Consider the following 57391-nt stretch of genomic DNA (forward strand, 5'->3'; position numbering starts at 1 on the left):
TCAAGCATCTTCAGGCCGACAATTATACAAAATTTTGTATAGTCAGCGCAACTAGCCTCTCACTCGAAACGAGATCAGGCGTTGCCGAAGGCGGCGGCGCCGTGGTCGGCGCGGCCGACCAGTTGCCGGAAGCCCGCGAATAATTCCCGGCCGAAGCCGAATTCGTTGCCGATGAGATCGGCCTCGGCCGTGCGGCGCAGCGCGAATTCCGTTCCAGGCACCAGCACTTCCAGCGTGCCGGCATCGGCGTCGAGGCGGATGACGTCGCCGTCATGGATTCTCGCGATCGGTCCGTCCTCGACCGCTTCCGGCGTCACATGGATCGCCGCCGGCACCTTGCCGGAGGCGCCCGACATGCGTCCGTCGGTCACCAGCGCCACGCGCTGGCCGCGATCCTGCAGGATGCCGAGCACGGTGGTCAGCTTGTGCAGTTCCGGCATGCCGTTGGCCTTCGGGCCCTGGAAACGGATGACGGCGATGAAATCGCCGGTCAGCGTACCGGCCTTGAAGGCGTCGTTCAGCGCCTGCTGGCTGTCGAACACCTTTGCCGGCGCCTCTACGACGCGGCGTTCCGGTTTGACCGCAGAGGTCTTGATGACGGCGTGGCCGAGATTGCCGCCGAGCACTTTCAGGCCGCCCGTCGGCTGGAATGCCTTCTTGAACGGCGCCAGCACCTTCTCGTCGCCGCTCACAAGCGGCGCGGCCTCGCGCACCACGGTGCCGTCGTCGCCAAGCCTCGCCTCGACGGCGTAGGGCCGCAGACCTTCGCCCCACACAGTCTGGACGTCCTCGTGCAGCAGGCCTTCGTCGAGCAACTCGCGGATCAGGAAGCCGAGCCCGCCGGCGGCATGGAAATGGTTCACGTCGGCAAGCCCGTTCGGATAGACGCGCGCGAGCAGTGGCACGGCCTCGGACAGGTCGGAAATATCCTGCCAGGTCAGTGCGATGCCGGCGGCGGCAGCCATCGCGATCAGGTGGATCGTATGGTTGGTCGAGCCGCCCGTGGCGTGCAGGCCGACGACGCCATTGACGATCGATCGCTCGTCGATCATGCGTCCGACCGGCGTGTAGGCATTGCCGAGCGCGGTGATCGCCAGCGCCCGCTTCGCCGCTTCCCTGGTCAGCGCGTCGCGCAGCGGCGTGCCGGGATTGACGAAGGAGGCGCCTGGCGAGTGCAGGCCCATGATCTCCATCAGCATCTGGTTGGAATTGGCGGTGCCGTAGAAGGTGCAGGTGCCCGGCCCGTGATAGGATTTGGACTCCGCCTCGAGCAGTTCGGCGCGGCCGACCTTGCCTTCGGCATAAAGCTGGCGGACCTTGGCTTTCTCGTCATTCGCGAGACCGGTCGTCATCGGCCCGGCCGGGATGAAGACGGCAGGCAGATGCCCGAAGGTGAGCGCTCCAATCACCAGTCCCGGCACGATCTTGTCGCAGACGCCGAGGAAAACCGCGGCGTCGAACATGTTGTGCGACAGGCCGATCGCGGCCGCCATGGCGATCACGTCGCGCGAGAACAGCGACAGCTCCATGCCGGGCTGTCCCTGGGTGACACCGTCGCACATCGCCGGCACGCCGCCGGCCACCTGCGCGATGCCGCCGGCCTCGCGCGCGGCTTCCTTGATCAGCGCCGGGAACGTTTCAAAGGGCTGATGCGCCGACAGCATGTCGTTGTAGGAGGTGATGATGCCGAGGTTCGGCACGCGGTCGCCGCCGAGCGCGATCTTTTCGGATGGGCTGCACACGGCAAAGCCATGGGCAAGGTTGCCGCAGCCCAGCACCGCGCGGTTGGCGGTGCGGCTGGAAGCCTCCGCGATACGGCCGAGATAGGTTTCTCGGCCGGCTTTCGAACGTTGGCGGATGCGTTCCGTGATGGCTTCGATGTCGCGTCTGGCTGTCATGGTCCGTCCTTTCGAGCCCGGCAACGTCCTCCCAGCGCCTTCGGGCCGTCATGTTGCAATCAGGGTGCCCAGAACACCTCTACCGGTCGTGGCGCTGCCTCGAGCACGCTGCGGATGGGCTTCTTCGCGCCAGGACCCATCGCGCCGTTGAATGCGGTGCGCTTGTCCTCGCCTTCGATATGGAGCGCGACGAAGCCGGCGGCGACGATGCGCGCCATCGACAGCGTCAGCCGCGGTTCGCCGCCGCTCACCGCGTGCACCGGCAGAACGATCCGCCGCGAGGCGGGGTCGAGCAATTCGTCGAGGTTGCCGGCATCGGGAAAGAACGAGGCCGTGTGGCCGTCGCCGCCCATGCCGAGGATCACCACGTCGAGCGGCCAGGGCAGCGCCCGCAGCGCTTCGCTGTCCGTCGCCGCCGCGTCCTCGATGCTTGCCGCCTCATGGTAGAGCGGCACGAAGCGCGCCGCGGCTGCCTTGTTCTGGAGCAGGTTCGCCGCCACCAGCCCGGCATTCGAGCGTGGCGAGGATGGCGGCACGAAGCGCTCGTCGACCAGCGTCACGGTGACCTTGTCCCAGGCGATAGGCGTGGTCGACAGCACGGCGAACAACTTCGCCGGCGTGCTGCCGCCGGACACCGCGAGCAGCGCGGCGCCGCGTTGCGCGATGGCGCCGCTCAGCCGGTCGGCAATCTGTCCGGCAAGTGCTGCCGCCAGGCCCTGTCGGTCGGCAAAGCCGTTCCAGCCGTAACGGACTTCGCTCAGTTGCTCTCGTGCCATGTCCGTCCGTCACGTTCGATCAAGGCAATCGAGGCCGACGGCCCCCAGGTTCCGGCCGTGTAGCCCTGAGCTTCCTGGCGGGCGCTCTCCCAGGCGTTCTGGATCGGGTCGATCCACTTCCAGGCCGCTTCGACCTCGTCGCGGCGCATGAACAGCGTCTGGTTGCCGCGAACCACATCCATGATCAGCCGCTCATAGGCGTCCGGCGCGCGTCCTTGGAAGGACTGCGCGAAGCTCATGTCGAGCGAGATCTGGCGCAGCCGCATGCCGCCCGGTCCCGGGTCCTTGATCATGATATACTGCTTGACGCCCTCGTCCGGTTGCAGCCGGATCACCAGCTGGTTGGCGAAGATCGGCCCGGCGCTCTCGCCGAAGATCGAATAGGGGATCGGCTTGAACTCGATGACGATTTCCGAGACGCGGGTGGCGAGCCGCTTGCCGGTCCTCAGGTAGAACGGAACCCCGGCCCAGCGCCAGTTGCCGATCTCGGCCTTGATGGCGACGAAGGTCTCGGTGTTGCTGTCCTTGCCGAGCTCCTCGACATAGCCCTTGACCGGACCGCCCGCCGAGGCGCCGGCGCGATACTGGCCGCGCACCGTGTGCTTGGGCGCCTCATTGCCGTTGATACGCTTCAGCGCCCTCAGCACCTTCAGCTTCTCGTCGCGGACGGCGTCGGCGTCCATCGACGACGGCGTCTCCATGGCGACCAGGCAGAGCAGCTGCAGCATGTGGTTCTGCACCATGTCGCGCAGCGCGCCCGCCTTGTCGTAGTAGGTCACGCGATCCTCGAGCCCCACTGTTTCGGCGACCGTGATCTGGACATGGTCGATCTGGGCCGAATTCCACAATGGCTCGTAGAGCGCGTTGGCAAAGCGCAGCGCCATCAGGTTCTGCACCGTTTCCTTGCCGAGATAGTGATCGATGCGGAAGATCTGGCTTTCGTGGAAGTCGTCGCCCACCGCGTCGTTGAGCGCACGCGCCGAGGCGAGGTCGCGACCGATCGGTTTTTCCAGCACGATGCGCGAATTCGGCGTGATCAACTTGTGCTCTTTGAGCTGGTGCGAGATGTCGCCGAACAGCGCCGGCGCCACCGCGAGGTAGAAGGCGCGGATGCGGTCGCTGTCGCCGATTGCCTTCTTGAGTTTGTCGAAGCCGGTGCCGGTGGTCGCGTCCGCCGAAACATAGGAAAGCCTGGCCAGGAATCTCTCCAGCTCCTTGGCGTCGATATCGGCCGGCTTCACATGCTGCGATATCGCCTTCTTGGCGAAGGCTTGGAATTCGGCATCGCTCATCTTGGTGCGCGACGTGCCGATGATGCGCGTCGGCTCGGAGAACTGGTGGCCGCACTGGCGATAGTAGAGCGACGGCAGGAGCTTGCGTTCCGACAGGTCGCCGGTGCCGCCGAAGATGATAAAGTCGAAGGGATCGACAGGGATGATCTGGCTGGTCATGGTCAGTCCGATTTGATGCCGGTTGGCGGCGGCTTGGTTGGTATATTCTAATCGATTTAAATTTTCCAGTGCCATGGTGTCACATGTTAGGACCAATCGCTTGCACTTGCATCGGTCCACCTGTTTCCAGACACTCGGCGCGCCCGGCAGGCTTGTCGGCAAGCCAGCTTTCGGCAACGTTCGCGGCCGCACCATAGAACGCGAATGTGACGAAAGCTAAGGGAGATGGTTGCGGAAATCCAATGAGCGGGAAAGCCATGCGTCTGGAAAACAAGGTCGCCATCATCACCGGTGCCGCGTCGGGCTTCGGCGAAGGCATGGCCAAGCGCTTCGCCGAAGAGGGCGCGCGCGTGGTCGTCGCCGACCTCAACGCCAAGGGCGCCGAGCGGGTGGCGCAAGAGATCGGCGAGAGCGCGATCTGGACCCAGACCGACGTTTCCCTGCGCTCCGAATTCGACGAGATGATCTATGCCGCCAAGAGCGCCTTCGGCCGCATCGACATCATGGTCAACAATGCGGGCTTCACCCATCGCAACGGCGATATGCTCGGCATCGATGAGGAAACCTTCGACCTGATCACCGCCGTCAACATGAAGGCAATCTATCACGCTGCGCTTGCCGTGGTGCCGATCATGGACCGGCAGGGAGGCGGCGTCATCCTGACCACAGCCTCGACGGCCGGGCTTCGGCCGCGGCCAGGCCTGACCTGGTACAACGCCTCCAAGGGCTGGGCGATCACCGCCACCAAGTCGATGGCGGTCGAGCTGGCGCCGAAGAACATCCGCGTCAACTGCCTCTGCCCGGTCGCCGGCGAGACCGGCATGCTGGAGAAGTTCATGGGCGCCGACACGCCCGAGATCCGCGAGAAATTCCGCGCCTCGATTCCACTCGGCCGGCTTTCGACGCCGCTCGACATCGCCAACGCGGCGCTGTGGCTCGCCTCGGATGAAGCCGCCTTCATCACCGGCGTGGCGCTGGAGGTCGATGGCGGCCGCTGTATTTGAGCTGCTCATCGAGTGTGGCTGGTTCGATGCATAAAATTGTGCAGTGCCCGATGCAAAGAGCGGACTCGCGACCCGGTGAAGCTGAGCCGCGCCACGCCTGGCTCCGATTGACTCGATGGCACAGCGATGGGCATAACGAAAGGGGCTGGGCCATAGCGCGATGAAGGCGGGTCTGCGGGGAGTCGCTTCGGACGGCTGCTTGGCGGGTTAAGCTTCAGGCGCCGGTCTTGACGTAGCTTTTGTAGACCCAGCCGTGCTTGCCGTTATAGACGATCTCGCACCATTGCTTGCAGCTCATCACTTGCACCGATGCCTTGGCCGGCACCGTCGTGATTGCGGATGCGCCCTTCTTCGGGCCGGAGCGCATGGTCACGGCCCTCAAAATGCGCCCGTTTGCGGCCGCGCTGGCTTTTGGAGGGTTCGGCTTGGGCTGCGCAACGCCGTCGGTCGCTGTCGCCTGCGCATCTGGAACCTCAGGCTTGGCCTCGGGGATGGCGGCGGTTTGGGCGCCGTCCATCTTGTCGCCCGGCTTCTTCGCGGCCGCCGGCGTCTCGCCCGCGGGGGCGGCGACCTGCGACAGCGCGTCCGAAGCGTCGTTCTCGGCGGTGGGCTCGGCGAAGGCCGTATCGGTTGATTGCGCGGCGCTCGGGTCGGCAGCCTGCTTGGAAGGAACTGGTTGATCCTCGGCCTGGTCCGGCGAGGTTTTGGAGTCCGAAGCCGTCCAGCGGGGGCTGTTCGACGCCAGTGCTGGAATGCTGGCTTTGCGAACCGCTATTGCCGGCGAAACCGCATCCGCCTTGGGCGCGGCCTGCGGTGCCGCTGCTGCCACGGTGACCGCGGCTGCTGCCGGAGCGATCTTCGTGGTCTTCACCGGAACTGTCGGAACGGTCTGCTCGGCGCTTGCCGCGGCCACTTGCCGATCATCGCCCGGGACGATCAGCCATAGCGCCACCGCGGCCACGCCCAGCAGCGCGGCGGTGCCGACCGCAGCAATGACCAGATGCGCGTTCGACTGCATCCTCTGCCAGAAGGATGGCCGTACGCTATAGCCGAACTGCATTGTGAAGCGCTGCCGTTCCGGCATGCCGAAACTGAAGGGCTCGTTCACTCAAACCACCTCCAACAAGCGGGCCGACGTTCTTTCGATCATTGCCGTAACGATTGGCCTGATCGGCATCGGTCCCGAAATCTTTGCGGACAAGGCCCGCGAAATCCCCGGATTTTCGCCCATAATCGCATCTTTTACTGCTGATTATGGCATGAGTGAGCCAATTTGCGAAATTCTGCGCGTTTGTTAAGGCTTCCACAACCTGCCGCGTGGAAGCCGCCCGCGTCGAATCGATGGCTTGGACTGGCGGCCAGCCTCAAATCCTGTCGCGCAGCGCGAACCAGTTGAGCGCCAGGAACAGGAGCGGCGCGCGGAAGCGGCGACCGCCCGGGAAGGCGGGGATTTTCAGGTCCTCGATCAGTTTCAGCCGGTCGCGGTTGCCGGCGACGGTCTCGGCATAGAGCCTGCCGAAGAAGTTCGACAGCATGACGCCGTGGCCGGAATAGCCGCCTATCGAAACCACCTTCGGCATCACCTCGCGCACGAACGGCTTTCTCGGCACCGTGATGCCGACATAGCCGCCCCAGCCATGCGTGATCTCGACATCCTCCAGGTCCGGGTAGAGTTCGGCGATCTGCTTGCGGATGTGGATATGGATATCCTTCGGATCGTTGACGGCGTAGACCTCGCGGCCGCCGAACAACAGCCGGCCGTCCTTCGACTTGCGGAAATAGCGCACCACGAAGCGGGAATCGTCGACCGACTCGCCACCGGGCAGCACCTTGGAGGCGGCGCCGAGCGGCACGGTCGCGCCGATGAAGGAGCCGATCGGCATGATATGCGCCGCGCTCACAGGCTCCAGATTGCCGCCATAGGCATTGACCCCGATCAGGCATTTGTCGGCCGTGATCGTGCCGTTGGGCGTTGTGACCGTCACCTTGCCGCCATTGGAAACGATGCCGGTGGACGGCGTCTGCTCGAAGAGATGCGCGCCGGCCGCCGCCGCCACTCTCGCCGTGCCGATCACCAGCTTCAGCGGGTGGATGTGGCCCGTGCCGGTGTCGCGGGTCCCGCCGAAGTAGCGTGTCGAGCCCAACCGTTCCGCCGTCTCCGCCGCGTCCATGAAGTTGACATGCGGGTAGCCGAAGCGGCTCGTCATGATCTCGGCGTGGCGCTTGTAGTCGTCGACATAGCGCCGCTTGTGCGCCACCGAAAGCTGGCCCGGCATATAGTCGATGTCGATCGCGTTGGCGGCGGCGAAGTCCAGAAGATGCGCCTTGGCTTCTTCCGCCATGTCGAACAGCGCCTTGGCGCGGGAAAGGCCGTATTCTGCCTCCAACTCCTCCGCCCAGGCGCGCTGTCCGGTGCCGAGTTGGCCGCCATTGCGCCCCGACGCGCCGTCGCCGAAGCGATAGGCTTCGATCAGCACGACATTGACGCCGGCCTTGGCCAAGTGCGCAGCGGCAGACAAGCCGGTAAACCCGCCGCCGACGATGACCACGTCGCAACCGCGGTCGCCGTCTAGCGCCGGATATTCTGGCCGTGAGCCGGCAGTATCCTCATACCACGAGCGTCCGGGGGAGATCGGTGATTGGTAAGGCATTGGAACGCCAGTCAACGGTGAACAGTGAATGGTGAATAGTGAATAGTGAATAGTGAATAGACGCGACCGCTTCGTCCGCCCTCATCCATCCAGTATAAAACTACTCACCATTCGCTATTCACCATTTACCATTCACGCGAGGAATTCGCCGATCACACATTCAGCAGCAGATACTCCCGCTCCCACGGGCTGATCACTTCCATGAACGTCTCGAACTCGGCGCGCTTGATCGCGGTATAGGTGGCGGCGAAGGATTTGCCGAGGATGGCGCCGAGCTCCGTGTCGTCCTCAAACAGGCCTACGGCCTCCAGCAGGCCACGCGGCAGGTCGATTTCATCCGCATTGGCGGTCGTCAGGACCGGCGGTTCCGCCTTGATCTTGTTGTTCATGCCGACCAGCCCGCAGGCCAGCGATGCCGCCAGCGCCAGGTAGGGATTGGCGTCGGAGGACGGGATGCGGTTTTCGACGCGTCGCGCCGCCGGATCCGAGCGCGGCACGCGGAAGGCGGTGGTGCGGTTGTCATAGCCCCATTTGTTGTTGACCGGAGCCGAGGCCTGCTGCGTCAGCCGGCGATAGGAATTGACGTAGGGCGCGAACATCACCAGCGCGTTCGGCACATGCTTCTGCATGCCGCCGATGAAGTGGAAGAACGCGTCGGTCTCCGAGCCGTCTTCCGCCGAGAAGATGTTCTTGCCGGTCTTCTTGTCGAGCACCGACTGGTGGATGTGCATGGCCGAGCCCGGCTGGCCCTGGATCGGCTTTGCCATGAAGGTGGCATAGATCTCATGCTTCAGCGCCGCCTCGCGGATGGTGCGCTTGAACATGAAGACCTGGTCGGCGAGCTCGATCGGGTTGCCGTGGCGCAGGTTGATCTCGAGCTGGCCGGCGCCTTCCTCATGGATCAGCGTGTCGATCTCCAGGCCCTGCCGTTCCGAGAAATGGTAGATGTCGTCGATCAGTTCGTCGAATTCGTTGACGCCGGCGATCGAATAGCCGGCGCCGCCGCCGATCGGACGGCCCGAACGCCCGACGGGCGGCGTCAGCGGATAGTCCGGATCGGGGTTCTTGCGCACCAGATAGAATTCGATCTCGGGCGCCACGACCGGTTTGAGCCCGCGCTCGTCATAGGCGGCAAGCACGCGCTTCAGCACGTTGCGCGGCGTGAACTCGACCGAGCGGCCGTCCTGGTGAACGAGATCGCAGATGACCGCCGCCGTCGGATCCTCTTCCCAGGGCACGACGGTCAGCGTCGAAAGATCGGGCAGAAGCTTCAGGTCGCCGTCATCCTCGGGATAGTGGAAGCCGTTGCCGTCCTCGGGATAGCCGCCGGAGATCGTCGTCATGAACACGGCCGAAGGTAGCGCCAGCGAGGTGTTGGAGGTGAATTTCTTCGACGGCATCATCTTGCCGCGGGCAACGCCCGCCTGGTCGGGCGTGATGCACTCGATGTCCTCGATGCCGCGCCATTCGAGCCAGGCGCTGGCTTCCTTCCAGTTCTTCACACCGCGTTCGTTTTTCAGGAACGCAGGCGTGCGGGCGCGTCCCCCCCGACTTGACGGACGGACTTCCTTTTTTTCAGGCGGCATCATTCACCAGATTGTGTTGCGGATTTCGAAGTATAGCCGGGCGCCACGGGGGAAGGGAAGGGCAGGTGCCAGGCATGCCAAGGCGAGCGCCCGAGGAAAGTCGCTCAGCCGCTGCCAGTTTCCGCTTGCTGGCGGCGCTGCAACGTCTAGATGTGCCTGTCAGAAAAGAGTGAGCGCGCTGATGTCCGGTTCCCGGTTGACCACAATCGGTTTCGATGCCGACGACACGCTGTGGCAGAACGAGCAGTTCTTCCGCATGACCGAACAGCGCTTCCTGGCCATGCTTGCCGAGCATGGCGACGCAAGCCGGATTTCGGCGAACTTGCTTGCTGCCGCCAGGCGCAATCTCGGCCTCTACGGCTTCGGCATAAAGAGCTTCACGCTGTCGATGATCGAGACGGCGATCGAGGTTACCGAAGGCCGCGTTCCGGCCTCGACCATCGCGGAAATCCTGGCTGCCGGCCGCGACATGCTCAGCCATCCGATCGAGCCGCTGCCGCATGCGCGTGAGACGGTCGAGAAGCTCGCCGGCAATTATCGCCTTGTGCTGATCACCAAGGGCGACCTGATGGACCAGGAGCGCAAGCTGGCGCAATCGGGACTGGGCGAGTTCTTCGAGGCAGTCGAGATCGTCAGCGACAAGAGCGCTGCTACCTATGCCCGTATCTTCAGCCGCCATGGCGACGGGCCGCAAAAGAGCATGATGGTCGGCAACTCGTTGAAGTCGGACGTCGTCCCGGCCATCGACGCCGGCGGCTGGGGCATCTATGTCCCGCATGAATTGACCTGGGCGGCCGAGCACGCCGAGGCGCCGGTCGCGGCGCCGCGTTTCCGCGAGATCGCCGACCTCGGCGAACTGCCCGCACTGATCGAAAGCATCGCCGCAGCAGGCTGACGAGGTTTGGGGCCTTAGCCGCGCCCGATCAGGCGATCGACCACCGGTTGCAGCCTCTCGGGCGTGATGGGCTTGGCAACCACCGCATCGATCACGCTCGACAGGCCGAGGCTTTCCGGCGTGCCATTCCTGGTTGAAAGCAGGATCACCGCGGGCAGCGGCTTGCCTGAGGCGCGCCGCAGCGCGTCGATGGCCGACATCAGCCGGTCGCAATCCTTGTTGTCCGGGCCGCCGTCAAGGATGATGGCGCCGGGCAGCTGGCCGGCCAGCGTCTTCTCGGCGGCCTCGGGCTGTTCCGAAATCGGCTTCAGCCCCGATTTCTCGACGATTTTCGAGACCACGACGCGGTTGATCGACGACTTTCCGACGACGAGCACCTTGGAAAAGTCCGCCGCGATCGCGCCAGTCCGGGCCGCCGGTTTCGGATGTTTTTCGGAGTGGTCGTCACGGTCGGCGGGACACATCGGCGGGCAGGCACTCTGGTTCAATGCAGGGTTGAAACCTGAGGCACAATTGGGTGAGATCGCGGCCGGTGTCAAGCTGAAACGGTCGAGGTCGAAAATATAGCAAGAAATTCCGAGATTCAGCGCAAGTCGTACCTCTCGACGATGAAGGCAAACCGAAAAAATGCGACAGTCTCCCGAACGTATAACGCACGGGAGACTATCGCCGAGACTGTTGACGTTACGTCAAGTGTGACTCTGCTGGGTAACGATCACCGGGATCAAAAGGTCTCCCCAGTTGCCGTCGCCGCCATGGTGCCTGGCCGAGCGCACCAACTCCACCGAGACGCCGGCCTCGACTGCCTTCATGACCGACTGGTTGAGCCTGTGCAGATCGTTGGCGAGCATGCGGATCGTCGCCTGCTGGTCGACGCTCATCGCGCTCGATTGCTCTTCTGCCCTTTCCTTGACGCGGCTTATCGATGCCATTGCTCTTCTCCTCGATGTAAATGCCCTGCGGGCGTTTCCTCTGGTTGTTATCCGTTACTCGGCCGCCGGCCTGAACTGGGCGTGCTCGGTCGATTCATGCATGGCGGTTGTCGAAGACTGACCACCGGTGATCGCCATCGACACGGCGTCGAAATAGCCGGTGCCGACCTCGCGCTGGTGCTTGGTCGCGGTATAGCCGTTGGCCTCCGCCGCGAACTCGGCCTCCTGCAGTTCCGAATAGGCCGCCATCTGGCGATCCTTGTAGCCGCGCGCCAGCTCGAACATGCCGAAGTTCAACTGGTGGAAGCCGGCAAGCGTGATGAACTGGAACTTGTAGCCCATCGCGCCGAGCTCCTTCTGGAACTTCGCGATCGTCGCGTCGTCGAGATTCTTCTTCCAGTTGAAGGACGGCGAGCAGTTGTAGGCGAGCAGCTTGCCCGGATGACGCTTGTGCACGCCCTCGGCAAACTTCCTGGCCTGCGCCAGATCCGGCTTCGAGGTCTCGCACCAGATCAGGTCGGCGTGCGGCGCATAGGCCACGGCGCGCGCGATGCATGGCTCGATGCCGTTCCGCACATTGTAGAAGCCCTCGACCGTGCGGCCGGCGTCGTAGTCGACAAAAGGCCGGTCGCGCTCGTCGATATCGGAGGTCAAAAGCTTCGCCGCCTCGGCATCCGTGCGCGCCACGACCAGCGTCGGCGTGCCCATCACGTCGGCCGCAAGGCGCGCCGCGTTGAGGTTGCGGATATGCGCAGCCGTCGGGATCAGCACCTTGCCGCCGAGATGGCCGCACTTCTTTTCCGACGCCAGCTGGTCCTCATAGTGGACGCCGGCAGCACCCGCCTCGATGAAGGCCTTCATGATCTCGAAGGCATTGAGCGGGCCGCCGAAGCCGGCTTCTGCGTCGGCGACGATCGGCGCGAACCAGGTCTCGACCGACAGCCCGTCGCCTTCGGACGTCTCGATCTGGTCGGCGCGCTGCAAGGTGCGATTGATGCGCTTGACCAGTTCCGGCGCCGCATTGGCCGGGTAAAGCGACTGGTCCGGATACATCGCCGACGCGGTGTTGGCGTCGGCGGCCACCTGCCAGCCCGAGAGATAGATCGCCTTCAGCCCGGCCCGGACCTGCTGCATGGCCTGATTGCCCGACATGGCGCCCAGCGCGTTGACGAAATCCTCCTCATGGATGAGCTTCCACAGCCGGTTCGCGCCCATCTCGGCCAGCGTCTGGCGAATCTGCACGGAGCCGCGCAACCGCTTCACATCCTCCGGTGAATAGGGACGCTCGATGCCGTCGAAACGGCCTTCCGGCGCGGAGGGGACGAGGTTGTAAAAATCGGTCATTGGTCACTCCGGATCGTTTGGAACTGCTTCAGCGCTGCTTCGCAAGCGCATAGCCTTGCGATGTCTGCGTGTGACATCATTTACATTGCAGCGCGAAAAACGCCCAGACAAACCGCCGCTCAGCGCGGAAAATAAAGGAAAAGCTGTGTTGTCATTGACAGGTTATCTCTGTAAATTTGTCACGATTGTAAAAGCGGCGAAGCGGCCGTTGGACTCGATATCCATGTAAATTCTTGTCAAGGAAGGCAGGGATGGCCGACCAGAAGATCTTTGCCGGGCCGCGGCTGCGCCGGCTGCGCAACGCCAGGAGCCTGACCCAGACGGCGATGGCCGAAGGGCTGGGCATCTCGCCTTCCTACCTCAACCTGATCGAGCGCAACCAGCGACCGCTGACGGTGCAACTCATTCTCAAGCTCGCCTCCGTCTACAAGGTCGATCCGCATGAATTGCAGGGAGAGACGAAAGGCTCGATCGCGGCACTACGCGAGGCGTTCAGCGATCCGCTTCTTGCCGGCGAACTGCCCGGCGATCAAGAACTGATCGATCTCGCCGAGACGGCGCCGAATGCCTCGGCGGCGATGGTAAAGCTCTTTCGCGCCTACCGCGAACAGGCCGAGCGCCTGTCCGACCTCAATCAGCTTCTGGCCAGGGAGGGCAGGGCAACCGCGCTGTCCGGCACACGCCTGCCTGCCGATGAAGTCCACGAAGTGTTCGAACGCCGTCCGAACCACTTCGCTTCGCTGGAAGAGGAGGCGGAGGCTTTCACATCGGTCCTCGAGCCCGGCGACGATCTGTCCGGCGCGCTGAAGGCATGGCTGAGGCGCGAGCACGGCATCGTCGTCAAGGTTCTGCCGGTCGCCACCATGCCCAACTGGCGCCGCCGTTACGACCGGCATTCGCAACGCCTGTTCCTGTCCGAGCGGCTGTCGCCGTTCGACCAGCTGCGCGAAGTCGCCATGGAGGCGAGCCTGATGCGCATGTCGGTGGCCATCGCGGGCGAGGTCCAGGCGCTGAAGCTCGGCACCGACGAGGCGCGCCGGCTCGCCCGCTTTGAGCTCGGCCGCTATGCCGCGCACGCGCTGATGATGCCCTATCAGGCTTTCCATGGCGCCGCCGTTCGCGCCCGCTACGACATCGACGTCTTGCGTTCCCGTTTCGGCGTCTCTTTCGAACAGGCGGCCAACCGATTGACCATGCTGCAGCGGCAGGGCACGTCGGGCGTGCCGTTCTTCATGCTGGAAGTCGACAATGCCGGCAACCGCTTCCGCAAGGCCGGCAGCCAGGGATACCCTCAGAGCCGCTTCGGCGGCGGCTGTCCCAAGCTTCCAGTCCACGCGGCGTTCTCGCAGCCGGGCCAGATCCTGGTCGAGGCGCTGGAAATGCCCGATGGCGCGGAGTTCCTTTGCATCGCCCGCACCTTGGAGGGCCCGCAAGGCGCCTTCTCCGAACGGCCGCGTCGCACCGCGCTCTTGCTCGGCTGCGATATCGGCTTCCGCGACGAGATCGTCTACGGCGCGGCGCTGCCGGCCGGAGCCGCCGGCAAGTCCGGGCAAGGCTTCGCCACGCCGGTAGGCCCTGCCTGCAGGCTTTGCGAGCGAGCCGGCTGCCTCGCGCGCGCCGAGCCGCCGGTGACGCGCCCGCTCGGCCTCGACGAGATGGTGACGGGCCTCAGCGCCTTCGATTTTCAGGGATGATACGTCGCCCGAGCCCTCGCATCGGCATGGGGTCTGACTGTGTCAAGGTAAACCGCAGCGAGGTTGTCCTACATTTGAGCGAATGCTGGATCACGCATGGCTTTCTACTTTGCGCTACGCGATTGAGACACAGTCCCGTCGTTTGAGACACAGAATCCGTGTGGTCCTCGGTGCATCGTGTCGAACGCAACTCGCTGACAGCCATGTCCATGACCGATACCGCCCCATCCCCTGTCGCCTCGTCGCCTGCCGCTTTGCCGGCCGTCTCGCCGCGCGAGGAGCGGATCGGCATGCTCCTGGTCTTCCTTTCGGCGCTTATGTGGAGCTTCGGCGGCACCATCGCCCGTTTCATCCATGTCGGCGACAGCTGGACCGTGGTGTTCTGGCGTTCGCTGTGGGCCGTGGCCTTTCTCGTCGCCTTCATGCTGTGGCGCGACGGTTGGCGCGGCACCCTGAAACTCTTCCGGCATATGGGCCTGCCCGGCCTCGGCGTCGCCTTCTGCTTCGCCACCGCCTCGACCAGCTTCGTGGTGGCGCTTGCCTACACGACCGTCGCCAACATCCTCCTGATGCAGGCCGGCGTGCCGCTGCTGGCGGCGCTTCTTGCCTGGCTCCTGTTTCGCGAACGGGTCGGCCCCGCGACCTGGATCGCGATTGCCGCCGTCATCGCCGGTGTCGCCATCATGGTCTCCGAATCCCTCGGCGGCGCCGTCTCGCCGATCGGCGACGGCCTGGCGCTTCTGATCGCGGTGATGTTCTCTGTCGCGACCGTGATCACCCGGCGCTTTGCCCATGTGCGCATGGTGCCGGCCAATTGTTTCGCGGCGCTGCTGGCCGGCGCTTTCGCCGCTTCCCAGGCCTCGGCGTTCGCGGTTTCGGGGCGAGACATGGGCTTCCTCTTCGCCTTCGGCGTCATCAACCTTGGTGTCGGCCTCGCCTTTTTCGCCATGGGCGCGCGGCTGGTGCCGGCGGCGATCGCGGCGCTGCTCGGCACCTTCGAGCCGATCCTTGGGCCGATCTGGGTCTGGCTCGTCCATTCCGAAGTGCCATCGGTGCGCACCATCATCGGCGGCACGGTCGTGGTCACGGCGCTGCTCGTCCATATCGGCCTGGAGTTCAAGCGCCAGACGCGGCCGGCGCGTCCCGGCATCACCGGTTTGCCGTCCCCCAATTGAAGTTGGAGTCTTCCCCCATTGACAACCCAGTTGCCGGGCGGGCAGGCTGCGGTCACGGCAACAACAAGACAGGCGTATCTTGCCAAGTGTCTCTGCCGGCCTGACTAAGGCCGGACCACATCGTCGTATCTCTGCCCACGCCACGGCGCACGCCGCTGACGCCGCCCGGATACCCTATAAGGGCACGCCGCGGGAGGTCTTTGACCGCCGACCGGCAACCCGACGCAGCGCCGACAGGTCGCGCTTGTTGCCCTCCGGAAAGCTCAATAATCTGAACCAAACGCCGCCCCGCCATATCGCGACGAGCCGGCGAGGGAACACTCACCAAAGGAGAACATCATGATCCGCAAAGCTCTATGGCTTTCGGCGACGTCGGCATTTCTGACGCTTTTCACCTTAAGCGGCCATGCCGAAGACCGCGTCGTCAATGTCTACAACTGGTCGGACTACATCGACAGCTCGATCATCGACGACTTCACCAAGAAGACCGGCATCAAGGTCGTCTACGACACCTTCGATTCCAACGAGATCCTGGAGACCAAACTGCTTGCCGGCGGCAGCGGTTATGACGTCGTCGTGCCGAGCGCCAACTTCCTGGCGCGCCAGATCCAGGCGGGCGTGTTCCAGAAGCTCGACAAGTCGAAGCTGCCCAACATCTCCAACATGTGGGACGTCATTTCCGAGCGCACCGCCAAGTACGATCCGGGCAACGAATATTCGGTCAACTATATGTGGGGCACGGTCGGCCTCGGCTATAACGTCAAGAAGGTGCAGGCCGCGCTCGGCACCGACAAGATCGACAGCTGGGACACCTTCTTCAATCCTGAGAAGCTTGCCAAGCTGAAGGATTGCGGCGTCTATGTGCTGGATTCTCCCGCCGACGTCATTCCGGCGGCGCTGAAATATCTCGGCCTCGACCCCAACAGCACTTCGCCCGATGACATTTCCAAGGCCGAGGAAGCGTTGCTGAAGGTCCGGCCTTATATCCGCAAGTTCCATTCGTCGGAATACATCAACGCCTTGGCCAACGGCGACATCTGCATGGCGATCGGCTGGTCGGGCGACGTATTCCAGGCGCGCAATCGCGCCACGGAAGCCAAGCAGGGCGTCGAGATCGGCTATTCGGTGCCGAAGGAAGGCGCCCAGATGTGGTTTGACCAGATGGCGATCCCCGCGGACGCGCCGCATGTCGCCGACGCGCTCGAGTTCATCAACTATATGATGACGCCCGAAGTCATCGCCAAGTCGTCGAACTACGTGCTCTACGCCAACGGCAACAAGGCTTCGCAGCAGTTCATCGACAAGGCGATCCTGGAAGATCCTTCGGTCTATCCGGACGAGGAGACGACGAAGAAGCTCTATACCGTTGCGCCATACGATCCCAAGACACAGCGCGTCATCACGCGCACCTGGACCAAGATCGTCACCGGCCAGTGAGCATTGCGACACGACCCCGGCAGCCAGCTGCCGGGGTCGCTTTCTTTTTGGGAATTTTTAAAAAAGTAACGGAGTGGGGACCATGAAATCGCTTGGCAGCATCCGCAGGGATTTCGCGCCATGGAACGACCCGAACGCCAAGCCGTATATCCAGTTCGACAAGGTGACCAAGAAGTTCGGTGACTTCACCGCCGTCAACAACCTGTCGCTGACCATCTTCGAGCGCGAATTCTTCGCCCTGCTCGGCGCTTCCGGCTGCGGCAAGTCGACCCTGCTCAGGATGCTCGCCGGCTTCGAGGAGCCGTCCGCGGGCCGCATCCTGCTTGACGGGCAGGATCTGCGCGGCATCCCGCCCTACAAGCGGCCGGTCAACATGATGTTCCAGTCCTACGCGCTGTTTCCGCATATGACAGTGGAAAAGAACATCGCCTTCGGCCTCAAGCAGGAAGGCATGCCGGGAGCCGATATCGAAAAGCGCGTCGCCGAGATGCTGAAGCTCGTCAAGCTCGAGCAGTTCGCCAAGCGCAAGCCGCACCAGCTCTCGGGCGGCCAGCGCCAGCGCGTGGCGCTCGCCCGCTCGGTCGCCAAGCGGCCGAAGGTTCTGCTCCTCGACGAGCCGCTCGGTGCGCTCGACAAGAAGCTGCGCGAGGAAACGCAGTTCGAGCTGATGGACCTGCAGCAGGAGCTCGGCCTCACCTTCGTCGTCGTCACGCATGACCAGGAAGAGGCCATGACCATGGCCGACCGCATCGCCATCATGGACAAGGGCGAGGTGATGCAGGTCGCGACGCCTGCCGAGATCTACGAGGCGCCGACCTCGCGCTTCGTGGCGCATTTCGTCGGCAATGTGAACATGTTCGAGGGCAAGGTTGCCGAGCGTACGGCAAGCACCACACGCATCACCGGCGCGACCGGAGCGCAGATCGTCGTCGACAATGGCGGCAACGCCGCTGCCGGCTCCGACATCGTCTTCGCGATCCGGCCGGAGAAGATCAGGGTTTCCTCCAAAAAGCCGGCCGATGCCGTCAACGCGCTCGAAGGCGAGGTCTACGACGTCGCCTATCTCGGCGACATGACCGTCTATCATATCAAGCTCGACGACGGTCAGATCGTGCGGGCAAGCGCGTTGAACGCCTTGCGCGTCACCGAGGATCCGCTCACCTGGAACGACCGCGCCTGGGTCTCCTTCCGGCCCGATGCCGGCGTCGTGTTGGCCAGGTAGGAGGCTGAGATGACGGATATCGCCGCGATTGCCGCCCCATCGACTGAAGCCACAACACTGCCGGCGAGGCTGGCAAAAGGCTTCGTCAACCGCCTCGTCATCATCATCCCCTATCTCTGGCTGCTGTTCTTCTTCCTCGTCCCCTTCATCATCGTGTTCAAGATTTCGCTGTCGCAGACGGCGATCTCGATGCCGCCCTATACGCCGGTGCTCGACTTCACCGACGGCGTCTCTGGATTCCTCGCCGGCGTCCGCGAGCTCAACTTCGACAACTACACCTGGCTCACCCAGGACGCGCTCTATTTCAACGCCTATGTGACGAGCCTGATCATCGCGGGGATCTCGACGATACTCACCCTGATCGTCGGCTATCCGATCGCCTATGGCATGGCGCGGGCGCCGGCCACGATCCGCCCGACCTTGCTGATGCTGGTGATACTGCCTTTCTGGACCTCGTTCCTGATCCGCGTCTATGCCTGGATAGGCATCCTGAAGCCCGAGGGGCTGCTCAATCAGGTTCTTCTCGCCACGGGCCTGATCAGCCAGCCGCTGGTCATCCTCAACACCTACACCGCGATCTTCATAGGCATCGTCTATTCCTACCTGCCCTTCATGGTGCTGCCGCTCTATTCGTCGCTGGAAAAGATGGACTATACGCTGATCGAGGCGGCCAAGGACCTCGGCTGCCCGCCGACCAGCGCCTTCTGGAAGATCACCTTCCCGCTGTCGCTGCCCGGTGTCGTCGCCGGCTGCCTGCTCGTCTTCATCCCGGCCGTCGGCGAGTTCGTCATTCCCGACCTCCTCGGCGGCTCGCAGACGCTGATGATCGGCAAGACGCTCTGGAACGAATTCTTCTCCAACCGTGACTGGCCGGTCTCGTCGGCGGTGGCCGTTATCCTGCTCTTGGTGCTGACCATTCCGATCATGTTCTTCCAGCAGGCGCAGGCACGCGCGCAGGAGGAGGGCAAATGAACGCCACCTGGAGCCGCTTCAACATCACCTCGATCGTGCTGGGCTTTGCCTTTCTCTATTTGCCGATCGTGCTTTTGATCGTCTTTTCCTTCAACGAATCCAAGCTCGTAACCGTCTGGGGCGGCTTCTCGACCAAATGGTACGTGTCGCTGTTCCACAATCAGGGCCTGATGGACGCCACCTGGGTGACGGCGCGCGTCGGCGTCATCTCGGCCACGGTCGCGACCGTGCTGGGCACGCTCGGCGCCCTCGCGCTCACGCGCTACACGCGCTTTAAGGGGCGGGTGCTCTTCTCGGGCATGGTCTTCGCGCCGCTGGTCATGCCGGAAGTCATAACGGGCCTCTCGCTGCTGCTGCTCTTCGTCGCCGTCGGGCTCGACCGCGGCTTCCTCACGGTGACGCTCGCGCACATCACCTTCACCATGTGCTTCGTTGCCGTCGTCGTGCAGTCGCGGCTGGTCACGTTCGACCGCTCGCTGGAGGAGGCGGCGATGGATCTCGGCGCGCCGCCGGTGAAGACCTTCTTCCAGATCACCTTGCCGGTCATCCTGCCGGCGATCATCTCCGGCTGGATGCTGGCTTTCACGCTCTCGCTGGACGATCTGGTCATTGCGAGCTTCACCTCGGGCCCCGGCGCCACCACGCTGCCGATGAAGATCTACAGCCAGGTGCGTCTCGGCGTGACGCCGGAAATCAACGCCGCCTGCACGATCCTGATCGCGGTGGTGGCGGTCGGCGTCATCATCGCCTCGATCGCCAACAAGCGCCGCGAGATCCAGCGCCAGCTCGACGAGCAGGCCGCGCAGCGCGGTTAAGCGGTGGGGGCCTTGCGCCCCCTCACTTACTGGCCTGAAACGCCGGGAGCGATCGGCGAGATGAACGGTGCGCTCCAGTTGCCGCCGACGAAGAACAGCGACTGGCTCGGCGGCGTGGCAGCCGGGCTGGCCGCCTGACCGTTGGTCTGGGGCTGCTGCGCTGGCTGGCCGTTGGGCACCACGCCGCCCGAAAGCGCCAGCCCGCGCCCGGCATAGGAGGCGATGCCGGATAGCCAGATCTTGTATTTCTGCGAATTGATCTCGGCCTTGTCGAGGCGCGCCACACCCTTCGAAATGCTCGCCTTGATCTCGGCGCCCTCGATCGGCAGCGAACCATTGGCGACGTCGTCGAGCGCGAAGAAGCCGCCTTGCTGGTTGCGCTTGAGGAAGGCCGGCAGGTCGAGCCCGTTGAGCGCGCCCGGCCCGAAAGTCGCCGAGAACGATCCGTCGGCATTCTCGAAGATGGAGTTCCAGGCCTTGCCCGGCCCCTTGAGGATGACCGACACCGTCCCGGTGCCGGCCGGCACCAGTCGCGTCATTCCCGCCGCCGTCGCAAAGGCTCCCGTATCCACGTCCGATGCCAGGAGCCGCATCTCGACCTGCGTGCCTTCCGGCTTGCGGTCGAAGCGCAGGCTGCTCTGGATGTTGCCGTTGAAGGCCGACGCGTCGGATATGTCGAAGACGGCAAGGCCGTTCTTGACCTGCGCTGTGGCCGCGACGTCGGCGAGCTGGACCGGTCCCACCGTGGCATGGGCCGCCGACAGCCTGAGGTCGAGGTTGATGCGGTCGGGGAAGCTGGTGTCGATGTCGCCGGGGCCGGCCTCGCCGGCGGGCGCGACAGGCGTGAAGGCCGACAGGAAGGACCTCAGGTCCAGCGTGTCGAAGGCGAGCGTGCCGGCAATTACCGGGCTGCCGTCGGCGAAGGAGAAATCCAGCGCTCCCATGCCCGGATTGTTGTTGAGCGTGACGGTGGTGTTCTCCAATTTCGCACGCCCCGCCGAGGCGTTCACCTTGCTGGCGATCGAGACCGCGCCGATCGCGGCACCCGGCGCGATGCTTGCCTGCGACCACTCCAGCACGCGCCGCAGCGACGGCGCGGCAAACTTTGCCTGGCCGTCCAGGTAGGCGTTGTCCGACATCGAGGCCGTTCCGTCGAAGGAGAATGTCGCGGGAGCGGCCTTGAAGGAAAGGGTGACCGGCGCGGCTCCCCCGGCAAAAAGCACCAGCGGTTTCGCCGAGGAGAAATCGAGCTGCACGCTTTCGCCACGCCAGATCCCGCTTGCGGTCAGCGATGCTTCGCTGTTCATCGCTTCCCAGTTCACCTGGCCGCTCAGGCTGCTCAGGACTTCGCTATCCTTGCCGTCGACCGAAGTCACCACCCGACCATCGCGGAATTCGACGGTGCCGAACGGATCGGAAGGCAATCTGCCGAGATCGGGCTTCTGCGGATTGGCGGTGACAACGCCGCGCGCGGTATCGATCGAGCGCGTGATGCGCCCCCCGGTCGGAAGCGGCGGCAGATAAAAGCCGCTCGCCATGCGCTGGACCCTGATCGTCGGGCGCACCAGCCGTGCGGTCGAGAAGGCGACGTTGCCCTGCAAAGCCGCCATGGCGGAGAGATCGACTTCCACGCGATCAGCCTCGACCACCGGCGGCGCATCGGTCTCTGTCCACTGCGACAGCGTCACGTCGCTGAGGATCGCCCGGAACTTCGGCCACACCTCGATGCGCGGCGAGCCTTCGATCGTCACCCTGAAGCCGCTCCAGGCGCTCAATTCCCACGCGATGCGGTCGCGCACGATGCGGGTCGAGGCAATCAGCGGCAGCGCCGCGACCGCGAGCGCGATAATGAGCACGGCAACGCCGATCGCCCACACGCCGCGCCGGATCAAAGATGATGGCATTTCGCCCCGTATGCTTTCATTGCCGACAAAATCGCCCGACGGGTGTAACCGAGCGCCGACGCTTTTCAAGTCTTTATGGCCTTGCGATGGCATTTGCGCAGCGGCGGCCATGGGTCGCCCGAACAAAATCTTGCTCTGCTGCGCTGCAATATGCATAAGCGGTCTGCACGATCCCGATCCGCAATCGCGCGCCGTTTCTGGGACGATGGCATGGGCGACGTTGAGCTTAACTGGCTCGAACGCGACGCGCTTTGGGAGGAGCGATCATGGCCGCCGACACACCTTTGTGGACTCCGACGCAGGATCGGATCGATGCAGCGCCCCTAACCGCGTTCATGAAGGCGGCTGAAGCAAAGGCCACGCTTTCTTTCTCCGGCTACGGGGACCTTCATCGCTGGTCGATCGACGACCGCGAAGCCTTCTGGAGCCTGGTCTGGGATTTCTGCGGGCTTGTCGGCGACAAGGGCGAGCGGCACCTCGTCGACGGCGAGAAGATGCCCGGCGCCAGCTTCTTTCCCGACGCCAGGCTCAATTTCGCCGAGAACCTTTTGCACAAGACCGGGGCCGGCGGGGCCATCATCTTCCGCGGCGAGGACAAGGTCGAGCGGCGGCTCTCCTGGAACGAGCTCCATGCGCTGACGTCGCGGCTGCAGCAGCTCTTCCTGTCGCTCGGCGTCAAGGCCGGCGACCGCATCGCCGCGATGATGCCGAATATGCCCGAGACGATCGCGGCGATGCTGGCGGCAAGCTCGATCGGCGCCGTCTGGTCGTCATGCTCTCCCGATTTCGGCGAGCAGGGCGTGCTCGACCGCTTCGGCCAGATCGAGCCGGTCGTCTTCATCGCGCCGGACGGCTATTGGTACAACGGCAAGGCGATCGAGGTGGCCGACAAGGTGCGCGCCGTGGCCGAGAAGCTCGCGAGCGTGCGCAAGGTGCTCATCGTCGACTATCTTGGCACCTCGGGCGATGTCGCCGCCACCATCGACAAGGCGGCCGCGCTCGAAGAGGCGCTCTCGCCCTTTGCCGCGAGGACTGTCAGCTTCGAGCGGCTGCCCTTCGCCCATCCGCTCTACATCCTGTTCTCCTCGGGCACGACCGGCATCCCGAAATGCATCGTGCATTCGGCCGGCGGCACGCTGATCCAGCACGTCAAGGAGCACCGGCTGCATGCCGGCCTGCTCGACGGCGATCGGCTGTTTTATTTCACCACCTGCGGCTGGATGATGTGGAACTGGCTGGTCTCGGGCCTCGCCTCCGGCGCGACGCTTCTGCTCTATGACGGCTCGCCATTCTACCCCGACGGCAATGTCCTGTTCGATTTCGCCGATGCCGAGAAGATGACCTATTTCGGCACCTCGGCCAAGTTCATCGATTCGGTTCGCAAGGCCGGCCTGAAGCCGATCGCGAGCCACGATCTGTCGAGCGTGCGCACCATCTCCTCCACCGGCTCGCCGCTTTCGCCGAAGGATTTCCGCTTCGTCTATGACGGCATCAAGAAGGACGTGCATCTGGCCTCGATCTCGGGCGGCACCGACATCGTCTCCTGCTTCGTGCTCGGCGTGCCGACCGAGCCGGTCTGGACCGGCGAGATCCAGGGCGCCGGCCTTGGCCTGGCGGTCGACGTCTGGGACGACGACGGCAAGCCCGTCCGGCAGGAGAAGGGCGAGCTCGTCTGCACCAAAGCCTTCCCGTCGATGCCGATCGGCTTCTGGAACGATCCTGAAGGCAAGAAGTATCACGCGGCCTATTTCGAGCGTTTCGACAATGTCTGGTGCCATGGCGACTTCGCCGAGTGGACGGCCCATGGCGGCATGATCATCCATGGCCGCTCAGACGCCACGCTCAATCCGGGCGGCGTAAGGATCGGCACCGCCGAGATCTACAACCAGGTCGAGCAGATGCCGGAAATCCTCGAGGCGCTCTGCATCGGCCAGGATTTCGACAATGACGTCCGTGTCGTGCTGTTCGTGCGGCTGGCCGCCGGCGTGAGGCTGGACGAGGATCTGGAAAAGCGCATCCGCGCCAGGATCCGCACCGGCGCCAGCCCGCGTCATGTGCCGGCCAGGATCGTCGCCGTCACCGATATCCCGCGCACCAAGTCCGGCAAGATTACCGAGCTCGCGGTACGCGACGTGGTCCACGGCCGCGCCGTGAAGAACAAGGAAGCGCTCGCGAACCCGGAAGCGCTAGAGCTGTTTCGCGACCTGCCGCAACTGGCCAGCTAGCCGTTCGAGATTGACCGAGGCGTTGCAACGTCGTCATCCCTGGGCGGAGCAGGAGCGAAGCTCCGTTGCGGAGACCCTGGGATCCATGCCGTTACCTTGATCGAGGGGCGCAGCGGAGCAGAATTCTGCACCGTTGCAACTACGCCGCGTCGCTTCGCTCCTTGCTTCGCCCGTGGATGACGACGGGAGGTATGTTTCGTCCAACTTTGAATCCCTTCGCCGCCGTCAATGCCCAAATGGAACCCCGACATGGTTAACGAAATCTGTCCGACGAATTTACCTAGATTTCACGGGTGGTACACATTCGTAAATTTTTTGGCGACCCGGTAAGGACTTGTTAAGGGACGACCCCGATAGTCGCGTGTAACTTGAGGGAGAAATCCCGTTCCTCGTCCCCTGAGGTTCAGCTCAAGCCCCCGTTGTGACAGCATCCCATTTCTCAAGGCGTCCTCTTGGACGCCTTTTTCTTTGGCCGCGCCTTGTCCCTGCGATGTTTATTCGGCAAGCACGCGCGTCGAAGGGAAGGCGACCTCGACCAGGGTTCCTTCGCCTGGCGTCGAGGTGATGGCGAAACGCGCGCGGTTCGCTTCCACCATGGCCTTGGTCAGCGGCAGGCCGAGGCCGGTGCCGTCGCCGCGTCCGCGCTTCAACGCATTGATCTGCTTGAACGGCTTTAGCGCCTGCTCGATCTCGGCCGGGGTCATGCCGATGCCGGTGTCACGCACGCGCATGACGACATCGCCCGAAGCTTCGTAAGCGGTCGAGACGATCACCTGGCCGCCGGCCTGGGTGTAGCGGATGGCGTTGGACAGGATGTTGAGGGCGATCTGGCGCACGCTTCTCAGATCTGCCACCACTTCCGGCAACCGCGAGGCGAAGCTGGAGCGGATGATGACGCGCTCGCGATTGGCCTGCGGCTGCATCATTGCCACCGTCTCGGCCAGCGTGTCGTTGAGCGACACCGCCTCGTAGTCCATCTCCTGCTGGCCGGCCTCGATCTTCGAGATGTCGAGCAGGTCGTTGACGAGGTCGAGCACATGGTTGCCCGACCGGTTGATGTCGCGCAGGTAATCGCGATAGCGGTCGTTGGTGATCGGGCCGAATTTCTCGTCCACCATCAGCTCGGAAAAGCCGATGATGGCATTGAGCGGCGTGCGGATCTCGTGGCTGATGCGGGCCAGGAAATCCGTCTTCTGCGAGGAGGCGCGCTCGGCCACCGCGCGCGCCTGCGTCAGGTCTTCCTCGGCCCGTTTCCATTGCGTGATGTCGCGCACCACGGCGCAGAAGCCGCTGTCGTTGGGCAGCCGGCCGATGGTCATGAACAGCGGGATGAAACGTCCCTGCGCCTCGCGGCCGATGACCTCGCGGCCGTCATTCAAGACGCTCGCGACGCCCGGCTCCGAAAGGCCGGCGAGATAGTCGCGCGCCGCGCGCTGGCTTTCTATGGCGAACAGCGAGGCAAAGGGCTTGCCGGCGACCTCGTCGCTGTCGAAACCGAACAGTGCTTCCGCCGGCCGGCTGATCGAGCGGATGTTGCCGTCGCGGCCGATCAGCACGACGCCGTCGGTGGCGGTGTCGATGATGGTGCGCATCTCCGCGATGCGCGACTTCAGTTCCGGCACGTCCGGCTGCAGCGCCGGTTCGTCGTTGGCGGCGGTGAAATGCGCCCCGTCGTCCTCGCCGGAACGCCGCACCACCAGCATCAGCGCCTTGCCGCCGAGCCACGGCACGGAGCGCAGCAGCGCGTCGATCGGGAATTCCTGGCCGTTGCGGGTCTTGAGCTTCAGCGAGTGGTCGCTTTCGTCCGTCGCGGTGTCCTCGGCATATGGGTCGGCGAAGAGCGCGCCCAGGCCCCCGGCATCCGCGAGGTCGTCCACCGCATCGTAGCCGGTGAGTTCGAGGAAGGCTTCGTTGGCATAATGCAGCACGTCGCCCGAATGGATGAGCAGCGGCACCGGCAGCCTGGCGAGGATGGACGTATCGGGCGCCTTGGCTTCCTCTCCGGTCGAAAGAGCGGACGGCACGAAAGCCGAGAGTTTGAGCGGCGGCACGTCGAGGCGTGGCCGCGCCGGCGCTTCTTCCGGCTGTTCTTCCGCGGCCGCGGCGGCATCCGCGTCGGAGCCTGCCCAATCCTCATTGTCTTGCGCGTCGCGGAAATCGTCCGCCGTCATGTCGTCGTCGTCGGCCGTCCCGCCAGGGGCGGACTGCGTGGCCGCTACCGGCCCCGCCGCAGGCTGTTCGACCGGCTGCTGCGGTTCCGTGGCGACAGGTTCGGCGGCCTGCCGGGCGCCCTCCGCTTGCTCGCTCTCGGAAACGGCCGCGATGCCGGCTTCTTCCGTGGGTTCTTCGCCGTCGGCATAGCTGAGCAGCGAGCCGGAAACGGCCGAGGTCTCGGCCTGGCCGGTGTCGGCCGTCTCGGGGGCATCGTCGATGCCGTCGAGTCGCGCCAGATCTTCCTGGCCTTCCGCCTCGGTCTCCGCTTCCACGGCCTCCGCATCGGCCTTTGCGTCATCGGCTTCCGGGGCTTGCGCTGCGGATGCCGGGCTCGCTTCCCTCACCGAACCGTCGTGCTCCGCCGCGTCGGGCTGCTTGTCGGCTTCGGCGGCGCGTTCCTCGGCAGGCGTGGCGCTGTCCTTGCGCAGCCGCTCGCCGATCTCGCGGAACGCGCTGCGCTCGAGGATCGACAGGCTCCTTTGATTTGCCGGCGTGTCGCTTCCCGGCTGCTTGTCGTTGGCCGGCTGGCGATGCTCGGCCAGCCTTATCACCTTGTCGGCGAAGCGCCGCTCCGGCTTCGGCACGATGGTCAATGCCGGCACTTCGCCCTGAAAGGGGTCTTCAGATGTTGGCTGTTCCGGCGCCGTCTGCTCGGAGCGTGGCTGTTCGGCTGGCGGCTCGGCCCCGGCAGGCGCCGCATTCGGCACCAGGGCCATGCCAAGCGCCTCCGGATCGACCACGGCGTCGGCGCTGCGCGCGACGCCGAAGCCGCGAAAACCCTCGAAGGCGCGGCTGCGGCCGTAGACGGGCAGCGCCGCCAGATCGACCGGGATCTTCAGTCTGGTTCCGGCCACCGGCCACAGCACCGAGCGGCCCGACCAGGTATCGCGTCGGTCGAGCAGGCCGGCGATCTCGCCCGAGGCGTCGAGGCCGAACGTGGCTGCGACGTCCCTGAAGCGGCGGCCGATCACATCGGCGGCAGGCTGGCCGACGATGTCGGCGAATTCGGGCGACAGCGCGCTGAACCGGCCTTCGGCGTCGGTGCGCCAGACGAAGCGCAGCGGCGGCGCGGAGCGGTCGATGTCGCGGGGCGGGGCCGGCTGGGCCGATGTGGTGGTTTCGCGTGCGGCCACTTCGCGGCCATCCTGGCCTTCAGCCGTGGCTTCCCCCTCCGGCACGCCCTTCGCCGGCGCTGCCGGTTGAGCATGCGCGGCATCTTCGTTGCCGGCATTGAAGTACCAATGGTCGTGCTGGCCGGCGCCGGCATCGGCGGCCTGCCTGCTGGAGTCGGCGGCGTTGGCCTGATGCTCGGTCCGGGTGGGCTGCTGGTCGGCCAAGGTCTCCGCGTCAGGCGGTGCATCGCCGTCGGGAGCCTCCTGGACTGGCTCGGCCTCTTCGCCAGCCGCCACGACCGGCACCGGGTTGTCCGGCGCGGACTGGGGTGCGGGCGCGACCGGGCTTTCACCCGACGGCGTAGCGACAACGGCCTCTGGCGCTGCACCCTGTTGGTCGCCGCCCTGATCGTCCAGCTCGGCGGCCGGCCGATCGTCTTGCCCGCCATCCGAGTCGTCGAGTTGGTTTTCGTCGATCACCACCAGCAGATGGCGCGTGTCGGTGAGCCGCGCAAAACCGGCCGGGTAGGAGGTATTGGTGCCCGGCACCAGGCGCTTGACGACGCGGTCGCCGCTGCTTGCCACATCCGCGACCAGGGCGGCCAGCGTCCGCGGCTCGATACCGAGTGCCGCAAAGCCGTCCGAGGCTGCCTCGACATCGCCTTGCGCGTCGACGAAGGCGATGAAATGCCCCGTCTCGGTAAAGCCGCCGATGGCGCGGCTGGCGATTTCGCCGGCGCTGCGCGAACTGGTCTGCGCCGCCGGTAACGCGAGCAGAATTGCCTTCTCGCCATCCGGCATCGTCACGGCGCTGGCCAGGAAGCCGACGGCGCGGCTCACCATGCCGGTGGCCAGCCTCACCGTGATGGCGCGGTCGCTGCCGATGTCCGGAAACCCGCTGGTCGCCATGATCTGCCGCCGGGCGATCAGCGGCAGCCGCGCCGAGGCGCCGATGATGGCCTCGATATCCGGATAGCCGAACGCCGACGCCCCCGGGCCGTTCGCCCAGATCACCTGTTCGAGGTCGACCGACAGGATGGCCAAGGCATCGCCCGCGGCAAAGCGCTGGCGCACCGCGTCGAGCACGGCGACGTCGAGGAAGGAGTAGTTTTCAGGCGGCATGCGCTGGCCAACCCTCCGGAGCGGGCATTTTTCAGTTAACGCTTTGTTAATAAAAGCCTGTGGCCCCAAGGTCCACAAGCCTGGGCTTGCATCGGTCGAAATCTCTGGGCTCTTGGTTAACGGCCCTGTGGCTAACGCCTTGGTACCTAACGTATGGGAAGATTTTTATGGTGCAGTGCAACAAAGATATTGCAATGCACAAAAAATCCTTTATATTGCCATCATACATGAACGAGACGGCTTTCTGTCAAAGCCGCTGCCCCGAAAGGTTGGAAAATGTCCAAGACCACCACCAAGACCGCAGAGACCATCGAAAACGTTGAATTCCCGAGCTTCGACGCTTCCAAGGCCACCGACCAGATCCGCGCCTTCGCCGAGAAGGGCGTCGAGCAGTCGAAGGAAGCCTATGCCAAGCTGAAGACCGGCGCCGAGGAGACCCAGAAGGTTCTGGAGTCGACCTACGAGACCGCCAAGACCGTTTCCAGCGACGTTTCGCTGAAGGCCATCGCCGCGCTGCGCGCCAATGCCGAGGCCGGCTTCTCGCACCTCGAAGCCTTGGTCGGCGCCAAGACCCTTTCGGAAGTCGTCGAGCTGCAGACCTCGTTCCTGCGCAAGCGCGTTGAAATGGCCGTCGAGCAGGCCAAGGAGTTCCAGACCGTTGCCACCAAGGCGGTCGAGGACGTCTCCAAGCCGGTCAAGAGCGCCTTCGAGAAGGCGATGAAGGACGTCAAGGCTGCCTAATTTCAGCGCTCAATTTTGCGCTGCATCAAAACGCCGCATTTCATCAGACAAATAGAGATGCGATTGTTTGGACAACCAGATACCCGGAAATGGAACCTCCTCCCTCCGTTTCCGGGGTGACCAGCCAGCACCTCCTCCCGCTGGCTCGTAACAGGAAAAGGCCGGCACCTCCTCCCGCCGGCCTTTTCTTTTGCCTTGACGCAGGCGGATGAGGAAACCGTCCTTTCCCTTATCAAAGCCCTTGAATTAGAATCCGATAGCCCGTATTTGACGCATCGCCGAACGACAGAGCGGATCACGGAGGAAGAAACTCCTCGATCAAGCTCAGGCAAGCGTGCCGTTGTAGCTCAGCTGGTTAGAGCGCCGGATTGTGGATCCGGAGGTCGCTGGTTCGATCCCAGCCAACGGTACCAACGGCTTCTCCCATAAGCTATTGAATTTGCTGAATAATTTGCCACTTCAGGCGATCCGTGTTGCCGCTATTCACAGTTTTGTGCTACATATTGTGCTACATATTGTGACACAAATCATGCAGTGAGCAGATGGGAAGACGACGCGAAGAGCACGATCCAGACCGGTTCCTCTATCTGCGAGGTGGTCGTTTCCACTACCGCCGCCGAATACCGAATGAGGTCATGGGGCTTGATGATCGGGGCGAATCCGTGCGCAAGGCGCTCGACACGACGGACAGGGCGAAGGCCAGGACTATCCGTGACATGTTTGAGGCCGCCGACAACGCGCTTTGGGCGTCGCTGATGATCGGCGATAGTCCTCAGGCCGCCAGAACGCGATACAAACTGGCCATCAAGCGCGCGGAGTCTCTCGGGTTCGTCTACCGACCACTCGCCGAAATTCTCACGGCCGAACCGCTGGAAACCATCTTGCAGCGCGTCGAGAGCTCGATTGGGGAACCGTTGAAGGCGCCTGCGGCTGATGCGGTCGCCGGCACGCTAGAGCGACCTGACGACAAGATATCAGACGCCCTGAAGCTCTATTTCTCCGACATCGTCCGCGATGAGCTACGCACCAAGAGTCCCGACCAACGCAAGCGCTGGAAAGCCAAAAGGCAGATGAGCGTGGACGTGTTCATTGAACTGGTCGAAGACAGGCCTATGAGCAAAATCACGCGTGATGATGCTCTGAAGGTCCACAAATACTGGCTCGACCGAATCGCGCCGGAAGAGGGGCCGGGCGATCGCTCCGCGTCGACCGGAAATCGCAACATAGGCAACCTTCGCACGCTCTATGGCGACTATTTTCGACACCTTGGCTTTCCCGAACAGAAGAACCCGTTCGCCGATCTTTCCTTCAGGGACAAGTCGAAGCGGAGCCGGCCGCCGTTCCCAACCGACTGGATCAAGGACAAGATCCTCGCGCCTGGCGCCTTGGCAACGCTGAATGCCGAGGCGAGAGGGATCGTGCTAGCCTTCGTCGAGACCGGTTGTCGCCCGAGCGAGCTTGCGAACCTCCATGAGGGGGTTATCCATCTTGATCACGATGTCCCCCACATTTCGGTCGAGCCGCGCGAGGATCCAGAGGACCCTCGCGAGATCAAGACCGCATCGTCGGTCCGCAAAGTACCGCTGGTTGGCGTCGCATTAGAGGTGTTCAGGAAGCATCCGAAGGGGTTTCCGTCCTACAAGGATCGGGAGGCACAACTGTCAGCTGCCGCCAACAAGCACTTCAAGAAACACGGGCTTTTTCCGAGCGACAAACACACGGTCTATTCGCTCCGCCACTCGTTCGAAGACCGGATGAAGAACGCACGGCTCGACGAGGAATTGAGGCGGATGTTGATGGGCCATTCAATCGACCGGCCGAAATATGGCGAGGGTGGCGAAATGAAAATGTGGCAGGAGGAGCTCGAGAAGATAGCACTGCCGTTCGACCCCTCGATCGTATGAGTTGGTCCGGACTGCATTTCCGGAATCTCGATGAGAGGTCGGACGGACAGCAAATCTTCGCTTAGAAGAGGTACGGCGCCCTTCGCCGGGGGCTGTCGGTCCCGCATCCCGCCTGGTGGCGGCGCTATGCTGATGCTCCTACGGCCGGCCTGTTGAACTGGTCTCAGGGCCACGAACTTTCTCCAGCACCGAACTGGCTTAGTCCCACGGACGGACATTTCGGTGCTTCCGCTTTGTACGCCCTTGTTCCTTGGGGAGAGACAGGCGGTCCCTGCGGGTCGCCAGCAGCGTGATCCCATCCTCCCACGCTTCGCTCCGTGCCGGCCGGGATACTTCACCAGCGTCGTCTCTCACGACCCGCGGCCAGAACCTGCCAACTGCCTTGGCGAGGGCGGCCAATACAACGACCTAAGAAGATCGCTTGGCAGTTCGACCTTGCGATCGAGTCACGCGTTGTCGCACCTCGGCGAGGCGATTTTTCTTTGCTTGGTATTGCTCCAATGCGCGCTCCAAATAATCATAAAGCGGCAGCCACGCGTCGCCCCGATCACCGCGGGCGACAATGATCTTGGCAACGTGATCAAGGGCGCGCTCGATGCGCTCTGGTGTCACCGGCTGAGGTGTTGACGAGTAAGGCTTCACCGCACGAAAACCTATGAAACTTCAGCGTGAGCTTTTGCGGTAGCCTGTTTCCTGTTTGTTTTGGAAGGACTGCCCATGACGAGGGCAGCAGACGGCGGTCAGGGCGTGTAAATAGGTCAGTCGACGGTTCGCCGTCACAATTTGATCGCGGCATCGATTGCCGCTCCCGTCCAAAAAAGTGAACCGGTAGTCCAGGAAGGCCTATCCGGGGCTCTGACTTCGTTGAGGCGCAACTCGAAGCCAGAATGATCGACCGAGAACATGGCCACAACGACGTTAAATCATGATCGCCTCCCGCGCGATCTTCGTGGGGCCGCGACCGTCTCGTTCGCGCGTCGATAGAGCGAGAGTGCGGTCCGATTATCCGTGACGGGTTGAGAGCCGGAGGAGAGGCCTCCGGCGCCCGTCGCGGAGAACCGCGATGTCTTATCAACGCAACCGGGCCAACGCCGTTGCCGACCGGAGCAATCTCTATGACGACGTCACCAACAAGATCATCGCCGAACTGGAGGCGGGTCGTTTCCCCTGGGTCCAGCCATGGGGGACCGCCGTTGCGAAGGCGCCACTGTCCTTGCCGAGGAACGCCAGCACCAGCAGGGCCTACAGCGGGATCAACGTACTGATCCTCTGGGGCGCCGTGATCGAGCACGGCTTTCCAACCCAGGGCTGGCTAACCTATCGGCAGGCGCTTGCGCTTGGCGGCAATGTTCGCAAAGGCGAGCGTGGCACCACTGTCGTTTACGCCGATCGGTTCGTCCCGAACGATGAAAAAACGCGCGCTCGCGAAGCGGGCGAGGCGGCACAGGCGATCCCGTTCCTCAAACGCTTCACAGTGTTCAACATCGAGCAGTGCGAGGAACTGCCAGACGAGATCGCTGCTTTCGCTCCGCCGCCGGCCACCGGATTGATAGAGCCGGGTGTCGCGGCGCTGATCGAGGCAACCGGTATCGAGTTTCGTATCGGCGGGAACAGGGCCTACTATGCGCCGGCCCACGACTATGTGCAGGTGCCGCCACCCCAGGCCTACTTCGAGGCGATCAACTGGCATCGCACCGCCCTGCATGAGCTTGGGCACGCGTCCGGTCATAAATCGCGTCTCGACCGCGACCTTTCCGGCTCTTTCGGCTCTAGGAAATATGCGTTCGAGGAACTGGTGGCCGAGATTAGTGCCGCCTTCTCCTGCGCCGCGCTTGGCATCGTGCCCACGGTGCGGCATGCCGACTATATCGGCTCCTGGCTGGAGGTGTTGCGTCAGGACAATCGCGCCATCGTGCGCGCCGCCAGCCAGGCCAGCAAGGCAGCCGACTGGCTGCTTGGCCATCTACATGACGATGTCGCTGCGCAAGTGGAGATGGACGAGGCCAACGGCAGGAGGGCAGCATGATCCTCCTGACCCCAGAACTGCGCGAGCGCCTTCTTGCCAATGGACGCGATCGTGACGCCGATCATGTTCCGGTGATCCGCTTCTTCAATCCCGTTGGCGCCGGCACATGGCTCGTGACCGAACTCGACGAGGATGGCGATACCCTTTTTGGGCTGGCCGACCTCGGATTTGGCTGTCCCGAACTTGGCTCACTCAGTCGCTTCGAACTGCAGTCGATCCGCCTCGCATTCGGCCTGGGAATTGAGCGCGATCTCCTTTTCATCGGCCAATTTCCGCTCTCGACCTGTGCGGACGCTGCCCGTTTGGCCGGGAGCATCCCCGCGGGCGAACGCTCCTTGACCGACGCCCCTGGCGGCGGTCATCGGCGTGTCGGGTCCTGCCCGAGCGAAGGAGAGGAAGAGGGTTGAAGGTTTTTTCGCGACGGGTTCAGGTCCGAGAGAGAGGCTCCCGGCGCCCGTCGCGGAGAAAACCCGATGGCCACTGCGGTTCAGAAGATCACCTTGTCGCCCGCGCGCGACATTCCTTTTAACAAGTTGGTGCTTGCCCAAACCAACGTCAGGAGCATCAAGGCCGGCGTCTCGATCCAAGACCTTGCGGCCTCGATTGCCCGTCGCGGCCTTATCCAGAGCATCCATGTGCGTCCCGTGCTCGATGCCGATGGCCACGAGACCGGCATGTTCGAGGTGCCGGCTGGCGGTCGGCGCTATCGCGCGCTGGAAATGCTCGTGAAGCAGAAGCGCTTTGGTAAGGCTTCGCCCGTTCCCTGCGTTGTCGGCAATTCCTCCGGCGCGATTCTCGCCGAAGAGATCTCGCTTGCCGAGAACATTGAACACGCGCCCCTTCATCCACTCGACCAGTACCGAGCCTTCAAGGATCTGCGCGACAAGGGCATGTCGGAGGAGGAGATCGCGGCCGCCTTCTTCATCTCGGTCACCGTCGTCAAGCAACGCCTCAAGCTCACCACCGTGTCGCCGGCGCTCCTCGACATCTATGCCGAAGACGGCATGACGATCGCCCAACTCGAGGCCTTCTCTGTCAACAATGACCACGAACGGCAGGAGCAGGTGTGGGAGGCAATTAGGAACAGCTGGTCGAAAGAGCCTTACCAGATCCGGCGCATGCTGACCGAAAACACCGTGCGTGCGTCGGACAAGCGGGTCGTGTTCGTCGGTCTCGAATCCTACGAGTTGGCCGGTGGCTCCGTGCTGCGCGATCTCTTTCAGTCGGACGACGGCGGTTGGGTGCAGGACCCTGCTTTGCTCGACCGCCTTGTCACCGAGAAACTCCAGGTGATGGCCGACCAGATTGCCGACGAAGGCTGGAAGTGGATCGATGTGGCGTTGAGCTTCCCCTATGGCGCGGCGAACGGCTTGCGCGAGCTCGAAGGAACGCCGGTCGATCTCTCCGACGACGAGAAGGCAACGCTGGACGCTTTGCGTGGCGAGTTCGACAAGCTCCAGGCGGAATATGAGGAAGCCGACGAATTGCCGGATGAAGTCGACCAGCGGTTCGGTGAGATTGAAACCGCGATTAACGCGCTGACAGCGCGTCCGATGCGCTTCGATCCGGCTGACATCGCGCGCGCCGGCGTGTTTGTGAGCGTCGACGCGGACGGATCGCTTCTCGTCGAGCGCGGCTACGTGAAGCCGGAAGACGAAGCCCCCGCCGCGCCTGAAGCCGACAACGCCGCCAGCGTCGAGGGAGTTGACCCTTCGGCTGGTTCGGTCCAGCGAGCGGTGATCACCATCGGCGGTCAGTCGCCGGAACCGCAGGACGACGACGAGGATGGCATCAAGCCGTTGCCCGATCGCCTCATCATGGAGTTGACGGCGGAGCGGACGTTGGCACTGCGCGACAAGCTGGCCAACGATCCGGCCGTCGCTTTCCTTGCCGTGCTGCACAAGTTCGTCCGCGACGTTTTCCGCCGCTATAGTTCGCAGGGCGTGGCGATGGAGGTGTCGGTCCGCGGCACGGTCTTTTCAACGCAGTCCCCAGAGCTACGCGATACACCTTACGCACACGCCATCGAAGCCCGTCAGAAGGCCTGGGAAGAGCGCCTTCCGAGCGAATCCGCCGCCCTGTGGGATGCGCTCGCCGCGCTCAGCGGCGCCGACCGGGCCGAACTGTTCGCCCATTGCGCATCCTTCGGCGTGAATGCCCTCTATGAAAAGGCCGATCGTTACGGCAATGGCGCCATCTCCGCGCACGGCGTTCAGCAGCGTCTTGCCGAGGCCGATCATCTGGCCCGCGCTGTAGGGCTTGATATGGTAGGCGCCGGCTGGCGGCCGACGGTTGGGAACTATCTCGGTCGCGTCACCAAGGCGCGCATACTCGAGGCCGTCCGCGAAGGTGAGGGTGAGCGCGCCGCGCAACTGATCGATCATCTCAAGAAGGGTGACATGGCCAAGGAGGCGCAGCGGCTCCTCGCCGACAGTGGCTGGCTGCCCGAACCGCTGCGGGTTGCCGACCTCGATGCCGAGCCGGCCAGCTCCGGCCCGGACAACGAAGATCAAGCGCTACCCGAATTCCTCGCGAGCGACGGCGAGCACGGATCAGCCGACGAGAATGAGCAGCATCCCGTCGCCGGCGAATAGGATTGGCATCCCTCGTGATCCCACTGCCCGGCACTCGCAAGAGCGCCGGGCATTTTGGTTTGCGGTGGTCAGAGTGAAAGGCCGGCTGCGACGGGTTTGAGCCCGTCCGGTCAGAGAGAGCGCCAACGGGCTTTCCCTTTGTTGCTCTCCGAGGTTCTTCCCATGAACGTACTGCTTCCTGCCACCAAGCTAGTCGCATCTACCCCATTGCCTTCCGATACGGCCGCCGCCGTTTACGCGGCGGCCTTGCGTCTGCTTCCCCACCTCGAACGCGGTCAGTGCATCGACGCAGCCGTTTTGCGCGCTGCGATGGAGGCGGAGTTCGGCACATCCGACGCAAGCGGCGCCTGGGACTGGAAGACCGCCTATGATGCCTGCGAGGCGGCGACGGTTCTGTTTCTTCGCAAATTCGGAAAACAGCTTCTGCGCAAAGGCTGGCGATCGGCCTTGCCGCTTTTCAGCCGGATCGCCGACCTTCTGCCCACCCATACGCGCCGCTCCGAGGAGAGCCAGGCGTTCCAACAGTTCTCGACTCCGATCCCGCTGGGCCTCGCCGCCGTGACCGCGGCAGGTATCACGCCAGCCGATCGTGTGCTCGAGCCCTCCGCCGGCACCGGTCTGCTCGCCATCCTCGCCGAGATCGCCGGCGGTTCGCCCGTCCTCAACGAACTTGCCGAGCTTCGCGCTGGCGTCCTGTCGAAACTCTTTCCGGCCATCGCTGTTACTCGCTCCGACGCCGCCCAGATCGACGACCATCTCGATCCTGCGGTCACACCGACCGTGGTGCTGATGAACCCGCCATTCTCCGTGCTCGCCAATGTCGAGGGGCGCGTGGCCGACGCAGCCTTTCGCCACATCAGTTCCGCGCTTGCCCGGCTTGCTGATGGTGGGCGCCTGGTCACGATCACCGGTGCGAACTTTGGGCCCGAGGCGCCCGCTTGGCGTGACGCTTTCACCCAATTGCAGGAGCGCGGTCGCGTCGTCTTCACCGCTGCTATTGGCGGCACGGTATATGCCAAGCATGGCACCACGATCGAGACGCGCCTGACGGTCATCGACAAGCTGCCTGCTGGCGATCCTTCCCTCTTTCCGGCCTCGCCAGGTATTGCATCGGATGTCGCGACGCTGCTTGGCTGGGTTGAGGATCATCTGCCCCCACGGCTTCCTGTCTCAGACGCGGACAAGGCCTGTCCCGCCATTTCGGCGCCTCGCACGGTGCGTGGCTATCTCGCACGTTCGATAGCTAGTCCCGCTCGCCCAAGGCTGTCCGAACCGGCAGGTGTTGAGCTTGCTTACGAGACCCTCGACTGGACGCCAGACGAAGGAACCCGGCTGACCGATGCTATCTATGAGGAATACGGATTGCAGACGATCCGCATTCCTGGTTCCCAGGCACACCCGACAAAGCTGGTACAGTCCGCGGCAATGGCCTCGGTCGCGCCGCCCAAGCCCAGCTACCGACCGACGCTTCCCGGCGATATTCTGAAGTCGCTCTCCGATGCCCAGCTCGAAACCGTGATCCTGGCCGGCGAGGCACATGCGGACTTTCTTGCCGGCTCGTGGTCGGTCGACGAAACATTCGACATCGTCAAGGCCGCGCCAGAGGAGGCCGAAGCGGCTGTGCGCTTCCGCCGCGGCTTCTTCATCGGCGACGGCACCGGTGTCGGCAAGGGTCGGCAATCGGCGAGCATCGTTCTCGACAACTGGCTGCAGGGCCGACGCAAGGCGGTATGGATATCCAAGTCGGACAAGCTGCTCGAGGACGCTCAACGCGACTGGGCCGCGCTCGGCATGGAGCGTCTGCTCGTCACCCCTCTCTCGCGGTTTGGGCAAGGGCGCTCTGTCTCGCTGCATGAGGGCATCCTTTTTACAACCTATGCCACGCTGCGTTTCGACGATCGTGGAGAGAAGGTTTCGCGCGTCAAGCAGATCGTCGAATGGTTGGGCTCCGATTTCGATGGAGTGCTCATTTTCGACGAAGCGCATGCGATGCAGAATGCCGGAGGCGGCAAGAGCGAACGCGGCGATGTCGCGCCCTCGCAGCAGGGCCGCGCCGGCCTGCGTCTGCAGCACGCCCTGCCGAATGCTCGTGTCGTCTATGTCTCCGCCACGGGCGCCACCACAGTCGGCAATCTCGCCTATGCCCAGAGGCTTGGCCTTTGGGGTGGCGAGGACTTTCCGTTCTCGACCCGCGCGGAGTTTGTCGAGGCGATAGAGGCGGGCGGCGTCGCGGCGATGGAAGTGCTTGCGCGGGACCTCCGCGCCCTTGGTCTTTATACCGCGCGCTCGCTCTCGTTCGATGGCGTCGAATATGAGCTAATCGAGCACGAACTGACGACGGAGCAGCGGCGCATCTACGATGCCTATGCCGGCGCCTTTGCCGTCATTCACAACCATCTCGATGCCGCCATGCAGGCCGCCAACATCACCGGAGACAGCGGCACGCTGAACCGCCAGGCCAAGTCGGCCGCGCGTTCGGCTTTCGAAAGCGCCAAGCAGCGCTTCTTTGGCCATCTGCTGACATCGATGAAGACGCCGACACTGATCCGCGCGATCGATAAGGATCTCGAAGCCGGGCATTCGGTGGTCGTCCAGATCGTCTCGACCGGCGAGGCGCTGATGGAGCGCAGGCTGGCCGAGGTTCCAACGGACGAATGGAATGATGTGCGCGTCGACATCACGCCGCGCGAATATGTGCTCGATTATCTCGAGCATTCCTTTCCGGTTCAGCTCTACGAACCCTTTACCGATTCCGAGGGCAACCTATCGTCCAGGCCGGTCTTTCGCGATGGCCAGCCCGTCGAAAGCCGCGAGGCCGTCGTGCGCCGCACGGCACTGATCGAGAAGCTGGCAAGCCTTCCGCCGGTTCACGGCGCGCTTGACCAGGTCGTCCAGCGCCTCGGTACCCACGTCGTGGCCGAGGTGACGGGCCGCTCGCGCCGCATCATTCGCAAGGGTCAGCGGCTGATCGTCGAGAGCCGCGCGGGCTCGGCCAATCTCGCGGAGACGCAGGCTTTCATGGACGACGCCAAGCGAGTTCTTGTCTTCAGTGAAGCAGGCGGGACCGGACGTAGCTATCACGCCGAACTTTCGGCTCGAAACAGGAGGCTACGCGTCCACTACCTGTTGGAGCCCGGTTGGAAAGCCGACACAGCCATACAAGGGTTGGGCCGGACGCACCGCACCAATCAGGCGCAGCCGCCGCTTTTCCGTCCGATCGCGACCGATGTGAAGGCCGAGAAGCGATTCCTCTCCACCATAGCGCGCCGCCTCGACACGCTGGGCGCCATCACGCGCGGCCAGCGCCAGACCGGCGGACAGGGTCTGTTCCGGCCGGAGGACAATCTGGAATCGCACTATGCGCGTGACGCCCTGCGCCAGCTCTATCTGTTGATCGTTCGCGGCAAGGTCGACGGCTGTTCGCTGCAACGCTTTGAGGCGACGACCGGTCTGAAATTGATGGACGAGAGCGGTATCAAGGACGACCTGCCGCCGATCACCACCTTCCTCAATCGCCTGCTGGCGCTGACAATCGAGCTCCAGGACATTCTCTTCGCGGCCTTCGAGCAGTTGCTCGCCGCCAAGGTGGAAGGTGCGATCGCCGCCGGCATCTATGACGTTGGGCTGGAGACACTGCAGGCAGAGAGTTTCGTCGTCACCGATAGGCGCACGATCTACACCCATCCTGGAACCGGCGCTGAAACACAGCTCCTCACCATCACCCAGCGCCAGCGCAATCGGCCCGTGCCGATGGAGCAAGCTCTTGCCCATCTCGATGATCCGCGTGCCGCGCTGCTCGTCAACGAACGGTCAAGGCGCGCCGCCGTGCAGATCCCGGCGCCATCGATCATGCTCGACGATGGCGAGATCGAACGGCGGGTTCGCCTGATCCGTCCGATGGACGAGCACAATGCCTCCATTCGTGCGATTGCGGAGAGCCACTGGCATCGCGCCGATGGCGACACCTTTGCGGCAGCCTGGAACGCCGAGGCCGCCGACGTTCCGGCGTTCTCCGATTCCACCATCCACGTCGTCGCTGGTCTGCTGTTGCCGATCTGGAAACGGCTCCCCAACGAGTCGAGCCGCGTCTATCGGCTTCAGGCGGATGACGGCGAGCGCATTATCGGACGCAAGGTGTCGGTGGCTTGGGCCGCCGGCGCTATCGCAACGGGCGTGACTGCTCTCACCTCCGATGATGCCTTCGACGCGCTGATGGACGGTCGTACCATGCTCGACCTTGCCGAAGGACTTCATCTGCGGCGCGTCCGCGTCATGGGCGCCAATCGCATCGAGCTTTCAGGCTTCACCGACACCATGCGCGAGCGGCTCTCGGCCTACGGGCTTTTCCACGAGATCATATCCTGGAAGCTGCGCATGTTCGTTCCCATCGACGTGAACGGTCGTCTGGTTCTTGCCAAGGTGCTCGAGCGCTACCCGGTGCAGCGCATCAATGAGAAGGAGGCTGCCTGATGCCTCCTCGCGATGCTTCCGAACTGGCACGCCGTCTTGGCCGACAAGCCGAGGCGATATGCAGCCGCTACCTTTCCAACGGTCATCGCGAGGGTCGTTACTGGCTGGTTGGCGATGCCCGCAATACGCCAGGGCGCTCCATGTTTGTCCGCCTGGTAGGCCCGGAATCGGGCAAGGGCGCTGCCGGCAAATGGACCGATGCTGCCACCGGCGAGCATGGCGATCTGCTCGACGTCATCCGAGCGTCCCTGGGCCTGGCGAATTTCAAGGACGTTGTCGACGAGGCGCGTTGCTTTCTGTCGATGCCCCGGCCGCCGCCCGATCCGCTCGAAACCGCGATGAATGGCGGATCCGCCCCTGCGGGTTCTGTCGAGGCGGCGAAGCGACTGGTTTCGATGTCGCGGCCGATCGCCCGGACGCTCGTGGAAACGTATTTGCACGGGCGTGGCGTAACGGTCTTGCACGAAACGGCAAGTCTTCGCTTTCATCCGCGCTGCTACTATCGTCCCAACAAGCACGCCCAGACCGAAACCTGGCCGGCAATGATCGCGGCCGTCACCGACCTCGCTGGCAGGGTCACCGGCGCACACCGCACCTGGCTTGATCCGGCCGGTTTCAGCGAGGCCAATCTCGGCCGCGCTCCGATCGAGACACCCAGGCGGGCCATGGGCGAACTGCTTGGGCATGCAGTCCGCTTCGGAGCCGCAAGCGACGTCATGGCGGCCGGCGAAGGCATCGAGACCATGCTGTCGCAGCGTTCGGCACTGCCTGACCTGCCTGCGGTAGCAGCCCTGTCCGCGGCGCATCTGGCAGCCATCCTCTTTCCCGGCACGCTGAGGCGCCTCTACATCGCCCGCGACAAGGATCCAGCCGGCGATGGGGCGGTGGCCACGCTGATCCAGCGCGCCAGCTCGGCGGGGATCGAGGCGATCGTGCTGACGCCACAACTCGGCGACTTCAACGAGGATCTGCGTCTGCTTGGCCTCCGAGCCGTCAGGGCGATCCTGCGCGACCAAATCGCGCCGCAAGACATCACCCGCTTCATGGCATGGGCGGCCTGACCGGGAGGAAAGCGAGGGCGGATGCATCGCTTCGATGGTGGCCGCTGTGTCGACTTCCTTTCCGGAAAGAGGATCGCGCCACGGCCTTCCAGAGGGCGATCGGCGCGCCGGCCGGCCCGAATCGGCAACGGCTGCGCCCGGCTATTTTCCGCGGCCCACTCCACCCCGCACGGCCAGCCGTGCGGGGACCCCGTCCGCGGGCCTTTCCATCGCGAAACAAAATAGCCGGGCTTTGCCATCCTCCACTGCCGTTCCGGCCCTCCGCTGGCGCTGCGGGTGCGGATCCGGGCCGGCCGGCGCTGTCATCGCCATGAAGGCCGCGATGGACGCGACCGATCCTGGAAAGGAACACGATATGGACGACCATCACGACAGCGACTTCGAACCACCGCATGCCTCGTCCCCGACCAATCATGTCCTCCAGGAACTCCAGCTTTTCGGCTACCGTCCCTTTGAAGACGAACCTGATCCGCGCCCGCTCCCCGAGGGCAATGTGATCGCCGCCAGCATCGCCGACATCTTCGATGCCTTCGTCGTGGCGATGGCCAACACGCGTCTCGAACCGGATCTCGAGGAACTGCTCTGGGGCACGGTCAATCTCTTCCATCGCGCAATCGCCAGGATCGAGCGCGAGCTCGACGACAACGAAGTTGCCCAAAAGTGTCTGCAGGGCGACCAGGACGGCTCCGAGGTCAAATCCGTCGAACTGGAGTGCCGCATCGCGCAAGGTCAGACGCTGCTCGAACGCCGCGACGCATTCGAACTCATGCGCGATCAGGCCGCCGAGCACTTCGAGCGCCACACCGCCTCGAGCTGGCGGCCGCGCTCAGGCTCCGCGGTCAGTCATCGCAATCTCACCGCGGCCATGATCGACAGTCGCGATTTCCTTGCCGCAAAGAAGGCCGCCGACAGCCGCGCGCTTTTGCCTCCGGGGCCAAAGGTCGCCTTCACGGGCGGGCTCGATTTCAACGACCATCGCCTGATCTGGGCCAAGCTCGACCAGATACGAGCCAAGCATCCGGACATGATCCTGCTCCATGGCGGATCGCCCAGGGGCGCCGAGCTGATCGCCGCCAAATGGGCTCACGATCGCAAGGTGCCCCAGATCGCCTTCAAGCCCGACTGGACCAGACACGCCAAGGCCGCTCCCTTCAAGCGCAATGACGCCATGCTCGACGTGCTGCCGATCGGCGTGGTTCACTTCCCAGGCACAGGCATCCAGGACAACCTCGCTGACAAGGCCCGCAGGCTTGGCATCCCGGTCATGCGGTTCGGTGCGGCATGACGGATCGTCCAAGCCGTAACGATGCGCCATCCAATGCAGCCAGCGGCTGTTCCTGGCCCTGGTCTGGCGATGGCCGTGCCCGGCATGGCTGGGATGCGGTCAAGGCGATGGGCGTCAAGCATTGCGGCTCGCCTGCTCCCGAAATGGAAGCGGGGATCCATCCCCGCGTTCACAGCGCAATTCCTTAGTCCGGTCCGAGTGCCTGATGCCATCAACCCGTAAAGGGTCGGACTACGCGAAGCGTGCCGCCGTTTCGGCTTTGCCTTCACGGTGATCGCGGCCCTTGGCCGGACACTTCGGGCGCCTGTCACGCGGGGATGGATCCCCGCTTCCAAACAGGAGCCGGAAAGATGTCCCTCGCAGAAGCAAACGCCTTCGCCTTCAGCCTCGCCACCAGCCTGATGGTCAGCATCGTCATCTTCCGCGCCGGCGACGGCACTTTGGCCGTTATCCCCTCGGACGAGTATGACGGAGATGCCTCTGAGATCGTCGGTGAAATCGACCCTCATGCGCGATAGGCATGCAGCTTGACTGCAAGGCGCAGGCCCGGCACGTGCAGTGCATAGCGCGTATGCCTGCGCTCGCCGGTTTTTGTTAGTGCACCCTTGGCAACGAGGTCCTGCAAATCTCTGGTCGCCGTCGCGCGAGAAGTCTGCGTGATGGCGATGTAATTCTCTGCGCTGAGGCCGCCCTTGAAGCCGTCGATACCTTCGCGGAACATCCGGGCGATGACCTTTTCCTGCCGCTCGTTGAACTGGTCCCGATAGCGTTCGTAAAACTTGGCTTTGGCGACAGAGAATTCGACACGAGCGAGCGTTACGCTCTGGGCTTCAAGGATCGTGCTGGCGAAGTAGAGCAGCCAATCGGTAACCGCGTTGCTCTTATTGCTGGCCTCCAGGTTGTCGTAGTAGGCCTTGCGGTGGCGTTCAATCGTGTACGCCAAAGCGATGAGACTTGGCTCACCCAGGTTTTGCGCCAACGCCTTTTCGCAAAGGGCACGCCCTATGCAGCCGTTGCCATCCTCGAATGGATGAATGCTCTCGAAATAGAGGTGCGCGATCCCGGCGCGCGTCAAAGCTGGGAGCGGTGTCTTGCCTTTGGGGGCGGTATCGTTGAACCAAGCCGCGAAGGCGTCCATTTCGGTCTTGACGCGCGCCGAGGGCGGGGCTTCGAAATGCACTTTGGGCTTATCCAGCCGATTGGAAACGATCTGCATGGCATCGGCATGTCGGCGGTAGTTGCCGATGGTATCGATACGCCGCTCACCCGACATCACCATCTTGTGCCAGGCGTGGAGGGTGCGATGCGAGAGCGGATCGGTAAAATGCAGGTACACGTCGGCCATCATTTCCGCGATGCCGCGCTCGGCAGGCGGAATGCGCCTCGACTTGCCGCCTAGTCCAAGTTGCTGGCGCAGGAACGATTGCAGGCTCTCGCGATTGAGGTATTCCCCCTCGATCGCGGACGTTTTCAATGCTTCTTCGCTGATAAGGTCGATGCGGATCTGGTCTTGATCGTCGGAACTGACATGACGGAAGACGCCCAGGACCTCGCCTGATCGCAGCAGGAACTCGCTTTCCAGCGGTTCCAATACGCTCTTGTCGTAGGTAAAATGCGGCCAGTCAGCCTGCTCCCAATTCCATGCCATGAGTTATAGACACCGTTCCTATAACTCATCTTGCCACAGATAATGAGCTATAGCAATCTTCTCTATGCCTCAGAATTAGAGGCTTCGCCCGGCGCGATCCAACGACGGTCCGCACAAAGCGCATGCTGATTATCGTCAATGTCGATGTCACTGCGCACCCTAGGCTTCGTCGGCGCCATGTGCATCCGATCGCAGCGGCGAAGTATCGCCAGACATGACAGGACAACCAACACGTCCATCATCGCCAAGGGCGGCAAAGAGCGGTAGGTGGCGCGCGATGAGCGGGCCACAACAGCTGCAACCGCTGAAACCTATCGCCGCCCGGTGCAATCTTCAGCAAAGCCGGCCGAAGGCAGTCGCATACAGGCGTTACCATACTGCCCGCGTTCGGAGATGCGAATGCGCGAGCCCAAGGCTAGACGGGGCATCGTTCGACTATGAAGCGTTGCCGGAGGCGAGGTTGGTGCAGGCCGCCTAAATCTCCTTGCTGGGGTCCTGTCGCGAACGAGCACACCGAAGCGGTCTCATCGATTGGTGTTTCTAGGCCGAAGAACGGCTTCGCCTCGATCACCCTTGACGCAACGGCGCGTCACGACTTTCTTCCCCTGACGGCTGCGCCGTCATTCCTCGCGAAACAACAAAGTCTCTCCCACGCCGTCCTCCGCTTCGCTGCGGCCCATGGGTGCGCCGGAGATCGCCTCCGGCCCTTTGACCACCGTCGAGACCGCAATGGTGCGGGCTCGAACAAACAGGATCAAGGAGAACTATCATGGCTACCATCGGCACCTTCAAGAAGTCCGGCACCAATGAGTTCACTGGCGAGATCGTTACCCTCAGCGTCCAGGCCCGCGGCGTCCGCATCGTCCCCGAAACCCGCGCCAACGGCGAAAACGCCCCAAGCCACCGTGTCTTCGTCGGCCGCGCCGAGATTGGCGCCGCCTGGGCCAAAAAGTCCAACGAGGGCCGCGACTATCTGGGTCTCAAGCTCGACGATCCGAGCTTCACCGCCCCGATCTTCGCCAACCTCTTCGATGACGAGGACGGCGAGAGCTACAGCCTGATCTGGTCTCGCCCGAGCCGCCGCAACGCAGACTAAGGAGGCGCCCACAAGTCCCGCCCGGTCCTCCGGGCGGGACTTAGCGTCTGAAACAGCGCCGCATCGCGGCACTGCGGGCGATGCCGGGACAGCATCGTGTGATGCCGGCCGGACCTCCACCATCAAGGGGGTTGCCCCTGTAGGATTTGTGCTTGACCTTTTGCTGCTGGCGGGAAGGGAACCATGATTGAGCCGTTTGACGAGGCTGCGCCCGATGGGGACGACCTCACTGAGTATGACCGCACACACGTCAAGCTCTACATGCGGCTGTTCGACGCCGACGCTGACGGCGCCGATTGGCGCGAGGTCGTGAAGGTCCTTTTTGGGATCGATCCAACACTGGAGCCGCAACGCGCCCGGCGCGTCTACGACAGCCATCTGGCGCGAGCCCGGTGGATGACGCGCAGCGGCTACCGCCAGCTTCTGCGCCAGTCTAACACCTAGCGAGCACCGCGCCGCCGGTGATGCCAAAAACGCATCACGCGATGCCAGCTCAGGAACTATCGCTGATCGCCACAGCCCGGAATCGATGCAGGCAGACTTGCAATGTTCGCGAGGAGCCGACCGATGAAGCCGAACACGTCGCGCTGGCGGGACAACGACAGTTACGATTTCTTCGACGACTTGCCAATCGAAGGTCTCGCCTGGGAATGTCTGCGCCGCTCGGATACCTATCAGCAGCATTATCTGGCGCTCGTTCGTGCGGGTTGCGAGAGGGATCCCTTCCCGACGGGAGCACAAAGTCAGTGGGGGTTGCGATTTCGCGGCCCGACCCGATTTGTCCGCCCTGGCACAAGACGTCCTCTGGTCGCCTCTCGCCGATCCTGCGGTGCTTGCGCTTGCACCGTCGCCGGATTTCCTCTCCTTTGAGCCCTCTACAGCGCTAGCCGCGCCTGCGGTGTATCGCGACAGTCCGCAGGGGTCCCATGCCGTCCATGACAGCGGCATCGCCACGCAGATTCTTCTTCTTCCCGGCGGCAAGGCCAGCCGCCCGCTCGCTGCCTTGATCCCGCTCGATTCCCAAACGCTCGGGCGTGTCGAGGCTCTCGTCCGTTTCTGGCGCGCCTATCACAAGCGGCCTGTACCGCCAGATACTCGAATGACGACGCAACAGCGCCGCCGCCTGCGCCTGATGATTCGGACCGCCGACGGCCGCGCGAACGGCGCCAGCTATCGCGACATCGCCACGGCCTTTTATGGGACAGAGCGCATCACTTCCAATCCCTGGAAAACCTCGGCACTGCGCGACACGGTGATTAGCCTTGTCAAAGGCGGCGCGGCGATGATCGGTGGCGGCTATCTGCAACTGCTGCGCCACCGCCGCAGATCCTGACGCCGTGGGTGGGGAATATCCGGCCCCCAATCTTCCCCATCCCCCGCGAAGCCGGCTTTCCGCCACCGTGATCTTCGTCCGCCGCTGAGCGCCAGCGGCCCGCTGCAGCCCCACGGAGGCCCGATTTATGCGACCTGATCTAGCCGCTTTGCCGCCGCGCTTTCTTCGCACCAAGGAAGCCGCCGATTTCCTCAGCCTGTCATCGCGAACGCTCGAGAAGCATCGCACCTACGGAACCGGTCCCGCCTATCGCAAGCTGGGCGGTCGCGTCGTCTATGCTGTTGACGATCTGCAGGCCTGGGCCGAGCGAGGCGCGGTGACGTCGACTTCGGATCCGCGCGGCTCCGTGCTTCCCGCCAAACGCCATTCATCCATGCCGCCAGTCCAGACCAACAGGCATGGCCGCTGAGCTGCGGACGATCGTCGCGTAGGCGACACGCTCCGTCACAGCTCTTGCCCCAACCGGCTTGGCGCCCGTGCGATCAGGAGACAGATGATGACGCAAGTCGTGGACTTTCATTCAGGTGGCTCGCCGCACGGTGCGTTGCCGAGCGATGGCCTCACCCATGTCGAGCTGACATGGGTAGCGAAGAAGATCGAGTTCTGGATTCGCTTCGGTTCAGCGGATCGGGAAGAGGTTCTTGACCGGCGCCGGCGCATCGTTTCGTTCCGCCCGGGTGCGGCCTTTGCCTTCGTGCGCTGGGCCGCGAACGATTTCGGCACGATCATCTCGCGCCTGGATATCGTGCGCGCTGTCGGCTCGGGCGAGGTCTGTCAGACACTGCCATTCGTGCGTCCCGGCGGCGATATCCTGCTCAAGGTTGAAGGATGGCCGAACGTCGAGCGCGTGCTGCAGACGATCGATGCCATAGAGCGGCTCGGCATCGATCCGCAAGCTGTCTCGCACGATCACTGGCGGCACGTCCACAACCGGACGGCGGCAGGACAGGAGCCTCGTGGCTATACGCTTGATCTGCATCGCGCCTACCTGCTGCGCCGGCGGGTCCAGCCATGAAGCGCTGCGGGATCCTCCTTGCGACGGCGCTGGCGAGCGCGGGTGTGCTCTGCCCGGCTCTCGCGGCCGCGCCGGCGAAGTTCATCTGGAACGCTTCAGCCAGCGTCCCCATCGGACTCTACCTGATCGACGGCGGCGAACCATTTCTGGCGGACGATCTCGTCGCCGTCGACCCGCCGGAACCGCTGGCAATGTTCCTTGCCGAGCGGGGTTATCTGCCGAACGGCCTGCCGCTGCTCAAGCGTATCCTCGCGGTCGCCGGTCAAACCGTGTGTCGCGACAGGTTCACGATTTCGGTCGATGGCCGCGAAGTCGGATTTGCATTCGAGCGCGATCGAGCCGGCCGTGATCTGCCGGTCTGGCAGGGCTGTCGACGCATCCCAGTCGGCGCCGTTTTTCTCATGAACCGACATGTCCTGGACAGCCTCGACGGTCGCTATTTCGGCCTCGTTTTGACCGACCGCATCATCGGCCGCGCCGTCCCGCTGTGGACCGACGAGCAAGGCGGCGGTCAATTTCAATGGCGTGCGCGAACGCGGTGAGCGCGCCAGCGGCGATGTCCTCCGCGCCGTCCCTCTATCACCGCAGATCATCAGCAACAGGATAAGGACATGCCACAGATCGGAGAATTAATCCGCAATCAGAACGGCTATTGCGGGCGCGTCCAGACGCTCAGCCTCAACCTCGATGTCACGATCGTGGAGGCACAGCCGAGCGATACGGAAAACTCGCCCGACTACCGCGTGCACGCAGGCGGCGAAGACGGCCCCGAGATTGGCGCCGGTTGGAAACACTCCAGCGAAAAGGCCGGCGAGTTCGTCTCGCTGCAGTTGGACGACCCGACCTTCGCGCAGCCGATCCGTGCCTATCTGTTCCAGAACGGCGACGACAAGAAGTCCTGGTCTCTGCAATGGTCACGCCCGCGCGACCGTGCCGAAAAGGATTAGGCCGTGTCCGCGCGCCGCCGGTCAATCGACAACCAGGGCCCGCGGGCGCCGCTTCGCGCGGCCGCTCGCTCGGTGCTCGCGCTGCTTAGCGGGCTCTGCCTCTCATGCGTCATTTCCGCGAATGCGTTGGCGCAGAGCCCGTCGGTCGTCAAACCGGCGGCGCGCAACTACGAGGTCCACATAGCGGAGGCGGCGAAACGCTTCCGCCTTCCCGCGGCCTGGATCCGCGCCGTCCTTGGCGCCGAGAGTGCGGGCGATCAGCGCGCCATATCGCGCAAGGGCGCCATGGGTCTCATGCAGATCGTGCCCGAGACCTGGTCGGAACTGCGCGTCCGCTACATTCTGGGCAGAGATCCTTACGATCCGCGCGACAACATCATCGCGGGCTCCGCCTATATCCGCGAGCTGTTGGATCGCTACGGATCGCCCGGCTGGATTGCTGCCTACAATGCAGGTCCCGGACGCTATGAGGCCTCATTGCAGGGGCGTCGGCTGCCTCGCGAAACGCGCGCCTATGTCGCCGCGGTAATGGCCGCGATCACCAGCGGCGGCGCCGGCAAACCCCTTCGCCCGGGAGTTGCCGCGCCGTCTGGCTGGAGGCGCGCACCGCTCTTTTCCACGCGATCGGACGGCAAGGCGGCCAATCAGTCGATGCCGCCCGGGAGCCCGCGCGGTGACACAGCAACGGCAGGGCCGGTGCAAGGCCTGTTCGACGTCGCGGTTCCGTCAGCCGGCTTGTTTATTCCCAAGGCGAGCGAGAGGAGCGCGCCATGAACCGTCTCAGCGCTCTTCGCGTCAATTCGGGTTCCTGCGTGCCATGGCGGGCGCGGGGGATGGGTGCAGCCAACACGGCCGGACGATGGCAAGATAAAAGAGCGCACATTGCGCGCCGGTCGGGGAGGGGGATTTGCCTGCCTTTCGGGCCGGGATCGCACATTGCTGCCCCTCAGCGCAATGTGGGCCGACTATCCAAGCCCATGTATATGCAGCTTCTTTTCCACATTGCGAGACAGCGCCATGGCCGATGAGCGCGGGTTTCGCATTCGGCCAGGCCGCATTCGCTCGAACCGCGCTCAAGCTGCGCGGCCATTCATCGCCCAGGCATTAGCCGCTGCGAAAAAGGCCGGCGGCGGCGTCTCGCGCCTGGGCCGGATCGTTCCCGCAAAGCGGTCCCGATTTGGTCGTGGTCAGCGCGCCAGCATCCAGGCCAATCGCCTCATCACATCGCGCTCGCGCGGCGCCGTCGTGAAGGCGCGCGTCGTTCGCCATTCGGCGCGCTCGGCTCCGCTCGGTACCCACCTCAACTACCTGCGGCGTGAGGGCGTAACCCGGGACGGGGAGAAGACGCGGTTGTTCGGGCCGGAAACAGGCGATGCCGATGGCACGGCCTTCGCCGCGCGCGCCCAGGACGACCGGCACCATTTCCGCTTCATCGTCTCCCCGGACGACGCCCTTGAGATGGCCGACCTCAAGTCCTTCACGCGCGATCTGGCCGGCCAGATGGAGAAGGATCTTGACACCAAGCTCGACTGGGTGGCGGTCGATCACTGGAACACCGAGCATCCGCATATTCATCTCATCGTGCGTGGCGTGCGCGACGATGGCCAGGACCTGGTCATCTCGCGGGACTACATCAAGGAAGGGATGCGCGACCGGGCTCGTGATCTGATTACCCAGGAACTGGGGTTGCGCAGCGATCTCGACATCCGCCGCACCCTCGAAAGTCAGATCCGTTCCGAGCGCTGGACACAACTTGATCGTCAGTTGCTCCGCGACGCCCGTGGCGCCGGCGTCATCGATCTCGCCCCAGATCCTGGTAGGCAACCAGACGAGTATCACGCGTTGAAGGTCGGCCGTCTGCACAAGCTCGAAGGCCTTGGTCTTGCCGATCAGGTCCGGCCCGGCCGGTGGGTAATTGACGATAAGGCTGAGACGACGCTTCGTGAGCTCGGAGAGCGTGGCGACATCATCAAGCGCATGCACCGCGCGCTCGCCGGGCAAGGCATCGAGCGCGGCTCGGCAAGCTATGTGCTCGCCGCTGAAAGTCTCCACACATCCGTTATCGGCCGGCTTGTCGATCGCGGGCTCGATGACGAACTGAGCGGCACCGCCTATGCCGTGGTCGACGGCGTCGACGGTCGTACCCATCATGTCAGACTTCCCGATCTGGAGGCGGCTGGCGACAGCGCACCAGGATCAATCGTCGAGCTGCGCAAGTTCGATGATGCGCGTGGCCAACCTCGGGTCGCGCTCGCAGTGCGCTCCGACCTCGATATCGATCGACAGATCACGGCGACGGGGGCGACCTGGCTCGATCGGCAGAATGTCGCGCGAGAGCCTGTCTCGCTCTCGGATGGCGGCTTCGGCGCGACAGTGCGCGAGGCTATGAACGCCCGCGCCGAACATCTGGTCGAACAAGGGCTCGCAGAGCGGCAAGGAAGGCGGGTCGTATTCACTCGCAGTCTGATCGACACGCTTCGCCGCCAGGAACTCGAGGCACTCGGTGAGAAGCTCGCGGCCGAGGGCGGCCTGCCCTTTAGTCGTGCCGCAAGCGGAAATCACGTCGCCGGCGTCTATCGCCAGCGCTTCGCGCTGGCCTCAGGCCGCTTTGCCATGATCGACGATGGCCTCGGCTTCCAGCTGGTGCCCTGGTCGCCTGCCCTCGAAAAACATCTCGGCCGGCATGTCTCCGGTGTCGCCAAAGATAGCGGCGGCGTCGACTGGAGTTTGGCTCGCAAGCGCGGGCTCGGTCTCTGACAACAGGAAGAAAGGGTGATGCCATGTCTGCCACGAAAATCCTCTGGGGCCAGATTCTCACCGTCTTCCTAATCGTCCTTTTGACGACATGGGTGGCCACGCAATGGACCGCATGGAAGCTCGGCTTCCAGGCTGAGCTCGGTCCGCCCTGGTTCGAACTCGCCGGCTTGCCCGTCTACTATCCGCCCGCTTTGTTCTGGTGGTGGTACTTCTACGACGCCTACGCCCCGGACATTTTCATGGAAGGCGGATTGATCGCAGTGTCCGGCGGCTTCTTGTCGATCATCGTTGCAATCGGCATGTCGGTGTGGCGGGCGCGCGAGGCAAAGAATGTCGCGACCTATGGTTCTGCACGCTGGGCTGAGAAGAAGGAGGTGCAAGCGGCCAGTCTGCTCGGCGCCGACGGTGTGGTCCTTGGGCGCTACAGGGATGACTACCTTCGCCACGATGGACCTCAGCACGTGCTTTGCTTCGCCCCGACGCGATCCGGCAAGGGCGTCGGTTTGGTGGTGCCTTCTCTGCTGACCTGGCCGGGCTCTGGCATCGTGCACGACATCAAGGGCGAGAACTGGCAGCTCACCGCCGGCTTCCGCGCCCTGCACGGCCGCGTTCTGCTCTTCGACCCAACCAATTCGAAATCATCAGCCTACAATCCCCTGCTGGAAGTCCGTCGCGGCGAATGGGAAGTCCGCGACGTCCAGAACATCGCCGACATCCTGGTCGACCCGGAAGGAAGTCTGGAGAAGCGCAACCACTGGGAGAAGACCAGCCATGCGCTCCTGGTCGGCGCGATCCTCCACGTCCTTTATGCCGAAAAGGACAAGACACTGGCTGGCGTGGCTGCCTTCCTTTCCGATCCGAAGCGCCCGATCGAATCGACACTGGCCGCCATGATGAAAACCGAGCATCTTGGATCGAGCGGCCCGCATCCGGTCATCGCCAGCGCCGCGCGCGAGCTGCTCAACAAATCGGACAACGAGCGCTCCGGCGTGCTGTCAACGGCAATGTCATTCCTCGGCCTCTACCGGGATCCTGTGGTTGCCGAGGTGACAAGGACCTGTGATTGGCGAATTGCCGACATCGTTGGTGGCGAACGACCGGCAACGCTCTATCTCGTCGTGCCGCCCTCGGACATCAATCGCACAAAGCCGCTCATTCGCCTTATCCTCAACCAGGTCGGCCGTCGTCTTACCGAGGACCTCCAGGCCGAGGGTCATCGCCACCGGCTTCTCCTCATGCTCGATGAGTTCCCGGCGCTCGGCCGCCTCGACTTCTTCGAGAGCGCGCTCGCCTTCATGGCTGGCTATGGGATGAAGAGTTTTCTCATTGCGCAGTCGCTGAATCAGATCGAGAAGGCCTACGGCCCGAACAACTCGATCCTCGACAACTGTCATGTCCGCGTGAGTTTCGCCACCAATGACGAACGTACCGCCAAACGCGTGTCCGACGCGCTCGGCACGGCAACCGAAATGCGGGCGATGAAGAATTATGCCGGCCACCGGCTCTCGCCCTGGCTCGGACATTTGATGGTGTCGCGGCAAGAGACCGCCCGCCAATTGCTGACGCCTGGCGAGATCATGCAGCTACCGCCGACCGACGAGATCGTCATGGTGGCGGGCACGCCACCGATAAGGGCAAAGAAGGCGCGCTACTATGAGGATGTCCGCTTCCGCGAACGTGTCCTGTCGCCGCCCGAACTGACCCGATCAGAAAAGGCCCGCCCTAACGACTGGAGCAGCCTACCGGTCCTGACCCGGCCCGAGGTGGCGGGAACCGGCGGCACTCTCCGGCTGGACGATGAAGATCCGACCGAATCCGAGCGGCGCCAACAAGCCGAACTCAACCGCGCAAGGGCTGTCGAGAAAGCGGCCCCGATCGAGAATGAGTTCGAGCTCGACCCCACCGATGACGATGGAGACGGTGACGCTGCCCGCAATCGTCGCCTCGCCCGCCTCATGCAGGGCGTTGCGCGGCAAGTTTCCCTCGATCCCAACGATGGCATGGAGTTGTAGGTCATGACCGATCGAAAGAAGAAAGCACAGATCTCCGTCTATCTCGATCAGACCATCATGAGGATGCTTGCCGACTATGCGGCGCGGCGGGATCAATCCCTGTCCATGATTGCTGAAGCCGCGATCGCTTCGTTCCTGTCGCCGGATGCCGATGAACGTCGCGAGGCTGCGGTCGCCAAACGCCTCGACCAGATCGACCGGCGGCTGGCACGGCAGGAGCGTGATACCGGCATTGCGGTTGAGACCTTGGCTGTGTTCATCCGCTTCTGGCTTGCGACCACGCCCGCCTTGCCGGAGCCGACTGCGCAAGCGGCGCGCGCCAAAGCCGGCGAACGCTACGATGCTTTTGTCACCGCGCTCGGCCGGCGGTTGGCGAAGGGGCCCAAACTGCGGCAGGAGATTTCGGAGGATGTCGATCGAGCGGCGTCGCCCGGTATCAGCTAGCTGTCGACGCGCAGGTGATCGAGGCGAGGTTCGGGTGAAGGGGAGGTCAATCGTCCGGCATCGACGGCGAGGCCCGCGCGCTTGGCCGCGCGGATTACGGCTTCAGCGCTTCAATGCCGTTGGCTCGAAGAGGTAGCGGGCTTCCTCGAAAACGGCCTGGGGAAGGACACGAAGCTCGTTGGCGTCGTAGGGGAGGTGTTCGAGATACTGCGCAGTCAGACGGGCGACTGCTTGCGCCTGGGCCAAGTCGCGGCGGCGCTTGATTGGCTCGCGATCTTGCTGCTTCGAAACCCAGAATTTGTGAGCAACGAATATTCTGGGATCGGGAACGACCACGCGTAGTGGTCCGCCTCTTGCATCGATCGCGATTGCTTCGAATGCTGGGGCATTCTCGAGCCATGCCAGGCCGGCGATCTCGGCCGCCACAAGTTCGTCGTCAGCTTTGCCAACGCTCGCGCGACCTTGCTTCCAAGGCGGATTCGCAGGCGGTTTGATCAGATCGACAAGATATCCATCGCGATTGACCGCCCGAAAAGTTGCGGATGAACGCTCGAACGACTGATCGACCTTGCGCAAGAGATTGATGAGCGTTCCATCCTCAATGTTGCCCTCAGCCATGATTCTGAGTGATTTGCGCGAATCCATCAGGAGATCGATGTCTTCGGTTGTGGTAATCCCCGGGTCCACAAAGACTCCGGCCGCTGCCTCGTAAGCGTAGATCGCGTTCGTTCCGGCAACACGAATGCCTTCGCCCAGAATACCGGCATCATCGAGCGCCCTGATGATCCTTGCGGCAATCAAAGGGACACGTCCAAGCCTGAGGGCCCGGTTGACAGCAGACTGGCGCGCTATTTGCTCCTGCCGCGCCGACAGGGTTTGTTGAGCGGACGCTCGAGATGCTTCCCATTCTGCTTTGTGAGCTTCCGTCGCTGGCGAGCGGCGCCCCTCCACCTTCTGGCGCCGTGCTCCAGTGGAATCGTAGTAGCTGCGCATCAGGTGCTCGCTGCCCTTTACCGTGTGCCAGACGAGGGATCCGCGAAAGCTCTTCGCCTTTTTCTGGGCTTCCATCAGTGCTGTGAACCGCTGGGCGGAATTGACCATTTCGCGTCGCTGGTCGTTATTTAGTTCAATAAAATCAGCCATATCAACACCAAGCCATGGATTGATAAGAAAGTGTTGCAACCGAAAATAACGGGTGGACCTGTCATTTGCAACAGTCGGCCAGAGAATCGACTGTAGGTGTTGATCCCATTGTAAAAATTAGGAAAATCGATCGCGCGAATGTGGCGCTCCGGCAGACACAGTTGCGCCGATATGGTGGGCGACCTGCCGGTCGCCGCACCATCTAAACAGATACTCGATGTCAGCAACGCTGCCTTTGCTGCGCGGGCGAATGACAAGCTCAAGGTCTAGGGCGGAGAGGGCGGCCTCAACGTGCGGAGCTGCATTGTGTGCGACCTTGAAAGCGCTTCGCATCGCAGGACGGTGACTGCGGCACCGCCGTTCTCCTGTATTCGCACGCCACGCTACTATGCCTCGATATACTTGTTGAAGCGCTCCGGAATCTGGCTCTTTTAATCATCCCCGACCGGGGACCGTCTGAGGTGTTCCCGACTGAAAGGGGACAGGATGGCGGCTTCGCTTAACAATACGGAAGGGCGTGCGCGCAGTTCACGCATGCTGCGAACGGCGCTCGGAGCCGCCATCACACGGTTCCTGGACGATCCCTCAATCGTCGAAGTGATGCTGAACCCGGATGGCCGGATCTGGGTGGACCGGCTGGCGGAAGGCTTGGCCGAGACGCGGGAGACGCTCTCGGCCGCCGACGGCGAGCGCATCGTGCGCCTGGTCGCCCATCATGTCGGCGCGGAAGTCCATGGTCGATCTCCGCGGGTCTCGGCCGAGTTGCCAGAGACCGGAGAACGCTTCGAAGGACTGCTGCCGCCGGTCGTCACCGCGCCAGCTTTCGCCATACGCAAACCCGCCGTCGCGGTGTTCACACTCGATGATTACGTCGCTGCAGGCGTCATGACTGCCGAACAGGCCGCGATGTTGCGGGCCGCCGTCGCCGCCCGCGCCAACATCCTTGTCGCCGGCGGCACATCGACCGGCAAGACCACGCTGACCAACGCACTGCTCGCTGAAGTGGCGAAAGGAAGCGATCGGGTCGTCATCATCGAGGACACACGCGAGCTGCAATGTGCGGCACGCAACCTCGTTGCCATGCGCACCAAGGAGGGTGTTGCGACACTCTCCGACCTGGTCCGGTCCTCGCTGCGCCTGAGGCCAGACCGCATCCCGATCGGCGAAGTCCGTGGCTCGGAAGCACTCGACCTGCTCAAGGCATGGAGCACCGGACATCCCGGCGGCATCGGCACCATCCACGCCGGCTCCGGCATCGGTGCGCTACGCCGCCTTGAGCAACTCATCCAGGAAGCTGTCGTCACCGTCCCGCGCGCGTTGATCGCCGAAACGATCGACCTCGTCGTCATCCTCTCGGGGCGCGGCGCCGCGCGGCGGCTCGTCGAGCTCGCCCGCGTCGACGGCCTCGGCCCGGGCGGCGACTACCGCATCTGCCAAGCCCACCTAGACAACACAGGAGACCATTCATGATCCGCGCGCTTGCCCGCAGCTACCGTCTTATGGCTACCGTATCCATCACCCTTTGCATCAACCTCATGCTCACGCCGGTCGCCAAAGCCGCCGGCTCGTCCATGCCGTGGGAAGAACCGCTTCAGAAAATCCTCCAGTCGATCGAAGGTCCGGTCTCCAAGATCATCGCCGTCATCATCATTATCGTAACCGGCTTGACGCTGGCCTTCGGCGATAGTTCCGGTGGGTTCCGGCGCCTGATCCAGATCGTGTTTGGCCTGTCGATCGCCTTCGCGGCGTCCAGCTTCTTCCTTTCGTTCTTCTCGTTCGGCGGTGGGGCGCTGATCTGATGGCGTCGGCTCTCGAACAGCCCGACGCAATGCCGGGTTTCACCGTTCGGGTCCATAGGGCGCTGACCGATCACATCCTGCTCGGTGGCGCACCTCGCTCCGTCGCGATCATGAACGGCACGCTTGCCGGAGCCATCGGCCTGGGCCTGCGCCTCTGGCTGCTCGGTATCGTCGTCTGGGCGATCGGGCATTTCGCTGCGGTCTGGGCCGCGAAGCGCGATCCGCTCTTCCTGGAGGTCGCACGTCGGCACTTGCGCCTTCCTGGTCATCTGTCGGTGTGAAGGGCGCTGCCATGATGAGTCTTGTTGAATACCGCCGCACTGCCAGCCGTCTCGCCGACTATCTGCCCTGGGTGGCACTCGTTGCTCCGGGTGTCGTGCTGAACAAGGATGGCTCGTTCCAGCGCACCGCGAAGTTCCGCGGTCCCGATCTCGATTCCGCCGTCGCAGCCGAGCTGGTCGGCGTCGCCTCACGCCTCAACAACGCCCTCCGTCGCCTTGGTTCCGGCTGGAGCATCTTCGTCGAGGCGCAGCGCCACGAGGCAGCGACTTATCCCTTGAGCAAGTTTCCCGATTCGGCTTCCGGTCTGGTCGATGCTGAGCGCAAGGCCGACTTCGAGGAGGAAGGCGTCCATTTCGTTTCAAGCTATTTCCTCACCTTCCTGTTTCTGCCGCAGGCAGAAGAAGC

General features: G+C 63.6%; 50 protein-coding genes and 1 tRNA gene (1 of these 51 only partly in view). 36 read left to right on the forward strand and 15 right to left on the reverse strand.

The window, feature by feature from the left end; genetic code table 11:
* Positions 1-74: 74 nt before the first annotated feature.
* Genes edd through zwf form a run of 3 tightly spaced genes read right to left on the reverse strand, consistent with a single transcriptional unit; the run spans position 75 to position 4125 of the window.
* Positions 75-1898 (reverse strand): phosphogluconate dehydratase, encoded by a 1824-nt coding sequence (edd, locus tag WDX12_RS16765; RefSeq protein WP_434721265.1) that lies wholly within the window; start codon positions 1896-1898, stop codon positions 75-77.
* Between the two features lie 59 nt (positions 1899-1957).
* Positions 1958-2674: a 6-phosphogluconolactonase gene (pgl, locus tag WDX12_RS16770; protein ID WP_434721266.1), complete on the reverse strand. Its 717-nt coding sequence runs from the start codon at positions 2672-2674 to the stop codon at positions 1958-1960.
* Positions 2656-4125, reverse strand: a complete 1470-nt coding sequence (zwf, locus tag WDX12_RS16775; protein ID WP_434721267.1) for a glucose-6-phosphate dehydrogenase — start codon at positions 4123-4125, stop codon at positions 2656-2658. Before zwf ends, pgl begins: the two co-directional genes overlap by 19 nt.
* Before the next feature lie 257 nt (positions 4126-4382).
* On the opposite strand from zwf, the gene WDX12_RS16780 reads away from it, so the two are divergent.
* Positions 4383-5129, forward strand: coding sequence for an SDR family oxidoreductase (locus WDX12_RS16780; RefSeq protein WP_434725652.1), 747 nt, complete (start codon positions 4383-4385; stop codon positions 5127-5129).
* Between the two features lie 214 nt (positions 5130-5343).
* Here the strand turns inward: WDX12_RS16780 and WDX12_RS16785 are convergent, their stop codons facing one another.
* On the reverse strand, positions 5344-6237 hold the full coding sequence (locus WDX12_RS16785) for an SH3 domain-containing protein (RefSeq protein WP_434721268.1): 894 nt from the start codon (positions 6235-6237) through the stop codon (positions 5344-5346).
* Between WDX12_RS16785 and WDX12_RS16790 the strand changes: the two genes are divergently transcribed.
* On the forward strand, positions 6212-6427 hold the full coding sequence (locus WDX12_RS16790) for a hypothetical protein (protein ID WP_320298472.1): 216 nt from the start codon (positions 6212-6214) through the stop codon (positions 6425-6427). The genes WDX12_RS16785 and WDX12_RS16790 overlap by 26 nt on opposite strands.
* 66 nt (positions 6428-6493) lie before the next feature.
* Here WDX12_RS16790 and WDX12_RS16795 read toward each other — a convergent pair whose 3' ends face one another.
* Together WDX12_RS16795 and WDX12_RS16800 are read right to left on the reverse strand one after the other, a co-directional pair.
* A complete protein-coding gene (locus tag WDX12_RS16795) occupies positions 6494-7780 on the reverse strand; it encodes an NAD(P)/FAD-dependent oxidoreductase (protein ID WP_434721269.1) in 1287 nt (428 codons plus the stop codon).
* A 152-nt stretch (positions 7781-7932) separates the two neighbouring features.
* Positions 7933-9369 carry a glutamine synthetase family protein gene (locus WDX12_RS16800; protein ID WP_430699304.1) on the reverse strand — a complete coding sequence of 479 codons (1437 nt, stop codon included), beginning with the start codon at positions 9367-9369 and terminating at the stop codon, positions 7933-7935.
* A gap of 178 nt (positions 9370-9547) precedes the next feature.
* Here WDX12_RS16800 and WDX12_RS16805 point away from each other — a divergent pair, with 178 nt between their 5' ends.
* Entirely contained in the window at positions 9548-10261 is a 714-nt protein-coding gene (locus tag WDX12_RS16805) for an HAD family hydrolase (protein WP_434721270.1), read from the forward strand.
* A gap of 14 nt (positions 10262-10275) precedes the next feature.
* Here WDX12_RS16805 and WDX12_RS16810 read toward each other — a convergent pair whose 3' ends face one another.
* The 3 genes from WDX12_RS16810 to aceA all read right to left on the reverse strand — a co-directional run bounded on the left by WDX12_RS16810 (position 10276) and on the right by aceA (position 12537).
* Complete coding sequence (locus WDX12_RS16810) at positions 10276-10725, reverse strand: response regulator (RefSeq protein WP_320298569.1); 450 nt, start codon at positions 10723-10725, stop codon at positions 10276-10278.
* A 225-nt stretch (positions 10726-10950) separates the two neighbouring features.
* Entirely contained in the window at positions 10951-11193 is a 243-nt protein-coding gene (locus WDX12_RS16815; protein WP_027168360.1) for an SMc00767 family acetate metabolism repressor, read from the reverse strand.
* A 54-nt stretch (positions 11194-11247) separates the two neighbouring features.
* The gene (gene aceA, locus WDX12_RS16820) at positions 11248-12537 is read right to left on the reverse strand and encodes an isocitrate lyase (RefSeq protein WP_320298474.1); all 1290 of its coding nucleotides are present in this window, start codon (positions 12535-12537) and stop codon (positions 11248-11250) included.
* Between the two features lie 251 nt (positions 12538-12788).
* Here aceA and WDX12_RS16825 point away from each other — a divergent pair, with 251 nt between their 5' ends.
* From WDX12_RS16825 to WDX12_RS16850, 6 genes are all read left to right on the forward strand, one after another.
* Positions 12789-14231 carry a helix-turn-helix domain-containing protein gene (locus WDX12_RS16825; protein WP_434721271.1) on the forward strand — a complete coding sequence of 481 codons (1443 nt, stop codon included), beginning with the start codon at positions 12789-12791 and terminating at the stop codon, positions 14229-14231.
* 209 nt (positions 14232-14440) lie between these two features.
* The gene (locus WDX12_RS16830; protein ID WP_434721272.1) at positions 14441-15406 is read left to right on the forward strand and encodes a DMT family transporter; all 966 of its coding nucleotides are present in this window, start codon (positions 14441-14443) and stop codon (positions 15404-15406) included.
* Positions 15407-15745: 339 nt separating this feature from the next.
* Entirely contained in the window at positions 15746-16843 is a 1098-nt protein-coding gene (locus WDX12_RS16835; protein ID WP_320298477.1) for a polyamine ABC transporter substrate-binding protein, read from the forward strand.
* An 82-nt stretch (positions 16844-16925) separates the two neighbouring features.
* Positions 16926-18065, forward strand: a complete 1140-nt coding sequence (locus WDX12_RS16840; protein ID WP_320298478.1) for an ABC transporter ATP-binding protein — start codon at positions 16926-16928, stop codon at positions 18063-18065.
* 9 nt (positions 18066-18074) lie between these two features.
* Positions 18075-19037, forward strand: a complete 963-nt coding sequence (locus WDX12_RS16845) for an ABC transporter permease subunit (protein ID WP_434721273.1) — start codon at positions 18075-18077, stop codon at positions 19035-19037.
* Complete coding sequence (locus WDX12_RS16850; protein ID WP_320298480.1) at positions 19034-19852, forward strand: ABC transporter permease; 819 nt, start codon at positions 19034-19036, stop codon at positions 19850-19852. Before WDX12_RS16845 ends, WDX12_RS16850 begins: the two co-directional genes overlap by 4 nt.
* A gap of 26 nt (positions 19853-19878) precedes the next feature.
* On the opposite strand, the gene WDX12_RS16855 is transcribed toward WDX12_RS16850, so the two are convergent.
* Positions 19879-21756 carry an AsmA family protein gene (locus tag WDX12_RS16855; RefSeq protein WP_434721274.1) on the reverse strand — a complete coding sequence of 626 codons (1878 nt, stop codon included), beginning with the start codon at positions 21754-21756 and terminating at the stop codon, positions 19879-19881.
* Positions 21757-22022: 266 nt separating this feature from the next.
* On the opposite strand from WDX12_RS16855, the gene WDX12_RS16860 reads away from it, so the two are divergent.
* Positions 22023-23981 carry an acetoacetate--CoA ligase gene (locus WDX12_RS16860; RefSeq protein ID WP_434721275.1) on the forward strand — a complete coding sequence of 653 codons (1959 nt, stop codon included), beginning with the start codon at positions 22023-22025 and terminating at the stop codon, positions 23979-23981.
* Between the two features lie 494 nt (positions 23982-24475).
* Here WDX12_RS16860 and WDX12_RS16865 read toward each other — a convergent pair whose 3' ends face one another.
* The gene (locus WDX12_RS16865; protein WP_434721276.1) at positions 24476-28429 is read right to left on the reverse strand and encodes a PAS domain S-box protein; all 3954 of its coding nucleotides are present in this window, start codon (positions 28427-28429) and stop codon (positions 24476-24478) included.
* Positions 28430-28705: 276 nt separating this feature from the next.
* Here WDX12_RS16865 and WDX12_RS16870 point away from each other — a divergent pair, with 276 nt between their 5' ends.
* From WDX12_RS16870 to WDX12_RS16880, 3 genes are all read left to right on the forward strand, one after another.
* On the forward strand, positions 28706-29170 hold the full coding sequence (locus WDX12_RS16870; RefSeq protein WP_320298484.1) for a phasin: 465 nt from the start codon (positions 28706-28708) through the stop codon (positions 29168-29170).
* Positions 29171-29506: 336 nt separating this feature from the next.
* Positions 29507-29583: transfer RNA gene (locus WDX12_RS16875), tRNA-His, on the forward strand.
* Positions 29584-29712: 129 nt separating this feature from the next.
* Positions 29713-31074: a DUF6538 domain-containing protein gene (locus WDX12_RS16880; RefSeq protein ID WP_434721277.1), complete on the forward strand. Its 1362-nt coding sequence runs from the start codon at positions 29713-29715 to the stop codon at positions 31072-31074.
* Between the two features lie 408 nt (positions 31075-31482).
* Here the strand turns inward: WDX12_RS16880 and WDX12_RS16885 are convergent, their stop codons facing one another.
* Positions 31483-31716 carry a hypothetical protein gene (locus WDX12_RS16885; protein WP_434721278.1) on the reverse strand — a complete coding sequence of 78 codons (234 nt, stop codon included), beginning with the start codon at positions 31714-31716 and terminating at the stop codon, positions 31483-31485.
* 421 nt (positions 31717-32137) lie between these two features.
* Between WDX12_RS16885 and WDX12_RS16890 the strand changes: the two genes are divergently transcribed.
* The 7 genes from WDX12_RS16890 (at position 32138) to WDX12_RS16920 (ending at position 43028) form a co-directional block, all read left to right on the forward strand.
* The gene (locus WDX12_RS16890; RefSeq protein ID WP_434721279.1) at positions 32138-33100 is read left to right on the forward strand and encodes an ArdC family protein; all 963 of its coding nucleotides are present in this window, start codon (positions 32138-32140) and stop codon (positions 33098-33100) included.
* Positions 33097-33507, forward strand: coding sequence for a DUF2958 domain-containing protein (locus WDX12_RS16895; RefSeq protein WP_434721280.1), 411 nt, complete (start codon positions 33097-33099; stop codon positions 33505-33507). Before WDX12_RS16890 ends, WDX12_RS16895 begins: the two co-directional genes overlap by 4 nt.
* Positions 33508-33573: 66 nt before the next feature.
* Positions 33574-35694: a ParB/RepB/Spo0J family partition protein gene (locus WDX12_RS16900; protein ID WP_434721281.1), complete on the forward strand. Its 2121-nt coding sequence runs from the start codon at positions 33574-33576 to the stop codon at positions 35692-35694.
* 162 nt (positions 35695-35856) lie between these two features.
* Positions 35857-40164 carry a strawberry notch-like NTP hydrolase domain-containing protein gene (locus WDX12_RS16905; protein ID WP_434721282.1) on the forward strand — a complete coding sequence of 1436 codons (4308 nt, stop codon included), beginning with the start codon at positions 35857-35859 and terminating at the stop codon, positions 40162-40164.
* Positions 40164-41225: a DUF7146 domain-containing protein gene (locus tag WDX12_RS16910; RefSeq protein ID WP_434721283.1), complete on the forward strand. Its 1062-nt coding sequence runs from the start codon at positions 40164-40166 to the stop codon at positions 41223-41225. Before WDX12_RS16905 ends, WDX12_RS16910 begins: the two co-directional genes overlap by 1 nt.
* 355 nt (positions 41226-41580) lie before the next feature.
* A complete protein-coding gene (locus WDX12_RS16915; RefSeq protein ID WP_434721284.1) occupies positions 41581-42510 on the forward strand; it encodes a DUF2493 domain-containing protein in 930 nt (309 codons plus the stop codon).
* A gap of 350 nt (positions 42511-42860) precedes the next feature.
* A complete protein-coding gene (locus WDX12_RS16920) occupies positions 42861-43028 on the forward strand; it encodes a hypothetical protein (protein WP_434721285.1) in 168 nt (55 codons plus the stop codon).
* On the opposite strand, the gene WDX12_RS16925 is transcribed toward WDX12_RS16920, so the two are convergent.
* A complete protein-coding gene (locus WDX12_RS16925) occupies positions 43016-44158 on the reverse strand; it encodes a Fic family protein (RefSeq protein ID WP_434721286.1) in 1143 nt (380 codons plus the stop codon). The genes WDX12_RS16920 and WDX12_RS16925 overlap by 13 nt on opposite strands.
* A gap of 620 nt (positions 44159-44778) precedes the next feature.
* A complete protein-coding gene (locus WDX12_RS16930; protein ID WP_434721287.1) occupies positions 44779-44916 on the reverse strand; it encodes a hypothetical protein in 138 nt (45 codons plus the stop codon).
* An 11-nt stretch (positions 44917-44927) separates the two neighbouring features.
* Between WDX12_RS16930 and WDX12_RS16935 the strand changes: the two genes are divergently transcribed.
* The 12 genes from WDX12_RS16935 to WDX12_RS16990 all read left to right on the forward strand — a co-directional run bounded on the left by WDX12_RS16935 (position 44928) and on the right by WDX12_RS16990 (position 53762).
* Entirely contained in the window at positions 44928-45254 is a 327-nt protein-coding gene (locus WDX12_RS16935; RefSeq protein ID WP_434721288.1) for a DUF736 domain-containing protein, read from the forward strand.
* 183 nt (positions 45255-45437) lie between these two features.
* Positions 45438-45698 carry a DNA -binding domain-containing protein gene (locus WDX12_RS16940; protein WP_434721289.1) on the forward strand — a complete coding sequence of 87 codons (261 nt, stop codon included), beginning with the start codon at positions 45438-45440 and terminating at the stop codon, positions 45696-45698.
* Between the two features lie 123 nt (positions 45699-45821).
* On the forward strand, positions 45822-46124 hold the full coding sequence (locus tag WDX12_RS16945; RefSeq protein ID WP_434721290.1) for a transcriptional regulator domain-containing protein: 303 nt from the start codon (positions 45822-45824) through the stop codon (positions 46122-46124).
* Positions 46033-46587: a DUF2285 domain-containing protein gene (locus WDX12_RS16950; RefSeq protein ID WP_434721291.1), complete on the forward strand. Its 555-nt coding sequence runs from the start codon at positions 46033-46035 to the stop codon at positions 46585-46587. Before WDX12_RS16945 ends, WDX12_RS16950 begins: the two co-directional genes overlap by 92 nt.
* Positions 46588-46714: 127 nt before the next feature.
* Positions 46715-46996 (forward strand): helix-turn-helix transcriptional regulator, encoded by a 282-nt coding sequence (locus WDX12_RS16955; protein WP_434721292.1) that lies wholly within the window; start codon positions 46715-46717, stop codon positions 46994-46996.
* Positions 46997-47083: 87 nt separating this feature from the next.
* Complete coding sequence (locus WDX12_RS16960) at positions 47084-47602, forward strand: DUF2840 domain-containing protein (protein ID WP_434721293.1); 519 nt, start codon at positions 47084-47086, stop codon at positions 47600-47602.
* Complete coding sequence (locus WDX12_RS16965) at positions 47599-48144, forward strand: S26 family signal peptidase (RefSeq protein ID WP_434721294.1); 546 nt, start codon at positions 47599-47601, stop codon at positions 48142-48144. The genes WDX12_RS16960 and WDX12_RS16965 overlap by 4 nt, the downstream gene beginning before the upstream one ends.
* A 69-nt stretch (positions 48145-48213) precedes the next feature.
* Positions 48214-48549 carry a DUF736 domain-containing protein gene (locus tag WDX12_RS16970; RefSeq protein ID WP_434721295.1) on the forward strand — a complete coding sequence of 112 codons (336 nt, stop codon included), beginning with the start codon at positions 48214-48216 and terminating at the stop codon, positions 48547-48549.
* A 3-nt stretch (positions 48550-48552) separates the two neighbouring features.
* Positions 48553-49323 (forward strand): lytic transglycosylase domain-containing protein, encoded by a 771-nt coding sequence (locus WDX12_RS16975; protein ID WP_434721296.1) that lies wholly within the window; start codon positions 48553-48555, stop codon positions 49321-49323.
* A 243-nt stretch (positions 49324-49566) separates the two neighbouring features.
* A complete protein-coding gene (locus tag WDX12_RS16980) occupies positions 49567-51306 on the forward strand; it encodes a relaxase/mobilization nuclease domain-containing protein (RefSeq protein WP_434721297.1) in 1740 nt (579 codons plus the stop codon).
* 23 nt (positions 51307-51329) lie between these two features.
* Complete coding sequence (locus tag WDX12_RS16985) at positions 51330-53318, forward strand: conjugal transfer protein TraG (protein WP_434721298.1); 1989 nt, start codon at positions 51330-51332, stop codon at positions 53316-53318.
* A 3-nt stretch (positions 53319-53321) separates the two neighbouring features.
* Entirely contained in the window at positions 53322-53762 is a 441-nt protein-coding gene (locus tag WDX12_RS16990; RefSeq protein ID WP_434721299.1) for a CopG family transcriptional regulator, read from the forward strand.
* A gap of 102 nt (positions 53763-53864) precedes the next feature.
* Here WDX12_RS16990 and WDX12_RS16995 read toward each other — a convergent pair whose 3' ends face one another.
* A complete protein-coding gene (locus WDX12_RS16995) occupies positions 53865-54905 on the reverse strand; it encodes a GSU2403 family nucleotidyltransferase fold protein (RefSeq protein ID WP_434721300.1) in 1041 nt (346 codons plus the stop codon).
* Positions 54906-55391: 486 nt separating this feature from the next.
* On the opposite strand from WDX12_RS16995, the gene trbB reads away from it, so the two are divergent.
* The 4 genes in view from trbB to trbE are tightly spaced (at most 11 nt apart) and all read left to right on the forward strand, a layout consistent with a single transcriptional unit that may run on beyond the window.
* A complete protein-coding gene (gene trbB / locus WDX12_RS17000) occupies positions 55392-56375 on the forward strand; it encodes a P-type conjugative transfer ATPase TrbB (RefSeq protein WP_434721301.1) in 984 nt (327 codons plus the stop codon).
* Positions 56372-56704 carry a TrbC/VirB2 family protein gene (locus WDX12_RS17005; protein ID WP_434721302.1) on the forward strand — a complete coding sequence of 111 codons (333 nt, stop codon included), beginning with the start codon at positions 56372-56374 and terminating at the stop codon, positions 56702-56704. Before trbB ends, WDX12_RS17005 begins: the two co-directional genes overlap by 4 nt.
* A complete protein-coding gene (locus WDX12_RS17010) occupies positions 56704-56985 on the forward strand; it encodes a VirB3 family type IV secretion system protein (RefSeq protein ID WP_434721303.1) in 282 nt (93 codons plus the stop codon). The genes WDX12_RS17005 and WDX12_RS17010 overlap by 1 nt, the downstream gene beginning before the upstream one ends.
* Positions 56986-56996: 11 nt before the next feature.
* Positions 56997-57391 carry the 5' portion of a conjugal transfer protein TrbE gene (gene trbE, locus WDX12_RS17015; RefSeq protein ID WP_434721304.1) on the forward strand. Its footprint extends 2113 nt past the window's final position, so the window shows 395 of its 2508 coding nt (coding positions 1-395); its start codon is at positions 56997-56999; the stop codon falls past the right edge of the window.

Source organism: Mesorhizobium sp. RIZ17 (assembly GCF_051127865.1).
Lineage (GTDB): Bacteria > Pseudomonadota > Alphaproteobacteria > Rhizobiales > Rhizobiaceae > Mesorhizobium > Mesorhizobium humile.

Excerpts from the sequence above, each read along its gene's own strand:
- WDX12_RS16860 (WP_434721275.1), top strand. The coding sequence starts at position 22,023 with ATGGCCGCCGACACACCTTTGTGGACTCCGACGCAGGATCGGATCGAT.
- WDX12_RS16940 (WP_434721289.1), top strand. The coding sequence starts at position 45,438 with ATGATTGAGCCGTTTGACGAGGCTGCGCCCGATGGGGACGACCTCACT.
- WDX12_RS16805 (WP_434721270.1), top strand. The coding sequence starts at position 9,548 with ATGTCCGGTTCCCGGTTGACCACAATCGGTTTCGATGCCGACGACACG.
- WDX12_RS16895 (WP_434721280.1), top strand. The coding sequence starts at position 33,097 with ATGATCCTCCTGACCCCAGAACTGCGCGAGCGCCTTCTTGCCAATGGA.
- WDX12_RS16900 (WP_434721281.1), top strand. The coding sequence starts at position 33,574 with ATGGCCACTGCGGTTCAGAAGATCACCTTGTCGCCCGCGCGCGACATT.
- WDX12_RS16795 (WP_434721269.1), bottom strand. The coding sequence starts at position 7,780 with ATGCCTTACCAATCACCGATCTCCCCCGGACGCTCGTGGTATGAGGAT.
- WDX12_RS16780 (WP_434725652.1), top strand. The coding sequence starts at position 4,383 with ATGCGTCTGGAAAACAAGGTCGCCATCATCACCGGTGCCGCGTCGGGC.
- WDX12_RS16850 (WP_320298480.1), top strand. The coding sequence starts at position 19,034 with ATGAACGCCACCTGGAGCCGCTTCAACATCACCTCGATCGTGCTGGGC.
- WDX12_RS17005 (WP_434721302.1), top strand. The coding sequence starts at position 56,372 with ATGATCCGCGCGCTTGCCCGCAGCTACCGTCTTATGGCTACCGTATCC.
- WDX12_RS16830 (WP_434721272.1), top strand. The coding sequence starts at position 14,441 with ATGACCGATACCGCCCCATCCCCTGTCGCCTCGTCGCCTGCCGCTTTG.
- WDX12_RS16810 (WP_320298569.1), bottom strand. The coding sequence starts at position 10,725 with ATGTGTCCCGCCGACCGTGACGACCACTCCGAAAAACATCCGAAACCG.
- WDX12_RS16920 (WP_434721285.1), top strand. The coding sequence starts at position 42,861 with ATGTCCCTCGCAGAAGCAAACGCCTTCGCCTTCAGCCTCGCCACCAGC.
- WDX12_RS16865 (WP_434721276.1), bottom strand. The coding sequence starts at position 28,429 with ATGCCGCCTGAAAACTACTCCTTCCTCGACGTCGCCGTGCTCGACGCG.
- WDX12_RS16855 (WP_434721274.1), bottom strand. The coding sequence starts at position 21,756 with ATGCCATCATCTTTGATCCGGCGCGGCGTGTGGGCGATCGGCGTTGCC.
- WDX12_RS16800 (WP_430699304.1), bottom strand. The coding sequence starts at position 9,369 with ATGATGCCGCCTGAAAAAAAGGAAGTCCGTCCGTCAAGTCGGGGGGGA.
- WDX12_RS16905 (WP_434721282.1), top strand. The coding sequence starts at position 35,857 with ATGAACGTACTGCTTCCTGCCACCAAGCTAGTCGCATCTACCCCATTG.
- WDX12_RS16925 (WP_434721286.1), bottom strand. The coding sequence starts at position 44,158 with ATGGCATGGAATTGGGAGCAGGCTGACTGGCCGCATTTTACCTACGAC.
- WDX12_RS16985 (WP_434721298.1), top strand. The coding sequence starts at position 51,330 with ATGTCTGCCACGAAAATCCTCTGGGGCCAGATTCTCACCGTCTTCCTA.
- WDX12_RS16945 (WP_434721290.1), top strand. The coding sequence starts at position 45,822 with ATGAAGCCGAACACGTCGCGCTGGCGGGACAACGACAGTTACGATTTC.
- WDX12_RS16995 (WP_434721300.1), bottom strand. The coding sequence starts at position 54,905 with ATGGCTGATTTTATTGAACTAAATAACGACCAGCGACGCGAAATGGTC.
- WDX12_RS17010 (WP_434721303.1), top strand. The coding sequence starts at position 56,704 with ATGGCGTCGGCTCTCGAACAGCCCGACGCAATGCCGGGTTTCACCGTT.
- WDX12_RS16910 (WP_434721283.1), top strand. The coding sequence starts at position 40,164 with ATGCCTCCTCGCGATGCTTCCGAACTGGCACGCCGTCTTGGCCGACAA.
- WDX12_RS16990 (WP_434721299.1), top strand. The coding sequence starts at position 53,322 with ATGACCGATCGAAAGAAGAAAGCACAGATCTCCGTCTATCTCGATCAG.
- WDX12_RS16845 (WP_434721273.1), top strand. The coding sequence starts at position 18,075 with ATGACGGATATCGCCGCGATTGCCGCCCCATCGACTGAAGCCACAACA.
- WDX12_RS16840 (WP_320298478.1), top strand. The coding sequence starts at position 16,926 with ATGAAATCGCTTGGCAGCATCCGCAGGGATTTCGCGCCATGGAACGAC.
- pgl (WP_434721266.1), bottom strand. The coding sequence starts at position 2,674 with ATGGCACGAGAGCAACTGAGCGAAGTCCGTTACGGCTGGAACGGCTTT.
- edd (WP_434721265.1), bottom strand. The coding sequence starts at position 1,898 with ATGACAGCCAGACGCGACATCGAAGCCATCACGGAACGCATCCGCCAA.
- WDX12_RS16955 (WP_434721292.1), top strand. The coding sequence starts at position 46,715 with ATGCGACCTGATCTAGCCGCTTTGCCGCCGCGCTTTCTTCGCACCAAG.
- WDX12_RS16835 (WP_320298477.1), top strand. The coding sequence starts at position 15,746 with ATGATCCGCAAAGCTCTATGGCTTTCGGCGACGTCGGCATTTCTGACG.
- WDX12_RS16880 (WP_434721277.1), top strand. The coding sequence starts at position 29,713 with ATGGGAAGACGACGCGAAGAGCACGATCCAGACCGGTTCCTCTATCTG.
- WDX12_RS16790 (WP_320298472.1), top strand. The coding sequence starts at position 6,212 with ATGCCGAAACTGAAGGGCTCGTTCACTCAAACCACCTCCAACAAGCGG.
- WDX12_RS16970 (WP_434721295.1), top strand. The coding sequence starts at position 48,214 with ATGCCACAGATCGGAGAATTAATCCGCAATCAGAACGGCTATTGCGGG.
- WDX12_RS16965 (WP_434721294.1), top strand. The coding sequence starts at position 47,599 with ATGAAGCGCTGCGGGATCCTCCTTGCGACGGCGCTGGCGAGCGCGGGT.
- aceA (WP_320298474.1), bottom strand. The coding sequence starts at position 12,537 with ATGACCGATTTTTACAACCTCGTCCCCTCCGCGCCGGAAGGCCGTTTC.
- trbB (WP_434721301.1), top strand. The coding sequence starts at position 55,392 with ATGGCGGCTTCGCTTAACAATACGGAAGGGCGTGCGCGCAGTTCACGC.
- WDX12_RS16815 (WP_027168360.1), bottom strand. The coding sequence starts at position 11,193 with ATGGCATCGATAAGCCGCGTCAAGGAAAGGGCAGAAGAGCAATCGAGC.
- WDX12_RS16870 (WP_320298484.1), top strand. The coding sequence starts at position 28,706 with ATGTCCAAGACCACCACCAAGACCGCAGAGACCATCGAAAACGTTGAA.
- WDX12_RS16890 (WP_434721279.1), top strand. The coding sequence starts at position 32,138 with ATGTCTTATCAACGCAACCGGGCCAACGCCGTTGCCGACCGGAGCAAT.
- WDX12_RS16825 (WP_434721271.1), top strand. The coding sequence starts at position 12,789 with ATGGCCGACCAGAAGATCTTTGCCGGGCCGCGGCTGCGCCGGCTGCGC.
- WDX12_RS16980 (WP_434721297.1), top strand. The coding sequence starts at position 49,567 with ATGGCCGATGAGCGCGGGTTTCGCATTCGGCCAGGCCGCATTCGCTCG.
- zwf (WP_434721267.1), bottom strand. The coding sequence starts at position 4,125 with ATGACCAGCCAGATCATCCCTGTCGATCCCTTCGACTTTATCATCTTC.
- WDX12_RS16915 (WP_434721284.1), top strand. The coding sequence starts at position 41,581 with ATGGACGACCATCACGACAGCGACTTCGAACCACCGCATGCCTCGTCC.
- WDX12_RS16935 (WP_434721288.1), top strand. The coding sequence starts at position 44,928 with ATGGCTACCATCGGCACCTTCAAGAAGTCCGGCACCAATGAGTTCACT.
- WDX12_RS16960 (WP_434721293.1), top strand. The coding sequence starts at position 47,084 with ATGACGCAAGTCGTGGACTTTCATTCAGGTGGCTCGCCGCACGGTGCG.